This is a genomic window from Adhaeribacter terreus (assembly GCF_042657365.1).
Taxonomy (GTDB): domain Bacteria; phylum Bacteroidota; class Bacteroidia; order Cytophagales; family Hymenobacteraceae; genus Adhaeribacter_A; species Adhaeribacter_A terreus.
On the sequence record NZ_JBHSKT010000001.1, the window covers coordinates 576,717 to 634,387 of the forward strand.

Sequence of the window (57,671 nt, forward strand, 5' to 3'; positions counted from 1 at the left end):
AAAAAACAGAATATGAGCTAGATGTTTGCACCAGTAATTAATAAGATTTATACTTTTCAGAAATTTATCCCAAGGCTTCTCTAAAGCACTTTTTCAGCAACTTGCTTCATTTTTTTCAGAAGTGATCTGGTTGCATTTTCGTTTTTAAAGGTCATTTTTCTAGGGTCAGCGTTCGCATTTTAATATTAAAACAGTTTGTAAATGCTTGAAAAACTGCTTGTTCCAGGTGAATACTGTTTATCCTTACATTTTGCCTCTTTGTCCTGACCTGGTTGAAATGGAATTTCCTGTTGTATTAATTTAAAGAAGGTAAAGGCAAAATCCGATTGCATTTATCTGCATGATCTATTTTCTCTCACAAATAGGTTTGGTTTTTTCTGCCGCCCGGCACTTTTTCCGGGCGGACAGATACCATTTTTATTGCCCGGGAGACGCAACTCGAATTTATTCCATTTCATCATTCTTATAAAATCATTATCAATGAAAAAACACATATTATTTTACCTTGTGTTTGTAATGCTGGCCATGAATGCCCGTGCGCAGCAGCATACAAACGTAACGATCGGGACTGGTGTAACTGCGGCTAGAACTACCGGGCCGATAGTGATAGACCCTTCCATCGTGAACGGCAACTTTTCCAAGCACATCGCGCTTTACCTGGCTTCAGAGATCAATGCCACGCCATTTACTGCCCGAGCACTAACTAAAATAGCCTGGTACAAAGAAGATACTGTTCGCCATAATACTACCGGCGGCTACCTGAACATTTACCTGAAACCAACAGCTGCAACGGTTTTGCCTAGTGGTCCTTTCGGTGTAAACTGGGCCAGTGAGTTAACAGGTGCCATACAGGTGTTTACGGTAAACATGCCGAGTATCAGCAGCGGCGCCGGCTGGAAAGAGTTTACGTTGCCTACACCTTATATCTGGGATGGAAACAGTAACCTGGAAGTGCTGGTAGATTGGGTCGGCCCCGGGCCAATACCTAATAGCATAAACTGGCGTTATTCTACCGTAACCGGAAACCGGTCGGGTACCGGTACTGGGCCTGCTCCGAATTTGCCGGGAACTTCCAACCTGCCCAATATACAGTTCACGTTTACTGCTTTCAACAACGATGGGGGCATCAGCGCGTTAAATTCACCGGTTTCGTCTGTTGCACCCAATGTAAGCACGTCCGTAACTGCTACGCTGAAGAATTTTGGTGTGAACGCGGTCACTTCTGCTACCATCGGTTGGGCAGTAAACGGCGTATCGCAGCCGGATTATACCTGGAGCGGCAATTTAGGATCCAGCCAAACGGATGGCCCATTGGCATTAGGAAACTTTACTTTTCCGATGGGCGCTTATATCCTTAAAGCGTATCCTAAAACCATAAATGGTGGCGCCGATCCCTTGAAATTTAATGATACCATAACAGCTCAAGTGGTTTCCTGTGCAGCTTTATCTGGAAATTATACGATCAATAAGAATCTGCCAGCCTCGGCTTCAAACTTTCAATCCTTCTCTTCGGCGGTTGCCGTACTGAACACCTGTGGTGTGAGCGGTCCGGTTACTATTACCGTGGCGCCAGGCAGCGGACCTTATAACGAATCGGTGAGTTTAGTGAGCGTGCCGGGAACAAGCGCAAACAATACCGTGACTTTTGAAGGCAATGGCAATACCATTTCATCGGCCAATACTGCAGTAATTTTATATGACCGCACGCACCACGTAAAATTCAATAACCTGGTGATCGAACAAACGAGTACGGCTACGTTGTGCTATGGAGTGCAACTGATGGGGCCTTCTGATTTTGTCACGATCTCGAACTGCACTATTAATATGCCGATGACAACCGGCCAAAATGTAATTGGTATTGCGCTTACCGGCGGTTTAAATGCCAATACAGCCGGTAATTATTCCAATAATTCACTTTTCCAGAATAACATTATTAACGGTGGTTACTATGGCATGCGGTTGTCAGGTTTGGCGGTTGCCGGTTCAAAACCTGTTGGGGTTTCAAGTAACCGCATTATCGGTAACCAGTTCAAAGATTTTTACTCCTATGGCATTTACATGAACCAGGCCGATAGTGTAAGAATTGAAAGCAATACGTTTACGCGCCCGGACAGAATGGCTTTGTCAAATTTCTTCGGGATATATATTAGTACCGGTAGTATGAATACTATGGTCACTAAAAACCGTTTCCACAATACGCACGGAGCTGTGGCCTCGCCAACCAACCAGGTAATTCCAATTACCATTGAAGCAGCCGCGCCTGTAGGTTCAGAAAATATTATTAGTAATAACCTCTTTTATAACTTCAACAACACGGGTGGTATTACCGGTATCAGTATGTTCAGTTCTACATCTGGTGCCTATATTTACCACAATACCTTTTCCATCGAGAACCCTAATCGTCCGGCCAGTAATTCCAGCAATATCCGGGTTATCAGTATTTCGGGAAGCCCTGCCAATGTTCGTGTGGTGAATAATATTATTTCGATGAACATGCCGGGAACCGGCGCCAAACATGCCATTTATCTCACTGCTGCTCCGGCCGCAACTTTCGAGACTAACAACAATGTGCTATATCTTGCTTCCGGCCAGACCAATGCCTTTACGGGCTATTTAACCAGCAACCGTACAACTTTAGCCGACTGGCGAGCTGCCAACACTACTGCAGCTTTCGATATGAACAGCGTGGATGCCAACCCTGCATTTGTAAGCCTGGCAACCGGCGATCTGAAACCAACTTCGCCGGATGTGAACAATATTGGTCAGCCGCTGGCGAGTATAACCGGCGATATTCTGGGTAATGTCCGAAATGCTGCCACACCAGACCCTGGCGCCTATGAATTCAGTCTGGGGTCGAACGATGCCGGTATTGCCGGAATTGCAACACCAGCTTCTCCTGCCTTGCCGGGCGTAGCCTTACCGGTTCAGGTCAGCCTGAAAAATTTCGGCACTGCAACCCTTACTGCTGCAACCATTGGCTGGAAAGTTAACGGCGTAATGCAGCCGGATTTTGCCTGGACAGGTACATTGGTTCAGAATGCAACCGCTTTGGTTACCATCGGTAATTTTACTTTTCCGGCCGGAACTTATACCGTTTGCGCCTGGACCAAACTGCCAAACAATGCCGCTGATGCAAATACTTTGAACGATTCTACCTGCACCAACATTAATGCTTGCGCACCACTTGCCGGTAACTATACCATCAATAAAAATGTGGCGGCTTCGGCAACCAATTTCCAGAGCTTTACCGATGCGGCCACCAGATTGCATAACTGTGGTATGGCTGGTAGGGTAGTGGTTACAGTTGTGAATGGCTCTGGTCCTTATACCGAGCAGGTAGATTTTCTCAATGTGCCGGGAGCCAGTGCTACGAACAGCATTATTTTCCAGGGGAATGGCAATGCGATAAACGCTATGCCTACAGCACAAAAAACTGCCGTGATAAAATTCGACAACGCGGATTTTATCAGACTACATAACCTGAACATTACGCTTAACGGCACTGCCAATGTAAGCAACCCGACTTTCACAGCTATTCAGTTTGTAAACCACTCCGACAGCGATACAATCTCGGATTGTACGATCACGATGCCACATGTTACTGCTTATAATATGAATATTATGGGTATTCTGGCAGGAACGGATATTGGTATGGCCGGTAATAATACCAGTAATTCGGTTTTCATGAACAATACTATTTCCGGTGGTTTATATGGCATCCAGCTGAACGGAGATGCAAATGGCCTGAGCGCCCTGAATAACCGCGTAATTGGCAATACCATTCTGGATGTAGCAAATCATGGCATTAACCTGCAGAACGCCGACGGCAGCCTGGTAGAAGCGAATGTTGTTTCCCGCCCTACGCTTTTTGCTCCGCTAACTATTTATGCGATCAGTTTAGGCGGCTCCAGCAAGAATACAGTTATCAGCAAAAACAAGATCAGCAACCTGTTCGGAAGCATGACCAACTCACTGGGAAATTCTTACGGTATTCATATTACTGGTGCAGGTGCGCCGGCTGGTTCTGAAAACCTGGTTGTGAATAATTTGTTTAACGATACCAATACCCCGCAGTATGCTTATGGCATTTACAATAACGGCAGCAGCGGAGTTTATTTCTACCACAATACCATTACAGCTGCCTCTGGCGGCGGTTTCTATGGTTTCTATCAGACCAATGCGCTTGTTTTTACTAATGTGAAATTTGTGAATAATCTTGTATCTGTTCCGGTCGGGATTGGTTCGGGAAATAAATATGCAGTTTACCTGATGGATGGAAATCTGGAGCTTAATAACAATGTGTATTTTGTAGGCTCAAATGTTACAAACCGCAATATCGGGTTCTATGGCGGCGTAAATTATGCTACGCTGGCAACCTGGCAAACGGCTTTCAACAATGCTTTCGATCAGCAAAGCGTAGAAGCTAATCCGTTGTTCCGCACTGTTGGCAATGGAAACCTGGTGCCTTCCAGCCCGCAGGTTAATAATGTTGGTAAACCGCTTCCGGCTGTTACTGCCGATATGCTGGGAAATACCCGCAGTGCAACTACTCCGGACCCGGGTGCTTATGAATTTACGCCAAGCACCGCCGATGCTGCTGTTTTAGCGATCAGTTCTCCGGGAAGCGGATGCGGTCTGACCAATCAGGAAACGGTATCCATTACGTTGCAAAATCTGGCCAGCGTAACGGCAACTTCCATTCCGGTAAGTTACCGGGTAGATGGCGGCACACTGGTTACGGAAACATTTACTGGCTCGCTTCCTTTTGCTAACACGGCAACTTATTCCTTTACTACCAAAGCGGATCTTTCCAGCCCGGGAGCGCACCGTGTATGGGTTAGCACACAACTGCCAAACGATACTGATCTTTCTAACGATACTTTGTCTGTAGTGGTGAAAAATGCGCCGCAGGTTGCTCTTCCGGTTAATATTAACTTCGAAACGCCAGCCACCGGAATCAATAAAATGGATGTGGTGGTGAAAGCGAATGCAGCGATAACCGAAGATGCTGCAGCCAGCCATGGAACCGGCTCAGCCAAAGGCATGATGATGACGGCAATAGACAGCACCAACTGGAGCGTGCCGGCTGGCGCCATTGATCCATGGACAGTGAACCCTGAAAAACTGGCTGGCGCTTACCTGTGTATTTCAACAGCCAATACCACCGTGAACGATACCCTGCGTTTAAGCTTCGACCTGCTGCAGCTTTATAAAAGCTCTTATGCCAATACGAATTTCCGGATTACAGTTAATGGTGTGCAGGTTGGCCCAACCTATCGTCCGCCGTTTGGTGGAGGAACGCCGGTGTGGCAGAGCATTATGGTAGATCTGAGCACTTATCTGAACCAGCCATATATTCGTTTAGGCCTGGAAAGCAGTGTGAAAGAAGCATACGATAACGGTAACGGAACTGCTAACCTGATCGATAATATTCAGCTTGTGCGCATAGCAGGTCCGGCTACCGGTGTAAAAGATGATGCGCTGCAAAATAAGGTAGTTGTTTACCCGAACCCATCTTCCGGATTGTTTCAGATGAAATTGCCGGAAGGCAAAGCATATACAATAACGGTATCGGATCTGAGTGGAAAAGTGCTCAAAACTCAAACTGCCAGAGCAAGCCAGATGCTTGACATGAACGGTTCGGCTAAAGGTGTTTACCTGCTGAAAATTTCAGGAGCCGAAGGAAGCGCTTATAGAAAATTAGTAATAGAATGATGCATAAAGTAAATTGGGATTTTTTAAAAAGGAGGCTACTGGCCTCCTTTTTTTTTGTTCCGGGCATACCGTTTTTAAAGTTTGCAATCCCTGAAAATACAGATATGTACGGCTTAAATTTTTAAAGGAATTTCTGGCGCATGGAGAATTGGGTTCGTGGATTCCTGCTGGTTGTGAAGCAATTCGGATATAAAGATTGCTATAAAAAGTAGTATGGGTAAAATAGCAAGGAGGTGTGCCGCTATACTTGGCAATTCCAAATCTATCGAATAGTCTAGTTCAGTATTAAGTATTATAGAATTTATATAATTTAAATTGTAATATATTTATCTGCAAAAATGTTTTGTATCCAACATTTTTGCAGATAAATGGTTATTTAATCAGTTAAATATTTTGTTATCGGACTATTCCATGTAAATGGAGAGCTCCTCTTTTATATTAATTACAGTAAATCTTCATTACTTTTTTTGCTCTAAAACCGGCCTAGGCCTTATGGTGCCGGAGTGGCCCTGCTATGACAACAGGATACAAGAATTTGGAATCCTACTGGTGCAATTCTGAAGTGAAAGTTAAATTTTATCCTTTAATTTTTCTATTATGGTTGGTTGTTTCTTTAGCAGGCTGGGGAAAGGAATGCTTTCTCTGATTATCCTTTTACACGCTTCACTTTGTTTTGGGTATTTCCCGCCCGGAGAGCATTTTAAAACCCATAATTCAAAATTTCTTTCATTTGCTGTGAAAGAAAGGAAAATGCTTAATGCAACATACCCAATTGCAATCAACGAAGTGATGTCTTCTAACACCAGTACCATTACGGATGAAGATGGAGCTTACTCAGACTGGATCGAACTGGTGAATTATGGAACAACCCCGATTGATCTGCAGGGTTTCGGCTTAACTGATTTAAGTAGCACACCATTTAAATGGGTATTTCCGGCTAAGGTAATGGCTCCCGGTGAGTTTCTGCTTGTTTGGGCGTCAAGTAAAGATAGAACAGATCCTTCACTTCCATTGCATACCAACTTTGCCATTAGCGCGGGAGGGGAGGATATCGTAATTACGGCACCAGATGGAACACTTGTGGATCAAATGCCTTCATTTGCTATGACGGCCAATTTATCAAGAGGCCGTCTGCCAGATGGAACAGGTGCATTCCAGAGTTTCAGCATCGCAAGCCCTGGAACGTCCAATCAGGGGGGCGTGTCTAATCAAACGCTTGCTAATCCTGTTTTCTCAACGGCGCCAGGAATTTATCCTACCAACCTAACGCTGAGCATAACGCATCCTGCTGTCTCTGGCGTTACGATCCGATACACCCTGGATGGCTCCGAACCTACTGCCACGTCCCCGGTCTACCAGCAACCTTTACAGATCGTGGACAGGTCGGGCGAACCCAATGCTCATTCTATGATTCCTACCAATTTTATTAGTAGTGGCTCAAGGGCTTGGGTAGCACCATCAGCAGTGATCAGAAAAGGTACCATTATCCGGGCAAAAGCCTTTACTTCAAATAATCTGGTATCAGAAGTAATAACAGGTACTTATATTGTGCTTCCGGGCAGGCAATATACGCTACCGGTAATCTCTGTTGTTTCTCCTCATGACAGTCTTTTTAGTAACGCTAAAGGGATTTATGTACCTGGTGTTAATTATGTAAGTGGAGACGACGCCTCCGGAAATTATGAGCAGCGGGGTGATGCCTGGGAAAGACCAGGTTCAATTGAATTTTTCGGGCCTGGTTTAAATTTTCAGCAAAATATCGGACTCCGGATCAATGGAGATTTCTCACGCCGTTTCCCGCAAAAATCTTTAAGAATAGTGGCAAACGGTAAATACGGCAAAGGCACACTCGACTACCCGGTTTTTCCTAATTATCCTTATTCCAGTTTTAAAAGATGGGTATTAAGGAACTCTGGTAATGACTGGGGCCATACGATGTTCAAAGATGCGGTTACCCATTTGCTGGCAAAGCATATTCTTCCTGTACAGGCTTACAGACCTACTGTTGTATTTCTTAATGGTGAATATTGGGGAATTCACAATATCAGAGAACGATCTGATAAGCATTACCTGGCAACGCATTTTGGTGTAGATCCGGATAACATAGACTATCTTTCCCGGGATAGAGAAATTGAAGAAGGTGATGCTGTCCATTACAATGAAATGCTCAACTATATCCGAAATACAAACCTGAGTGTCAGTAGTAATTTTGAAGGTCTTAAGACCCGGATGGATGTAGATGATTTTACAAATTACTTTAGTGTAGAAATTTATACCGGAAACGATGATTGGCCACAAAGTAATATTGACTATTGGAGAGCCCGGGTACCGTTTAACCCCAATGCCCCCAAAGGGCAGGATGGGCGTTGGAGATGGATATTTGCTGATACAGACGAGGGATTTGGTGATCCGGCATTTAATTCCATTGCATGGATTACCGCTGTTCAGCACCCTGACGGCGGAGAGGAATGGCCCAATTTTATTTTGCGCAACCTGCTAACGAACCAGCAATTTAAATACGACTTTATAAACCGTATTGCCGACCATTTAAATACTGCTTTCATTCCTTCAAGGGTTATTCAGGTAATTGATAGTATTGCGCCCTTGTTACAGCCTGAAATGCCTGAGCATATCCAAAGATGGTCAAAACCTTCTTCAGTTAGTAACTGGAGTCAGGAGGTGCAGGATCTGAGAAATTTTGCAACAGCAAGGCCCGGCTATGTAAGGCAGCATTTAGTGCAGGAATTTAACCTGGCCAGCCAGGCAGTAATTAACCTGAATGTTAGTGACAAAGTGCATGGAAGTATAAAAATTAACACACTGGTTATTAACAGTAATACCGTGGGTATAAATGTATCGCAGCCTTATCCGTGGCAGGGTGTTTATTTTCAGGGCGTACCTGTAACACTTAAGGCGCTGGCCAACCAAGGGTATAGGTTTGATCACTGGACGGTAGGCTCTCAGGTGTTGCAGGATGAAGAAATTGTAGTGAATCCGACTAATAATCTGGCTGTTACCGCTTTCTTTGTGCCGTCTTCCAGTACAGCACCAACATTACTTTTACCCGTTAATAATGCAACAGGTGTGGCTGTTCAACCTACTCTAAGCTGGAATTCCTTCTCGGGCGCTTTAAGCTACAGATTGCAGGTGTCTCTTAATGCAGGTTTTTCAACTACTGTACTGGACCAGGCTAATATAAGCGCTACTTCTGCAACGGTACCCGGGCTTGCAAACAACACGGTTTACTACTGGAGAGTGTTGGCAACCTTGAGCACCGGAGTCAGCGATTGGTCCGAGACCCGAAGTTTCACTACTATTTCCCAGGCCCCTGCGCAATTCAGCCTGAACGTTACTGCAAACGGTAGTGGTTCAGTGGCAAAAACTCCGGACCAGGCTACTTATGCTGCAAATTCTACGGTTCAACTAGCTGCAACTCCTGCCACCGGGTTCCAATTTAGCGGCTGGAGCGGCGATGCCTCGGGTAGCACCAACCCGCTCACAGTAACCATGAGCAGTAATAAAAACATTACAGCAACTTTTACAGCCATTCCAACCACAGGTGTTACTGGTTTTGAACTCATCAATGCATCCAGTGACCAGCCGATACAATCCCTGGTTTCCGGTGCTGTACTGAACCTGGCTACTTTGCCAACCCGCAAGCTGAACATCCGGGCGTTAACCAATCCTACTACGGTTGGCAGCGTTGGGTTCAACTTAAGCGGCCAGCAAACAAAAACCAGATCCGATGACAGTGGCCCGATCTATTCCCTGCAAGGAGATAAAAATGGAAATTATTCTAACTGGACGCCACCGGGAGGTAACTATACACTAACGGCCAGAACTTATACTGGCTCAAATGGCAGCGGTACTGCAAGTGCACCAACTACCATCACTTTTTCCGTTATAGATCAGGTTAATCCGCCAGTAACGTATACCCTGAATACAACGACTTCAGCAGGTGGTTCGGTCAGCAGGAATCCAAACCAGGCTACTTATAACAGCGGCTCTACAGTTACACTTACAGCCACGCCTTTAGCAGGCTACCAGTTTTCAGGTTGGAGCGGCGATGCGTCTGGAGCCACCAATCCGCTAACTGTAACGATGAATAGTAATAAGAACATTACGGCTACTTTCATCCAGGTTACCACGCAATACAGCCTGAGCGTTATTATAAACGGTAGCGGTTCAGTGGCAAAAAGTCCGGACCAGGTTACTTATCTGAGTGGAACATCTGTGCAGCTTACTGCTATGCCTTCGGCAGGATTTCAGTTCAGTGGCTGGAGTGGCAATGCCTCGGGCAGTACCAACCCACTTACTGTAACCATGAACAGTAACATGAACATTACAGCAAGTTTTACGGCTACTCCTACCACAGGCGTTACTGGTTTTAATCTAATCAATGCGAGTGCTGATAATGTGATCCGGCCATTGGTTACAGGCGACATAATTAATCTGGCTACTTTGCCTACCCGGAAGCTCAATATTCAGGCTTTAACCAATCCGAATATTGTGGGAAGTGTTGCCTTTAATCTTAGTGGCCAGCAAACAAAAGTGAGATCCGATGAAAGTGGTCCGACTTATTCTTTATTTGGTGACAGCAATGGTGATTACAGCTCCTGGACCCCGACAGTAGGAAGCTATACTTTAACAGCCAGAACGTATACTGGGGCAAATGGTAGCGGTACTCCAAGCGCAGTTACTAGTATCGGCTTTAGCGTAATAGATCAGGCTAATACCCGCCTAGCCACCACCAGTTCAGTTCCTGAAACGGTAGGAAATCAACATGTAAAAGTGTCTCCAAATCCATTTAAAGATGGCCTGACCATTGAATTACCCGCTGGCATAGAAGCTGAAAAAGCAACTGTTACGCTAAGCAACTTAGTAGGCAAAACGGTATACCAGAAAGAGTTAAAAGTAGATGGCGGCCTGCAAACAATTGAGCTGTATGATCTGCCTGATTTATCTAAAGGTATGTATACGCTAAAACTGCGGCTTAATGAAAGCCCAGTTATTCTTAAAGTTGTAAAGCAGTAATGAAACCCGGTTTAGTGTTGATTTAAGTTACTGCCGTTTATTGAGTTTAAGTAAATAGAAAAGGCCTTCAGAATCAACTGAAGGCCTCTTGGTAGACAGAAGGCGTGAAATGTAAATAACTTTGGTTCGCGCCTTTATTTACACCTGATAGCTCCCTTTTATCTTAGCATTCTAATATTTATACAGCCTTTAAGATAATGATATTAACGACAAAGCATCTTTGGCGCCGTTACATTTCTAACCTTTAGGAAACTCAACTTAAAATATTAAAAAAAACGCTATGGTTTTTAACCAAAAAACTCCTGTTGGGCTAACCAACAGGAGTTTTTTTTTGCTGATCATGCAGTTTTTACCAGATCAAATTTTCTTAATAAGCTATGTTGATTTTGACTATCTGCTGTTCGTGGATACAAGCGTGTTGTTAAAGCATACAAGATAGGTGATGATCAGGCAATAAAATAAATTCCAATTATTATGTCTGGTAAAGTCTCTGTAAAGAATTTATACAGAAGGGTTTATAAGGCATGTCTCTGTTTATCATCACTTCTTAAATTATTTAAATGAAAAAATTTGTACTTATTGCTTTGGGGCTACTATCAGGCTACGGAGCAAGAGCTCAGTCTGCCAACGATGCGGGGGTAAATGCCATAAATTCCCCGATGTCGTCTGTAACGGCCAACTCAAGCCAGCCGGTATCGGTAACGGTAAAGAATTTCGGTACCGGGCCACTTACTTCCGCTACTTTAGGTTTTAGCGTAAACGGGGTAGTTCAGCCAACCTTTGCCTGGTCAGGCAATCTGGCTACTAATGGCGTAACAGCAGCGGTTGCCATTGGCAATTTTACTTTTCCGGCAGGCGCACATGTACTAAAAGCCTGGAGCAAATTACCGAACGGCGTAACCGACGGTAACGCGGCTAATGACACAACCACGATCAGTGTTTTTTCCTGCACAACCCTGAGCGGAAATTACACGATCAATAAAAATGCGGCGGCTTCTGCTACCAATTTTACTTCCGTAATTGCAGCAGTCCAGGCTTTAGCAACTTGCGGGGTTAGCGGGCCGGTTACTTTTACGGTTGCCCCGAATTCAGGTCCTTATGCTGGCGTAGTTACTTTGCCTGTAATTTCCGGAACCAGTGCAACCAATAAGATCACTTTTGAAGGAAACGGCAATATCATTTCCGGCTCGGGCACCCAGGGATTGCTAACTTTCAATGGCGCTGATCATGTGAAGGTAAATAATTTCAGATTAGATGTTGATCAGGCTTCAACCGGTCATGGCGTTTTCTTTACCAATGCATCGGATAACGATATTGTTTCGAATTGTACCGTAAACCTGTCAGTAGCTTCTACTGCCCTGGAACAAAGCGGCATAAGGGCCGGAGCTTCCGGAGGAAACAATGCTAACAATTTACTGCTTCAGAACAACATTGTAAATGGCGGAACTTATGGTATTATTTTATTTGGAAACGCCTCAACTACGGGAAACCAGATTGTTGGCAATATTGTGCGTGACCCTCGCGCTTATGGTATTGTTGTTTCCAGCGGCGGCTCGGGTACGCTTATAGAAGGAAATGACATTAGCCGTCCGACCCGGATTAATACCCAGAGTTTATACGGTATCAGCCTTACAGGTACTACCATTAATACCATCGTAAACAAGAACCGCATCCACAATACCCACGATATGGCTTCTTCTACTTTAACGATTGTACGTGGTATTCATACTTCTTCATCGGCTCCGGCTGGCAGCGAAAATATTATCAAAAACAACCTGATCTACAACATAAACAATAACGGCGGGCCATTAGATGCTTTATTGAACGAAGGAGGAAGCGGTACTTTTTACTATCACAATACTGTTTCTGCCGATAACCCGAATATTATTTACACAATAGTGCGCGGCCTTAATATTACCCAGGCAGCAAGTAATTTAAAATTTAACAATAATATTGTTTCACTTACAGCGTCTTCCGGTGGTTCATTTGCAATTTACTTAGGAAGTAGCGGTATTTCTCTGGCAAGTAACTACAACAACATGGTAGTTGGGGGTTCGGGTCATATTGGTTATTCTTCGTCGGTAAATTTTACTACGCTTACAGACTGGAAAGTTTCAAGCGGCGGTATTTACGACCAGAATTCGCTTTCAGTAGATCCATTATTCGTTAGCCCAACTTATCTGCAACCGTTGGCGCCTGCATTAAACAATTCCGGGCAGCCATTACCAGCCGTAACTGATGCTATTAATGGCATAACGCGTAGCACAACTACTCCAGATATGGGGGCTTATGAATTTACCCCAGTGGTGAATGATGCAGGCGTTACCGCTATTACATCGCCAACTTCCCCGTTAACGCCAGGTGTATCGCAATCGGTACAGGTTACATTGAAGAACTTTGGTACCGCAACCCTTACCTCAGCAACCATTGGCTGGAAGGTTAATAATGTAACGCAAACGCCCTACTCCTGGACCGGTAGCCTGAATAGTCTACAGGCAACCAGCGCACCAGTTTCTATTGGTAATTATACTTTTCCGACCGGAAACGCTACCGTTAAAGTCTGGAGCCAGAACCCAAATGCTGCTGCAGATGGATTAGCCGTGAATGACACCACAATTCTGAATATTGTTTCCTGTGCGCCATTGGCCGGTAACTATACCATTAATAAAAACAACCCGACTGCAGGCGCAAACTTCCAGAGCTTTGCAGAAGTGGTTCAGAAGCTCAATTCCTGCGGCGTTGCTGGCCCGGTAGTTATTACTGTTGCAGCTGGAACTGGTCCATACAACGAGCAGGTGGAGCTAATGAATATTCCTTACACTAGCGCTACCAATACTGTGACTTTTGAAGGTTCCGGCAATACCGTTTCGGTTACACCAGGTTTAAGACCAGGCATTTTTGTGTTGAACGGCGCAAAATTCGTGAAGGTGAACAATTTTGTATTTACACTTCCTACAGGCGTAACTACCGGTTGGGGCGTGCAGTTGCTCAATGCAGCCGATAATAATACGATCTCAAATAACACCATTAATTTGCCTGTGGGAAATTATTCAAGTGTAAGCGGGATTACTGCCGGTGCCGATCTTTTTTCAAAAGGCAATAATACCAGCTTTACAAAGATCCAGAACAATATTATAACCGGGGGTGGTACCGGCATTAAGATATTAGGTGCTGCTGAAGGGATGTACGCAGTAAACAACCAGATAACGGGAAACCAAGTAAAGGATTCTTATTATTACGGAATCAGCATAAACGATGCAAATGGTACTTTGGTAGAAAGCAACGATATCAGCCGCCCAACGCTTACTGTTTCTGGTAATTTTACAGGTATCGAGGTTGTTGCGGTTAGCAAGAATAGCATTGTCAGCAAGAACCGGATACATAATACGCATGATATGGTGGCTCCTCTTGCATCTACAACCAATACGTATGGTATTAGTATCAGTAACGCCGCTACAGCTCCTGGTAATGAGAACATTATCAAGAATAACCTGATTTACAAGATCAATAGTAAGGGAGGGAATTTACTCGCTCTGTATAATACAAATAGTCACGGTACTTATTTCGATAATAATACGGTTGCAACAGACCCGACAGACAGCTATTCGACCATAAATGGTATGTACTTTAACGGGAATATCAACAACGTGAAGTTTAGAAACAATATCATTTCGCTGCCAAGTGCGGTTACTAATTCCAGTTTTGGTATTAACGTAACAGGAAATGCTATTTCTCTGGAAAGCAATAACAACGACTTTCATATGGGAACTGCAGGTTTCGTTGGTTATCTTGTGGGCGTTCCAAAACTTACCTTAGCCGATTGGAAAGCTGTTAATGGAAATGCCTATGATCAGAATTCGGTAACTATTAACCCGCTGTTTACAAACTATGCTTCCGGCGATCTGAAACCAACGGCTCCAACCCTCGATAACCTGGGCCAACCACTTGTAAATGTAACCGACGATTTTATGGGAGTTACCCGGAACATAACTACTCCGGATATGGGCGCTTATGAATTCATAGCAGTTGGCAACGACGTTGGTATTGTTGCAGTTTCAGGACCAGACAGCACCATTTGCGGTTTATCGGTTGCAGAAACCATTTCGGTTACGATCAAAAACTTCGGAGCAACTACCCAGACTTCCATTCCGGTTACTTATTCTGTAAATGGCGTAGCAATTGCTGCTCCTGAAACCTTTACGGGTTCTATTGCTTCCAATGCCACGGCTACTTATACTTTCAATACCAAAGCAAATCTGGCTACTGCGGGTAATTACCAAATAACTGCTACTACCCAGCTTACCGGCGACAACATCGTAAACAACAATCAGAATAACCTGGACATTACCAATTACCTGTTGCCGACTTTACCGGTTAAAATGGATTTTGAAACTGTAAATACGGGCATTTCAAATTTCCGTACCGTAGTAAAACCGAATTCTGCTGTTAAAGTAAATAATGGCGGCAGCAACGGAACCGGTACTAAAGGCATGATCATGGATGGGGTAGATCATGCAGGCTGGGTAACGCCAACCGGTGCAACCAACCCTTGGACGACTAATCCGGATAATTTTGCAGCAGTTTATTTATGTGCTTCTACCGGAACAGGTGCAGCAACCGATTCTTTGATCCTGACATTCGATATGAAGCAGTTGTTTAAAACGGCAATTGAAAACACCAACTTCCGGATTACGGTTAATGGTACCCAGGTAGGCCAAACGTATCAACCGGTTTCCGGCACAAATACCTGGCAGAAAGTAAAAGTAAACCTGAATGCATACATAAATGATCCGACTATCCAGATTGGCTTTGAATCGAGCGTAAAAGAAACGTATGATAACGGCGCCGGAACGGCCAACCTGATCGACAACATCGAGATCAAACGCGTTGCCGGACCAACTGGTGTGAAAGATGCAATGCTTGCGGCTCACCTTAACGTATTCCCGAACCCAAGCAACGGAATTTTCAATATTGAACTTCCTGAAGGCAAAACGTACGAATTTGTAGTAACCGACCTGACCGGTAAAGTGCTGATGAAGCATGCTGCAAAAGGCGGAACGAACCAACTAAACCTGGAAGGAACTGCAAAGGGAATTTACCTGCTGAAAGTTTCCGGTGAAAAAGGCTTCGTTGTAAGAAAGCTGATCGTAGAATAAAAACGCTATCCTTTTGGAGGGAAAAACTCCTGCTGGTTTTCCGGCAGGAGTTTTTTTATTCCCTCCTGTAAAAACGCTACCCTTTTTGCCTTAAAAAGTGCCCGGTAAGAGTTTTCAGGGCACTTTTCTTTTAAGCTCTTGCCTGGTTTAACTGCTGTATTTATGCAACAAAATAACGCTTGCAAAATGCCGGTTTGGGAAGCCGTTTTCTTCATTTAAGGATACAAAACTTTTGTTCAGACATACTTCTGATACGGGCCGATCCATTCAAAATATATTACAATCTATTTATGCATTATTAGGAGAAAACTGCCTATGAGGAACTTAAAAAGAGAAACTTAATTATCCGCCACATTTTAAATTTTCATCATTCAAAAAACTTTTAATGAAAAAAATATTACTAGCATCTTTTGCTGCTGCAGTTTGTCTTCAGGCTGAAGCGCAAAACTTTACCCATGCAACCGTACCCGTTACAGGCTTCTCGGCCGACGTGATATCGGAAGGTACCGGAACGGCAATAAGTTCAGCGCCCGACGAAATAGATGGTGTAGGCTTTAATCTGGTAGCCCAGAGTTATGTAAACCCATCTAACCAGACTCCGGCATCATTTTTACCTACCGGCGGGCTTATTAACAGCGCCGCTACCCCGGGGCTTAGTTTTCAGATGGCGCCTTATAATGCCAATAACTCCCTCAGAATCACGACTACCAATAATACCGATACGTTGGTATTCGTAAATCCGCGTTCAGCAGATAAAATTAACTTGCTGGTTACTTCGGCTTACGGGTGTACTTTCTCTGCCACTATTCATTACACCGATGGCACTACAGAAGCTTTTGCGGGTAACGCAGTACCAAACTGGTTCGATGGTACTGCTCCGATAGCAATTAAAACGATTGGCCGGGTTAGAAGATCAGATAACGTTATTGAAAACCCGGCTAATAACCCACGTTTGTATCAATATATCCTGAACCTGAATGCTGCCAATACAACCAAACTCATTCAGAGTATAAAGTTTACTAAAACCTCTACTGCTGCCAACGAAATTCTGCACGTTTTTGCAGTATCGGCCAGTACCTTGTTGCCGAACGATATTGGAGTAACAGCCATTACTGCACCAACTTCGCCAGTTGCGCCAAATGTAAGCCTGCCGGTAATGGTTACGGTAAAAAACTTCGGCTCAAGTTCGTTAAATGCAGCAACCCTGGGTTTTAGCGTGAATGGCACTACCGTTTTAAATAACTTCCCTTTTACTGCATCGCCGGCTTTGGCTACGAACGCCGTTTCTGCACCAGTTACTATCGGTAATTTTATATTCCCGAATGGTACCCATAAGATCAAAGCCTGGAGTACGCAACCAAACAACCTGGCGGACGGTTTTATTGGGAATGATACCATGCAAGTAACAATTGTTGCCTGCAATGCTTTAAGCGGTAACTATACGATCGATAAAAACAGCCCCGCGTCCGCTACAAATTATACTTCGTTTGCGGCTGCCCGTCAGGAACTTAACAGTTGCGGCGTTAGCGGTCCGGTAACATTTACAGTTGCAGCGAATAGCGGCCCTTACAACGAACAGGTAACCTTAGCAGCCATAAACGGTGCCAGCGCTACCAATACCGTGACTTTTGAAGGCAACGGGAATACCGTTTCGTTTTCTCCAGGCACTACGCATACGGGTATTTTTACCCTCGATGGTGCAGATTATGTAAAGATCAACAACTTTAACATTGCCTTGGCTGCAGGAGCTACTACTGGCACTGGCATTCAGATTAAAAATAATGCTGATCATAATATCATTACCAACAATACGCTAAACCTGCCATTAACATCTACTTCATCGTCTGTAAATGGTATTGTGGCGGGTACAGGTTCTACTGCATCCGGAAATAATGGCAGCAATAACCTGATCCAGAATAACATTATTAATGGTGGTTATTGTGGAATTTGTATTAACGGTACTTCAGGAAATCTGGGAGCCGTTAGCAATCAGGTGAAGAACAACCAGGTAAAAGATGCATACTTTTATGGCATGTACCTGAACAATGTAACGAATAGCGTGGTGGAAGGAAACGATATCAGCCGGGCTGTGCGTGCGAATGGCAGTGCTTTTTATGGTATTTACCTGGTAAACACTTCTATTGGTAACCAGATCAGAAAGAACAAAGTGCATAATACCCACGATGCTGCAACTTCTAAAACTGGTACCGTTTACCTGTATTATTGCACCAGTGCCGGTACGGTTGGTTCAGAAAACATCTACTCGAATAACCTGGGGTATAACCTGAATAATAACGGGGGCACTACGTATGCATTCTATAACAGCGGCGGGAACAATACCTGGTATTACCACAATACAATATCTGCCGACGATCCGGCAATTTCTTATGGAACGCTGCGTGGTATGTGGTTCAATTCTGCCGTTACCAATGTGCGTTTTTTGAACAACAATATTTCCCTGACCAGCAATGCTACCAATAAGTACGCTATTTATCTGGCTGCTTCGGGCATTGCACTCCAGAGTAATGGTAATAACTTGTATATTGGTTCTTCCGGTAAAACAGGTTATTATTCAGCAGACAGAATTACCCTGGCCGACTGGAAAACGGCAAATGCTAATGCTTACGATCAAAATTCAGTATCTGCCGATTCTTATTTTACAAATGTTGCCGCCGGAAACCTGTTGCCAATAGCAGGTCCTCTGAATAATATTGGCGTTGCGCAGACTGTAATTACAGATGATCTAAACGGTGCGATCCGCAGTGCAACTATGCCAGATCCGGGAGCTTATGAGTTTGTTCCGGCACCGGCTGATGCTGGTATCAGTGCTATTCTCACACCGAATGGTGGCTGCGGCCTGACTAACCAGGAAGTTGTTTCAGTTACCCTGAATAACTTTGGCAGTGCAGCGCAAAGCAACATTCCTGTTTCTTATATCATAAACGGTGGTACGCCGGTTACGGAAATTTTTGCCGGGCCGCTGGCTCCGGGTGCTTCCATAACCTATACTTTCAATACGAAAGCAAACTTAAGTGTTCCTAACAATTATACTCTTGCAGCGCAAACGGATTTAACGGGTGATGCTGTTGCCGCGAACGATGGTGTAAGCAAAGTATTTGATGTTATTCCTTTGGTAACTACGTATCCGTATTCAGAAAATTTCGAAACCTATAATGGTGGCTGGATCGCTGAAGGGGTAGCTTCTTCCTGGGCTTGGGGTACACCGGCTAAGGCAACCATCAATTCCGCGGCTTCCGGTACCAAAGCCTATGTAACCAATCTTACTACTAATCATAATGCAAATGAAAAATCGCAGGTAGTAAGCCCTTGTTTCAATTTCAGCGGCCTTGCTGCCCCAGTTTTTGAAATGAAGGCCTGGTGGAATTCAGATTTCAGTTATGACGGTGCAGTGTTGCAATCTTCTGTAGATGGTGGTGCAAGCTGGCAAAACGTAGGCGCATTTGGCGACCCGAATAACTGGTACAACGATAATACCATAAGTGGCGCTCCGGGCGGGCAAGCAGCTGCTGCCGCTCAAGGCTGGACCGGCCGAAATGCGACCAATAATGGTTCTGGAGGCTGGGTTACGGTAAAACATGCCCTTACGGGTTTAGGCGGGCAATCATCCGTGCGTCTGCGCGTTGCTTTCGGGTCTGATGCCGGAACACAATACGATGGCTTCGCTTTTGACGACGTGATGATCTATGAAGCTCCTGCTACCGATGGCAGCATAACGGCAATTATTACCCCTAATAGTGGTTGTGGCTTATCCAACCAGGAAACAGTAACCATTACCGTAAAAAATCAGGGCGGCACAACCTTACCAGGCATTCCGGTTTCCTTTAGAGTTGATAATGGTGGCGTTGTAAATGAAGTGGCAGCTGGTCCGTTTGCACCAAATGCAACGGCAAACTATACTTTCACTGCAAAAGCTAACCTAAGCACAGTTGGAACCCACACAATTATTGCCAGAACGAATGTTCCCGGTGATAATCTGGCTGCGAATGATTCACTTGTAAAAATGGTAACCACTATTCCGGTAATTTCAACGCTGCCATATACCGAAGGTTTTGAAAACGGAAACGGTGGCTGGTTAGCTGGCGGTTCAGCTTCTTCGTGGGCCTTGGGTACTCCGGCTAAACCGGTGATCAATACAGCCGGAGGCGGTACAAAATCGTGGGTAACGAATCTAAGCGGAAGTTATTTTGCCAATGAACATTCTTACGTAGTTGGTCCATGCTTCAACTTCGCTGGTTTACCAGACCCGGATTTCGAAATGAAAGCCTGGTGGAATTCTGAATTCAGTATGGACGGTGCGGTGTTGCAATCTTCTATTGATGGTGGTGTAACCTGGCAAATAGTAGGCGCGAAAGGCGATCCGAATAATTGGTACAACGACAATACCATTAACGGTGGTCCTGGTGGTCAGGCGGCAGCATCAGCCCAAGGCTGGACTGGCCGCAATGCTACCAGCAACGGCTCTAATGGCTGGAAAACGGTTAGACACCGGCTTACCGGTTTAGGCGGCCAATCTTCTGTATTGCTGCGAGTAGCTTTTGGGTCCGATAATGCCGGCGTAGACGATGGTTTTGCTTTCGACGATGTGCGTATTATTGACAATACCAACAACCTGGCGGTAAACGAAGTAGTACCGATCAATAAACTTTGTGGCCTGACCAATGCAGAACCAATTACGGCTGTAATTCAGAACGTAGGGCCTACATCGGTTTCCGGATTTACAGTTTCTTATAGTGTGAATAGTGGCACTCCCGTAACGGAAAACTTTACCGGTTCTCTGGCTTCCGGTGCAACGGCTAACTTTACTTTTAACCAGATGGCTAACCTTTCTGCGTCAGGTAACCATACTATTGAAGTTACCGTGAATATGACCGGAGATATGGATGCAACAAACAACGCGGCAACTTATACCATTGCCAACTCTACTTTTACAAGCCTTCCGCCAGTATTCGATTTTGAACCAGCAGGTAACGGAGTTGCACAATTACGCACGGTTGTAAAATCGAGATCTGCTATTGTAGAAAGTGCAGCTGCAGCAAATGGTACGGGTTCTACCAAAGGTATTATTATGGACGGTGTGAATCATGCCAGCTGGACGCTTCCGACCGGTGTAATAGACCCATGGACCAGTAACCCGGAAAACTTATCGGCGCTGTATATTTGCTTCGACCCAAGCGCAGGTAACCCTACAGATACCTTAATGCTGACCTTCGACCTGAAACAGTTGTTTAAAGCTGCAAATGCCAATACCAACCTCCGCGTATTGGTTGATGGCGTGCAGGTTGGTGCTACATATCGTCCTCCGTTCTCCGGTACCCCGATAAGCTGGCAGAAAGTGAAAGTTGACCTGAGAAATTATATGAACCGTAGTGGGTTGCAGATCTCTATTGAATCGAGCGTGAAGGAAGCGTATGCAAATGGAGCCGGAACGGCCAACCTGATCGACAACATCGAGATCAAACGCATTTCAGGGCCAACAGGTGTGAAAGATGCTACCCTTGCAACGCAACTTAACGTATTTCCGAACCCGGGCAACGGAATTTTCAATATTGATCTACCAACCGGCAAAACCTATGAATTAGTAGTTACGGACCTGACGGGTAAAGTGCTGAAAAAGCAGCTTGCTAAAGGCGGCTTAGAGCAACTGAACCTGGAAGGAACAGCTAAAGGTATTTACCTGCTGAACGTTTCCGGCGAAAAAGGAACAGCAGTTCGTAAACTGATCGTGGAATAATAGTAAAACGCTATCCTTTTTACATGAAAAACTCCCTGCTTGCTGGCAGGGAGTTTTTTTGTGCCAAAGCATACCGTTTTCAGTAGTAAATGATGCGCTGAAATATTATTCATAAGGACCCTAAATACCATTCGTAGATACATTTGCGGTCTTCGTGGATACATGCATTTCTTTCCCGGGTGCCTGCATTATTTTTGTAATGCATAATTAAAAGGTGATAACTACTGGTTTATCTGAAACACTTGATCTGGCTGAAGTAATACCACATGTTTTACGCTGTTCTAGGAAGAAATTCATGAAGTGATAAGGTAAATTCTAAGGGAAAAGTAATTTGCACACATGCTTAATTGGGTTTTACAGTATGCTGTAGAACGTTAATTAAGGCGGTAAAATCAGGCTTATAGGTTTAGGTGATAATAAACTATTAGTGGAATAAATGTTAGTATTAAAAAGGCCCCCGAATCTTTCGGGGTTTTTTTTTATGGGTAACGGAGGTAAACAATATTATACTTGTTGGTAGAAATATTAAAATATGTACTTAACTTATCTGAAATCGAAATGTTACTGGTTACAGGTACAGACTGCAAGTCAGGGGCAAAGGCTGCGGTTCATTTCAGAGAAATACATGCTTTTGTATATGCATAATACGGTGTTAAAGGTTTTTCGTCTTGCTTTAATATGGGGCGTTTTCTTTGCCATGCCCTTTATTTTCTTCTGGACCGATAATTGGGAGGAAGCAGCAAATATTCTTTCGGCGCCATTTTACTGGGTGTTTTGTATTTTATTCGGAGGGCTATACTTTTTCAATTACTACTACCTCGTACCTGAATTCTACCAGCAAAAGAAATTCGGTAAGTTCTGGGCTATTTTGCTGGCGCTGTTTATTGCTTTTTATTTCCTGAAGCCTTTTAATGGCATGCTCCGGCAAATTTTACAGAAAACCGGCGTAACGTATCCTCCAATTTCTCTCTTTCGCATCGATCCGGTAGCCTGTATCCTTTTTATTATTCTGGTGTCGTTGGGGTTGGCTCTTCGGGTTATTAAGCAGTGGCGGGTTACGGAGAAGCGCGCTTTGCAGGCCGAAACCGAAAAAGCGAACGCCGAATTATCTTTCCTGAAAGCCCAGATCAACCCGCATTTTTTATTCAATACGCTCAATAATATTTATTCCTTATCGGTAGATCAGCATCCGGAAACGTCAGCATCGATCATGAAGCTTTCCAACATTATGCGCTACATAACCGACGAAGCAACCAAAGATTTTGTACCGCTCGAAGATGAAGTAAGTTGCATCGCCGATTTTATAGATCTGCACAAACTGCGCCTGGGCAAAAACATGACGGTAGATTTTACGGTTAGCGGTACTTTGCAAGAAAAACAGATTTCACCGCTTATTCTGATGACCTATATTGAGAATGTTTTTAAATATGGTATCAGCAGCCACGAAGAAGCCCGGATTACTATTAACCTGGAGGTAGATGATGAAACGATCCATTTCTTTTGCCAGAATAAGATCTTTGCTCAGCCGCGCGTAATAGAACGTACCGGTGTTGGTTTAAAAAATACTGAAAAAAGGCTGCAGCATCTTTACCCTGATAAGCACAACTTAACAATTTCCAGCAACAACGGTTTTTACACGGTAGACCTTACATTGTTTGCATAACGCATTTAAATTTTTAGCCAAGTTCCTGAAAAATGACACTCAAATGCATTGCCATAGACGATGAACCCTTAGCGTTGAATCTGATCAGGAATTACGCGATGAAAATTCCTGCCTTGCAGCTTGTGCAAACTTTTAACGATGCCCTTACAGGAGCCGAGTTCCTGCGGCATAATCCGGTAGATGTATTGTTTCTGGATATCAATATGCCCGATATTTCCGGTTTAGATCTCATTCGTTCTTTAAAGGAAAGACCTATGGTAATATTTACCACCGCTTATAAAAACTTTGCCTACGAAGGGTTTGAACTGGAAGCGGTCGATTTTCTTTTGAAGCCCTTCACGTTCGATCGTTTCGCGAAGGCTTTTCAAAAAGCTTTCGATCATCACGCAGCCAGGCAAACGCAGACAGAAACCAACCCGGAAAGCCTGGTAGTTTATGCCGAATATCAGCGGATCAAAATTGCGCTTTCCGATATTGAATACATTGAAAGTTCCGAAAAATACATCAAGATCCATCTGGTGAAAGCAAAGCCTGTTTTTACCCTCATGTCGTTGCAGAAGGTACTGGAAAAACTGCCGGAAGATAAGTTTAAAAGAATTCACCGGCGGTTTATTGTATCCGTTTCCAAAGTGAAATCCATATCCAATCAGAAAGTACAGTTTGCTTCCGGGGTACAATTGCCGATCGGTAAAACCTATCTTCAGTTTATTGAAGAATGGTTGCGTTTGTAATTATTAACCCGAAATTCATTACGAGTTTTCAGGGCAAAAAGCATAGCGTTTTAGCCGCCGGAAACAAAGAAAAAGAGCCGGCTTTTAAAACCGGCTCTTTTAAATTTATATTAAAAAAGCTTCTTAGAATGCTTAGCGGTTAATTACAATCTGTTTCTGAATAATTTTATTATCCGCCTGGCACTTAAGGGTATAAACGCCGGATGGCAGATGCTGTACCGGAATCTGAATGGTAGCGCTTGTGGATTCGAGCTTAGAAACCTGCTGGCCAAGCATGTTGTAAAGTTCCATCGTAACCGTTTGTTGTTTGCTGTCAACTTTAACGTGCAAGGTAGTTTGTGCCGGATTTGGGTATACTGCCAGCGCAAAAGCTGCTTTTTCTTCTTTCGTGCCTAAAGCAGACTGAATACGGAATGCTTGAGTAAAACCACATCCAAAATCGCCGTTGAAGTAGCCTTTAAGGGCTAAATTGGCATTGTTGGATAAATTCTTTGCAGCTAAAGTTCCATTGCCCTGGCTAGAAGCCGCCCACCATGAAAGTCCGTTACAGCCGGTATCAGTAACTTCCAGGCGGTAGCAACCCGCAGGCAGCAAAACAGTATCGCGGTAGGTGGTGGAGTTTGAAGTTTGCAACCGTGCTTTTACTTCGGTACCGGCTGCATCGAAAATGCGCCATTTGGTCTGTGCGCCTGCTTTATTGGTGGTCATGTTTAACAGGAAATTGTTAGGCCAAACCGGCATCGGTGTAAATTCAGTCTGCATTTCGTTGTTAAGTGCATTCAGATCAGCTGCTCCGTTTACTTTCGTGATGCGGGCAATGAATTTTGCTTTGCCTGATCCGGTTGTTAAAAAATCTGCATTGCCCGGTAAAGAAAGTTCTTCAAAGTTTCCGGGCTGCATGCTAAGGCTTAAAGGAAATGTATGCAGGGTACCACCCGGTAAGCCGTAAGTAACTTCCATGCTGTTGATTGTAGTATTCCCCGTGTTTTTTACCAGTATCCGGGCTTCTTCGCATGTTGGGTTAGAACGAAAATAAGCTTCATGATCGTTAGGAGAAATGATCGTTTCTAAAGAGGCATCGGTAGTGTAATTATAGGCGCCGTAGTATATAACCTGACCTTCTACGGTATATGACGCTTGCGAGGAAGTCACATTATAAGCCTGGAAATCTACATCTACCGTGTAATTGCTTCCGGCTTGAAGGTTGCCTAACGGATGATAGTTTGCCTGAACCAGGTCGCCAGGGCACCAGTTGGCGCGGTCGTAGATCCAGGTTCCGGTTTGCGGATATAAGTTATTAAGCCCGCAGTTATTTCGCCAGATGTTTTTCTGAGCAATCATGGCGCCGTTTACGTTTACGCTGTAATATTTGCTGCAGAATTCAGAACAGTTATCGCCGGGGTTGGAGCCGTGGCCCGTTACGTTGAATTTTAAAACAGCTGCTTGCGCCCCGGCCGGCATTTGTTTGGTGCGTGCATTCATATTGGCTTCAAAAACGGTAGCATTTCCGTAAGAAAAACTGCCGTGCCATAAGCGGTCAATCTTAATAACGTTGCGCGGCGGCGTACCTTCAATAAAAGTAAATTTCACGTTAGCCGTAAAACCGCCGGAATAACCACTATAATGAATCCGTACAGAAGTGTTTCCTTTCAGGTACTGGGCATAATCGGTTACATCAAATTCGTAGCGGTGTTGCCAGTTCCAGGGAAAGCGGCTTACGTTGGCATAGGGCGTTATTAATCGGCCGATTTCAAAAGTATCGGTAGGGGTAAATAAGAAGATCTGAACACCATAATCCCAATCGCCGCAGTACTGTGGGTTGCCCTGGCACTGGTATTTGCCCAGCGTAAAAGTCATGGTGATGTTGCGGTAAGTAGTATTGGTAGTTGGGAAAACCGCAGGGGCATTATAGTTGCCAAAATTAGCCAGCTGCGTTGCAGCATGCGATTGCACTACTGTAGTGTCTCCGGGAGCTGCTTTAACCCCGGCTAATAAAAAAATACTTAAGAAAAAAAGAAGATAATAGTGTTTCATATTCAATGATATATGGTAAAATTCGGGCTTGAAAGGATGGAACCCAACGTAAATGGAGTAGTTGGAAGGTGTTTTATTTCAGCGTAAATCAAGAAAAATACACTTTGAACCTCGCTAAAAGGTAGCGTTCAGCTTCATATCATAGTAAAAAGCCCTGCAGGTTTACTTGCAGGACTTTTTTGGGTGAGAGCAATAGCGTTTTGATTTTTATTCCACGAACAGTTTACGGGTAGCGGTTTTGTATTCGCTGGTGATATTAAGCAGGTAAATGCCTTTGGCAGCTTTGCTCAGATCTAATTGGGCAGTTTTAGTTTTTACAGTTTTCTGTTCAATTACTTTGCCAGTCAGGTCCGTTATTACAAAAGTATACGTATGACCTTTCTGTAAATTCAAAGTGAATAAGCCATTAGAAGGATTTGGATAAACGGCTACCTGTAAATTATTCTGCTCATCGTTGATGCCGGTATTGGCAATGGTAATAGTATTAGAAGCCAGGGAAGCACAGCCATTAGCCGTTACTTTTGCAGTGTAAGCGCCATTTGAAGAAACGTTTAGCGTTGGAGCCACTGCACCCGGAATTGCTGTGCCATTTTTGTACCACTGGTTGCCGGTTGCGATGCTGGAAGTAAGCAGATTGCCATTCTTGGAAATAATTGGTGCTACCGGCCGCTGTTTTATAGTGATTACCCGGGCCACGGAAGCAGGGCTTGCGCAGCCATTGGCAGTAGCTACGGCCGTATAACTGCCGGCAGCTTTAATAATTAAGTTTGCAGATGTTGCACCCTGGATCAGGTTACCGTTATTGAACCATGTAAAAGTAGCGCCGGTAACAGCTGAATTGGCCGTTAAGATCGCAGAATCGCCGGAGCAGATAGCCGCAGTGCCGGTTAAGTTTATGCCAGGGGCAGGCGGAGGCGTGTTAGACGTGACGGTTACAGCAGCAGATGCGGCGCTGGTACAACCATTCAGGCTGGCAACTACGGTATAGCTTCCGGTAGCATTAGCACTGTAAGTTGCATTCGTTGCACCACTAATTTCAGTACCATTCTTGAACCACTGATAGGTAGTGCCAGTAGTGGTTGAAGCTGCTGTTAACGTAACGGTACCGCCGGTGCAGAATGAAGCTGGCCCGGTGGTGCTGATAGTTGGTACAGCAGGGGCAGCGGAAAGCACTACTGATCGGGTTAAAACATCATTTGTTGGTGCAAGGTCGCCGGTTAAGTTTGTGCGGGCTTCAATGCTGTAAGTTCCTAAAGCACTCAGGTTGGCTTTTGTAATGAAAGAATAGTTTACAGAAGTATTGGCTGCGATCGGTCCGGCTATTATCTCATTTACCGGCGTACCGGTAGCCCCGATTTTATAAGAAACCGGGATGTTGCTTTGGGCAGTTGTCCCGTGGTTTTTTACGGTTACAGTAATGGTTTCTGCATTGGTAAGCGCGCAGCCTGAATTAGGAGCAGAAATAGCTGTAATACCCGCATCGGTTGCCAGCGTTGACGCCGGAGTGAGGGCGGTAACAGCCATGATATGCAGCATATTGTTTGTTGAAGCTGCTGAACCATTAGCCACCAGAATGCTCTGGATCGATTTGGTTGCATTGGCCGCACTCATGGTCAGTTTTTGCTGGAACATTCTGGGCCCCTGGGTTTGTACATCTAGTACGCTGGTTGACCTGTTAACCCTGGTTGTTCCGCTCCAGGCAGCACCTGCTCCGGCATACCAGTTATTCGTTAATGTAACGGGAAATACCTGGCTGGTACCATCGGTAAAATTAACTGTGAAAGTTGTCGGAATAGAGACCTGATAAATAACCGGCGTTAATAATATGTAAAGATCTGTAGTAGATAGGGGGGTAACGAGAGTAACCGTACCGGAACTGTTTCCTGCTACGCGAAGCACGTTATTTCCGGTATACGGCGCCAGCTGGAACGTTAAGCCCGGAGTGCTGGAAACGGCACTGGTAATTAAACCGGTATTTGGCAGAGCGGTGTTCGCCGCCGGGGTCTGATTAGAAGGGTTTACAAAGTTCTGGGCAGCAAAAACGTTTACATTATCTGCATCATTATTTGTAGAATTCATTGCGGAACCCGGGCCGTTTGCAATAATATCTGCATTATAGCCGGTCAGGGCAATTTGGGTGTAAGTCTGTTGAGCAACAGCTTTTATGGCAAAGGCTGCTACGAATGCGGTTAGTAAGGTTTTTTTCATAATTAGATAAATGGAAAGTATTTAGGTAATAAAAATCCTGTTAAACTTCTTCGGGAAGTTTAAAAACAGCGTGTTAGGAAGCTTGATAAGTTTGTTTGGCAGAAAGCCCGATCATTGTTCGGGCAAGAGTGTGTGGTATTTTATTTCTGAAACGCTTTCGCATTAGGAACTTACCAGGCCGTTATGAAGCACTATTTCAGAAATGATGTGTCTAATATATTTTTTAGTTCTTTCTGAATACAAAGAGTGCACCTGAATAACGGATTTGTATCCCTGAATGAGGATTAGAGAAAACAAAAAAGCCCTGCCGTTTTACTTGCAGGACTTTTTTGGGTGAGAGCAATAGCGTTTTGATTTTTATTCCACGAACAGTTTACGGGTAGCGGTTTTGTATTCGCTGGTGATATTAAGCAGGTAAATGCCTTTGGCAGCTTTGCTCAGATCTAATTGGGCAGTTTTAGTTTTTACAGTTTTCTGTTCAATTACTTTGCCAGTCAGGTCCGTTATTACAAAAGTATACGTATGACCTTTCTGTAAATTCAAAGTGAATAAGCCATTAGAAGGATTTGGATAAACGGCTACCTGTAAATTATTCTGCTCATCGTTGATGCCGGTATTGGCAATGGTAATAGTATTAGAAGCCAGGGAAGCACAGCCATTAGCCGTTACTTTTGCAGTGTAAGCGCCATTTGAAGAAACGTTTAGCGTTGGAGCCACTGCACCCGGAATTGCTGTGCCATTTTTGTACCACTGGTTGCCGGTTGCGATGCTGGAAGTAAGCAGATTGCCATTCTTGGAAATAATTGGTGCTACCGGCCGCTGTTTTATAGTGATTACCCGGGCCACGGAAGCAGGGCTTGCGCAGCCATTGGCAGTAGCTACGGCCGTATAACTGCCGGCAGCTTTAATAATTAAGTTTGCAGATGTTGCACCCTGGATCAGGTTACCGTTATTGAACCATGTAAAAGTAGCGCCGGTAACAGCTGAATTGGCCGTTAAGATCGCAGAATCGCCGGAGCAGATAGCCGCGGTGCCGGTTAAGTTTATGCCTGGGGCTGGTGGGGTAGTATTCAGAGTTAAAGCAATAATATTTGAAGCAGAACTGGCACAACTGTTTCCTACAATAGCCGTAGCCGTATAGTTTCCTGCTGCATTTGCAGAATAAGTGGCCGAAGTTGCGCCGGTTATTGCCGTTCCGTTCAGGTACCACTGGTAAGTAGCCCCGGTTGTAGTAGAAGCAGCAGTTAACGTTACAGCGCTACCGCTGCAAAGTGCGGCAGAACCTGAGTTGGTAATAGTTGGGGTAGATGGGGTAGCATAATTCGTTACCGTTTTGGTGCTAACATCATTGGATGGCAAAGCATCGCCAGTAAGATTTGTTCTTGCTTCAATAACATAAGTGCCTAAAGTACTCAAATTCGCTTTCTGTGTAAAAGAATAAGTTACAGAAGTATTTGGCTGCACCGGGCCGGCTATTATTTCGTTTACCGGCGTACCGGTAGCGCCAATTTTATAAGAAACCGGGATGTTGCTCTGAGAAGCCGTACCCATATTATTTACAGTAATGGTAATGGTTTCCTGGTTAGAAAGACCACAGCCGGAGTTTACGCTTGTAATGGCAGATACGCTCATATCGCCAGGAGCTGAAGTTTGAGAGGCAGCTAATTTTACGATCCAGAAATCGGCCGGGCCACCAATTAAAGCCTGGCTTTTATCGCCGTTAAGTCCGGAATCTGACATGCCTCCCAGAATAAAACCACCATCGGCTGTCTGGTGAAGAGTATGTAAGTTATCGGCATTTGTTGCTCCTATGGTTTTATCCCAGGTTTTAACGCCGCTGCCATTCAGTTTTACTACCCAGTAATCTACGTTTCCTTTAGAAACTTCGCTCTTATCTCCGCTAACACCTGAAGTTGAAAATCCTCCCATAATATAGCCGCCGTCGGAGGTTTGCTGCATCGTACGCAGGGTTTCACTACTGCTCCCGCCAATCGTTTTATCCCAGGTCTTTACGCCGCTGCCATCAGTTTTCACGACCCAGAAATCAGTCGTCCCCTTAGAAGCTTCGGTTTTGTCGCCGCTGATCGGGGAAGGGGAGGTGCCGCCCATAATATAGCCCCCGTCAGTTGTTTGCTGAAGAGCCCAAAGTCCGGTTTCGTCGCCGCTGCCGCCAAAGGCTTTATCCCAGGTCTTCACACCGTTGCCATCAATTTTTATAATCCAGTAATCGCCGAGGCCTTTTGAAGCCTGGGTTTTATCGCCGCTAATCGCCGATTTTGAGGTTCCGCCCAGAATGTACCCGCCATCTGCGGTCTGGCGCAAAGCGTAAAGTTCGTCTGCAGCGCTGCCACCAAAGGTCTTGTCCCATTGTTTCGTTCCGCTTCCATCCAGCTTTACTACCCAGTAATCGAAGTCGCCAACATTGGCCTGGCTTTTATCGCCGTTAATGCCCGATTTCGATGAACCGCCCAGAATATAACCGCCATCGGTAGTTTGCTGTATTGCAAAAATGTTATCGTCGGCGCTGCCACCAAAAGCTTTATCCCACTGCTTAACGCCCAAAGCATCTATTTTTACGATCCAGAAATCGTTAAGCCCTTTGGAAGCCTGGGTTTTATTGCCACTAATCCCTGAAGCAGAAGTGCCGGCCAAAATATATCCGCCATCGGTAGTTTGCTGAATAAACCGGAACGTTTCTGTTGCGTTTCCTCCAAAGGTTTTATCCCAGAGTTTCACGCCGTTGGCATCAGTTTTAACTACCCAGAAATCTGCCATCCCCTGTGAAACCTGGCTCTTATCGCCGCTGATACCCGATTCGGAATGCCCGCCCAGAATGTAACCACCGTCAGTTGTTTGTCTCACGCAGGTAAGATTATCGAAGCCGGCGCCGCCAATGGTTTTATCCCACTGCTTGGCAGGGGCCGTTTGCGCCTGAACGCTTAAAGATGTAGTAATTGCAAATGCAGTAACCAATCCTGCATGCCGCCAGTTTTTTGAGAATTGTAAGTAACGCTTTTTCATAATTTTTATTGATAAGTAAATGGTAAAAACAAAACGTTATCTACTGTCAGGCACTGCTCATACTTATTAAGCAGCTTAGATAGTGGATGAAAAATGGAACTTAGGGCAAGAGATTTGGGTCCCAGGCTATGTTGATCTGTTTTGCCCTCTTGAATAATTCAGATAAAATGGGGGTTCTGTAATTATCCGTAAAGCAGCTGAAGCGCTTTAAATTGTTTTAGAAACTTAAATTATTAGCTTCAATTCTTCGAAAAAGAATTCATGAACAGCGGAAATGTATCCACGAATGTTCAAAGTGAAATAATTGGAAGAGCGGTGTTGTAAGATTGAGCTGATGCCCTGCAAAACAAAAAGTCCCCGGATCATGCCGGGGACTTTTTATTATGAAAACAATAGCGTTTTATTCGATCAGTTTTTAAGTAATCGGGTTGTGATGAGCTCAGAACCAAATTGGACTTGTAAAAAATAAACTCCGGCAGGCATTTTAGTATCCAGGCCGATAGTTATTTTATTGTTACCTTTCTGTACAATCACATCCTGTTCCATAACAGTTTTGCCAGTCAGTTCACGAAGTTTCAGGCTAGCATTTCCGGTTTCCCTTGCGTGAATAGCCATGTTTATTTCGTGCTGGAAAGGATTCGGATAAACACTTATCTTTAGTTTTTCGGCCTCAAAGCGTACCGTTTTTGAAGCTGAATACGTTACCTTACCATCAAAATCGATCTGCTTCAGGCGGTAGTAACGAATTCCGGATTTGCCATTCTCAACATCGGTGAAGCGGTATTGCTGCATGGAATTTCCGTTATGGCTCTCCATAAAACCTATTTTCCGGAATTCCTTACCGTTTGTGGAAACCTGAATTTCAAAACCCTGGCTGTTGTATTCAGAAGCTGTAGTCCAAGTCAGTTCTGCATCTGTTCCGACTTTTTTAGCTTCAAACCATACCAATTCAACCGGAAGTGGCGCATTCAGATCGCCTAAGGTCCAGACAGAGAAGCCGGTAACACCTGTAAGCGTAACGGTATTGGCATTTAAATCGCGGGAAGTAAAGCCTTGGTTAACCCACAGAGCGCTGCCATTAGCAGATTTGTAGAGTGTCAGGTCTGCTTCGCTTAAGCTTCCCACTTCATGATCCTGATAGCCAAATACCATGGTTACATCCAGGTTAGCATTGTTGGCTGCAGTGATCTCGTAATAGCGGCCAATACCCTGGTTGCCATTTGCTGAGATTGGAGAGCCGGTAACTCGGCGCACAGAAGTTAAGCCAGGTAAATTCGTGCCCTGAGGAGAAAGTGCCAGGCCTATTCCGTTGAATGTATAGGCAGAGCCGGCCGTATTCATATCGATATCAGCAGTTTTTACATTGCCGGTTATATAAGAAGAACTGGTTTCCGTGAGGGTGGCCGAAGCGGATAAGTTAATTTGATTGGCTCCCGTTTCCAGAATACTGCCATTCATGGTCAGGTTGCCTGGTATGGTAATATTGCCATCAAGCGTTTTGGTTCCGCTGCCGGAAATGGTAAGGTCATTATAAGGGAAAACCGGAATAGTTTGAGTGGTTCCTGTAAAGTCGAGGGTATTTCCGGTTGTAGCCCAGGTTACATTGGTTGCACTTGGGTTAAAGGTTGCTGCAACACCAACGATGCCAGCTGGAAGTGTGATATTTGCACCGCCACGGTTTCCGGAAATGATCAGGTTCTGATAATCGGAGCGAGCTGTTATGGTTTGTGCGCCGGAGCCGTTGTATTCAATGGTTGAGCCAGCACCAAAGGTATTCAAACCTGGATCGACAAGAGCAGTAGTGGTTGAACCGCTTAAGCCTTCTGCTTTAGCAGTTTTTAAAGTACCATTAATATAAACCCCATTATTTCCATTTGGATTGCCAATTCCGGTATATTGGCTGGTGCCCAGATCTATAGTGCCACCCCAGTCTATTGTAGCAGACGCAAAACCGTTAATTGCTGCATTGCCTGTTGTGAGCAAGCCACCAGCATTTATTACAATGGCTGCATTATTTGAACCATCGGCAGACATGGTATAACCAGCCATATCTAATGTGCCGGCAACAACAATGCGTGTTCTTCCAAAGCCTGAAATAATGGTGCCTGCTACGTTAAAGTTTGAACCTAATTTTACCGTGCTACCTGCATTTACCGTTAACTGTGCTTCATTGTAAACTACAGCGCTGTTCAGAATCTGAATGCCTGTTCCGTTTAATACAAGACCCTTTGGGCCATAAGTAGAAGTAGTAGTTATGTTGAATTTACCGGTACCGCTCATATTTAAATTTCCGGCCAGTTGCACTTCATTATTTGTAACATTACCGGTGCCAAAATCAAGGGCATTTGTTGCTGTTGTATTCGAATTTAAGTCCCCGGTAATTACCAGTAAAGCAACTCCATTTGTTGAGCCCAGGCTTTCCATATTGATACTGCCGTTTCCGGAAATATTCAGGTTTTTAGGTAAAGCTGTTGTTCCAATATTGACAGTTGCTCCCGTTGCATTAGAAGCAGAGATCAGCCTGAAAGTTCCACCGCTCAGGTTCAGGTTACCGGCAAAATTAATGGTGTTGTTTACTGCCCCGTTCGATACGTTTACGGTACCATTGGTCTGCGTATAATCGCCTTCCACGGTCATGTTGCCGCCAAAAGAATATGGCCCGGCCCCGGAAATGATCAGGTTGTTGTAGTTAGCATTAGTCAGGACCGGGATAGAAAAAGTACCTGTACCATTAAACTCAACTGTGCTGCCAAAGGTGTGGAATGTTTCTGTACCCGGGCTAAATGTTCCGGCAATTTGCACGGTGCCGGAATTCGGTAGTGTCCGGTTTCCGCCTCCGCTTGAGCTTAGGTTATTATAAGAAAAAGCAGGTATTGTCTGGGCGCCGGCACCATTAAACTCAACCGTGCTGCCGGTTACGTCATAAGTGTTTGCTCCCGGCATAAAATTACCTGCAATTTTCACGACCCCGGAAAGTGTCCTGTTTCCTGTGGAAGAAGAAGTCAGGTTGTTGTATTCAAATGCCGGAATGGTCTGGGGTGAAGAACCGTTAAATTCAATAGTATTACCTGAATTGGAATAAGTGTTCGTGCCAGGGCTGAAATTGCCGCAAATAAAAATAGTTCCGTTTGCCAGCGTTCTTGCGGCGCTTCCGGTAGAAATCAAGTTCCCATAATTCAGGGCGTAAATGGTTTGGGCATTGGTGCTGGCATACGTAAATGTACTGTTGCAGTCGAAATTGGTAGTAGCCGGGCTTGTATACGTAAAAGTACCGCCTACCGTAATTTCCGAGCCACTGTTAAGTGTTAATGAGCCAGCAGTAAGATCCAGATTGTTAATTGCCACCGGCCCGCCGGAAATAGAAATTACAGGTTGGTTTACAAAAGCATTGTTAATGATCACGTTATCTGAAATGCCAGGCAAACTGTTCTGGTCCCAGTTATATGGGTCGAACCAGTCGGTAGATTCACTGCCGTCCCATACGTAGGTTCCTGAACTTGTTGTTCTTCCTGTAAAGATGCTGCCATTTAATGGTCCGGTTGTTTCTGTAAGGGCTGCAGTAATACTCAATACGTTGGATGCAGCACCGCTTACTGTTTGGGTCCAGGTTGAGCCATCATAGCGGCTGGCTTTCATATTAGCATCGGAGGTTACTACGTCTGCAGGCAGATACTCGAAATTGCCTGTATAACTATAGGTGTCGTTTCCTGTCTGATTATCGGTAAAAGTCCAGTACCTATTCAGATAATCTGTGGCAGTGCTACCGGAATTCAGGTTAGGAGGTGTTGAATTGGAAACGCTTACGCCAATGGTACGTACCGTTGCGCCATTCGTTAAATTCAGGCTAACCGGAGAATATTCTGCTGTTCCATTTTCTTCGCCGATTGGGAAGGTAAAGTTTGTGGTTGCACTGGCAGCAAAGGATTTCTTCAGCTGACCAGTACCGTTTATTACGACCATGCTGGCAGAAGAAGGGGCAGGAGCTGAAATGTTGCCGGTCCCGCCGATGGTCAGGTCGAAGTTTCCTAGTTTCAGCAAGCCGGAAGTTAATGTAAGTGTTGCGCCATCATTTACCTGCATGTTGCTGCTAAGGGTAATGCCGGCAGCGTTGTTGACCTCGTAATTGATCTGGTTAATAACAGTTCCGCTTAAGTTAATAGCTTGTAACGTATTTCCGTTAAACACAATTTTGGGTGTTCCGGTGGAGGTTTCAGTAATTGTTCCACCAGTCTGGTTCAGGTCTTTTTTAAGATTTAAAGTGCTGGCTCCAGTTGTACTGCGAAGGTTTATGGTTCCTGAAGTTTGGTTAAGGTCACCATTAACGGTTAAAGTTACGGGTAGAACAATGCTTCCTGTTGAACCAGTTGAAGTTACCGTAAAATTGCCATTGATAGTGTTGAACCCTGAGGTAATGCTGATGGCTGATGTTTGACTTGTACAGTTCCAATTGAAATTACCTACCGAGGAAGGCAGAAACGGACCGGAATTGGTAATACCAGTGATATTTACATTAGAATTTGCATCAAAACCAAGTGCTGGAACTGTACCTCCATTCCGGGTATGATTATAGATAGCGCCTGAATTTAATAATAAAGTGGTAGCAGTTGCTGTAATTGAACCGCCATTATTAATTATACCAGTTCCAGTAACTGTAATGGTAGCGTTTGTGGCATTAAAAATATTGGCAGTGGTAGCAACTGTTAATGTTCCTTCAATTGTACCGGTAGTACCAGCTGAAAATGCCAGCGTTAATGATCCGGAATTTAAGTTTAAAGTAGAACCAGACATGATTTCCAGGTCATCGCCGGTTTCGCCGCCAATTGTTAGTGTTCGGGTAGTGCTGGATTGTAATAAAACAGTAGTGTTGTTAGAGACCGATAATTTACCGATCGTTTCGGTAGACACGTTCGTAACGGTATTGCTTACTCCGTTATTAAATATTAAAATATCGTTTGAAGCAGGAGTATTTCGGTCTGGGGTCCAGTTAGTGGCAAGGGCATAATCCGTGGTTGTTCCTTTCCAGTAATATGTTTCAGGTGGACTCACTCTACCCGTAAAGTCGCTTCCTCCCAATGGAGCTGTTGTTTGGTTTAGAATTGGTGAAGTTGGAATGGAAAGCGTATTGGATGCCGCAGAACTAGTATATTGTGTCCATTTTGTTCCATTCCAGCGATTCAGCTTTATATTTGCTTCAGTTCCTTGCACATCTGTTGATGGGTATTTGAATGTAGCAACATTGTAAGAGTATGTTCCAACACCTGCCTGATCATCGCTGAAAATCCAATAGCGGTTCAGATAATCTGTTTGCGTGCCACCTAAATCCATACTTGGGTGCTTGCTATCTTTTATTTTTACACCAATTGTACGTATAGTATTATTGGCCGTAAAAGTTAGCGTAACCGGTGAATATTCCAATATGTTTGTGGCGCTATTCACTTTACCGACCGGGTAAGTAAATGAAGCAGTTTTAACACCAGTAAAAGAATTATTGACTATTTTTTTTACTTCCCCAGTACCAAGCACGATCATGTTGGTGGTGCCTAGTGTACCAGTTCCTCCAATAAATCCCTGGTCACCAAAAATCAGGTTATTATTACCCAGGTATACCAAACCATTTATAAACTCTAATTGATTTTTGATCACAAGGTTGTTTACAGCTATGGTAAGACCACCAGGATTGGTATTGTTTATGATCATTTTGTGAAAATTCGAAACAACGGGCGATGCTGTTCCTTGCCGGAAAGTACCCGTGCCACTCAAAGTTTGCGGATTGATTGAAGGGTCGTTACCTGCACTAAATTCCAGGAAAGCGAATGTTGTGAGCGTACCGTTATTGATGAGGTTTCCGCCAACAGTTAACTTCGCTCCATTAACTACCAGCTGCCTTAATTCACTGTTGGCGCTTATGGTCAGGTTTCCACCAATATTAAAGGCATCGGAAGTAGGTTCGGCGGCAGTAGGGCCGGTAACTATTCTGGTTGCTATATTATTACCGTCATTAATATTTACATCTCCCAGCACCAAATAACCTGTACCATCTTTTGTATTCACATTGAACCCGTTCGTAGGCCCGGCAGTAGTAGAAATGCCATTACCGAAATTCATGGTATTTCCGGTCCAGTTCATATTTATGGTTCCATTGTAATGCAGTGTCATGCTGGTAGATCCTGCAAATGGCGGGTCTATAAATGTTATGATGCCACCTGATACATTGGCGGTAATATTATTTGGAATATCAAAAAGATGCGTGCCGGTGGCTACACTGGTGGCCTGAGAAATGCCATCATTTCCATCGATATTGAAATTACCGCCCGACATATTAAATGTAGAACTGGTATTAAATACTACATTACCGTTCAGATTTAAAGTGGTAGTACCACTAAGACTCAAAGTACCATTTACAGTTAAGGTCTTATTATCTCCGCCGTTCTTACCAATTTCCAATGTGTTGGAATTACAGGTAAGTGTTCCCAAACTATTAATTGTTAAATTAGCACAAGCGCCGGTTGTGTTCAATGTAACTTGTTGATTATCGGGTATTATTACATTGTCGGCAGCAGTTGGCACACCATTGTCCCAGGTAGAAGCATCTCCCCAGTTTCCAGAATTTTTAGCAGTAATGGTAGTTTGTGCCTGTAAATTAAACAGCGGCAGAAAACTAAGGAATAATAATAGAAGCCTTTGCTTTACTGAACTGAAAAGCAGCTTTTGGCTCCTTTTGTTTTCCGGATAAAAAACTGCTCTACCGTTATACCTGAGCAATTTTAGTGTTTGTAAGGAATTTTGCATAGAAGTATTATTTATTTGTGAAATTTTTGACAATAGAATTTGGAGGTGCTTTTAGAAGCTCCTTAACAATAGGTGTGAAAAGAATAATAAGTTTGTGGGAGGGATAACCTGAAAATACAGGTCAGGCTGGGCGAATAGCGTTACAGTTTTTTATGAAAATACCGCTTCCAGGATCGTTAATGGGGTTGGATCGTTGAAACAGGAATTTTCAGCACTGCCTCTGTAAAGAATAAAAGCATTTCTGTAATTTGATTTTATAAATTTTCAACATGCTATGCTTGTTGGCTTATTCAGGTTTTGAGTTTTATTTTCATATGTTTCAGCTTATTAGATTTTGGTTATGCCTGTTGGAATATATTGTTTTAGGTTTTTAGCTTATCATGAGTATGCCTGAATGGAGGAAATGAATCCATGAGCAGATAAGTGGAAGAGAGGAGATAGAAGTAAAACTTATTGTTTCTGAATGATATTCAAGGTATTTAAATTTTGCCTTAATGCCTTAAAGAGGGAAGCTACTATGAAATAGAAGAAAGTCCCGACTTTTCTTTGCTAAAACCATAGCATTTTCACAAATTGTTAAATTATTGCTGCTTGCTGAAGGTGAGAAAATAAACTTTACAATAGTTTCAGGATTTATTTTGCATTGCTTCTGAATTAGTTTTCAGGCTTAAAACCATAGCGTTTTCTGTTTAATCTGCTGATGTTCAGGTTTATAAGCGTGTTTTTTGTAATGGGAATTGGAAGGATTAAGGAGCGGATTGGAAAGAAAAAAAATCACAAAGGCGGCACAAATATTATCTGAAACATGCTGGAAATAGTTTATGAAGATGCGCACTACGTGGCCATTAACAAACCGAATGGATTGCTGGTGCATCGTACGCGCATTGCGGAAGAGAAAAAAGAATTTGCCCTTCAAATGCTGCGTGACCAGCTTGGCTTACGTTTGCATCCCTTACATCGCCTGGACAGAGGTACTTCCGGAGTGCTGCTCTTTGCCAAGAACGCCGAAGCGGCAACGCCACTGGTAAAAGCATTCCAGGAGCGGCAACCCGATAAGACCTACCTGGCAATTGTGCGGGGCTATGCGCCGGAAGTTGGTACTATCGACTGGCCTATTCGTCCGGACCGCGATAATAATCTGAAGGAGCCACAGGAAGCCGTTACCCATTTCGAAAGACTCGGTACGGTTGAATTACCTATTCCGGTTGGCCGTTACCAGACAGCCCGTTACAGCTTCGTTAAAATTAAACCCGAAACCGGCCGCATGCACCAGATTCGCAGACATTTCGGGCACATCAGGCATTACATTATTGGCGATAAAAAGCACGGCGACTGGCGTCATAACCTCATGTTTCTGGAGCAATTGAAGAGCGATACCCTTTTGTTGCATGCGGCCGCACTGTCGTTTGTGCATCCGTTTACCGAAGAAAAAATTGAGATCAATGCTTCACTGCCGCCAAATATGCGCCGCTTATGCGAACAGTTTAGCTGGGCTTATTCACCGGAAATGTAAGCAGTTTTAAACGATTGAAAACGGTAGGGTAAAGAGCCGAAAAAGTCAGCAATTAAGCGCCAATACCGCGGAAATAGAAAACGAAGATTATAATGTTGGGAGGTAAGTAAAGAGAAACCAAAAATAGAAATGCGGCTGGTTTTTGGAAAAAACTTTCTGTTACAGAACAAAATATATAATTTGCGGACCAATTCATTGATCTTCGGTTTATGCAAAAGGCGCTGTATTTTTTGTTCGTAGTTTTTTTATTGTCCGGATGTGGTGCAAAGGAAAAAGATCCTGATCCGATCCCGGGTAATAAAGCCGAATTGCCGGTAGCCTCTTTTGATCTGTTCGATAAAATTGTGCCGACCGGCTATACCGTCCGACCGCAAAATTTCAGTTCCAATGCCGTGCGCTACGAGTGGAATTTTGGCGATGGCGAAACTTCCAGCGACCTGAGACCCAGCCACCATTATAATAATCCCGGCACGTACACCATTACCCTGAAAGCTTACAACTTTAACAATGAAGTAAGCAGCGTTTCTAAAACTGTAAAAGTGGGTGAAGTGTACCTGACCGGCCTTAAGCTGAATAAGATCAATTTTAAAAATCCGACAAATCAACCCTGGGATGCTGATGGAACTGGCCCGGACATAGAATTCCGGGTAGCGCCATTGCTAATTGGCGGCCAAAATCCGGACTGGATCTTTCATGAGCACCTTGGTTATAATTTTACCCCTGCAATGCTGCCGTACAATTACACCCTGAAAAAGCCCTTGAAAGTTTATGGCAATAATCTAAATTATAATTTAGCCAGCGGGCTTTATTATTTTGGTCTATTCGAAATGAATGGATCGGCAACGAATCTGGAAATGTTTTACACCAATAGTTCGCCAAATTATTTCGATACCCAAGTAGGCAATTCTGTGTTGGAGCTGCCAACCCCGAATTACGATATGACCCTTTATTTTGAAGTTTATTAATCAGTAGTTTTTTACCCCATGAAGATACCATTCCGGATCATTCCCCTTTATTTTCAGTTTTTAATTTTACTTCTTGTAATAGCAGGTTGCAGCAAAGATAGTGTTGGGCCAACCGCTGGTATTATGGCCGATAAATATCAGGCTGAACCAGGCGAATTAATAACTTTTACCAGCACCAGTTCCAACCTCCGCGATTATGAATGGGTGCTGGATAACGGCGTGAAATCCGATAAAAAAACAGTGAAAACTACTTTTGATACGCCCGGAAATCATGTTGTAAAGTTGAAAGTTACCGATAAAAGCGGCAAGACGAACGAAACCAGTATATACGTTTATATCGGGCGCTTTTATTTACATACACTTGAGTTAACGGCCATGAATTTCAGAGATCCTGCCGGAAATGCCTGGGATGCGGATGGCACTGGCCCCGATTTGAATTTCGGTTTAAATACGCCGGGCACAACCAATTACGGCTGGCTGGTTGGCGACAATATCACGCAGAAAGACATCCCGAAAAGGTTAACTGGTTCCCCAATTCTTTTAATGAATAATACCTACACATTTACGATATATGAAACGCCGGAGCAAGGGCAAACCGGAGCTTCCAGAATTATAAAAAGCTGGCAGTTCAACCCAATTAAAGAAGCGCAGAAAACAAAGCAGAATAGTAATAATGGCGTCTTTGTTTTGCCGGGCCAGTATCCAGGAATCTATTTTCAATATACGGTAGAGTAATAAGTAAATTTTAATTGAATGAAAGCATATTCTAGTTCGGTAATCCGGTTTTTCTTAATACTGTTGGCAGGTATTAATCTTGTGGCCTGCAAAGGAAATCATTCGGATGAACCTGCCCCTTCCACTACACTTCCAGTTTCAGCGGCTACTGCTAATTTTTCCAGTAACCTGCAACTTGCCGATGTAAAGCAGACGGTTACGTTTACCAATTTAAGTACCAATGCTACCCGTTACACCTGGTATTTTGGCGACGGCGATTCTGCCCATACTGTAAATGGCAGCCACAAATATTTGCATCCGGGGAAGTACAATGTGATTCTGAAAGCTTATGACAATCAGAACGTGCCGGCTATAAAAAACCTGGAGCTTGCGGTAGGGGAGCGGTTTATAAACGGGTTCGTATTAAATAAATTAAAGTTTACAGACTCCACAGGAACTCCGTGGGATAATGGATCGGGGCCGGATGTTTGGATCGGATATATGAAAATATCTCTGGGACATTACACGTTCATGCGTAGAGTTAAGAATGATTTCTATCCCAGCCAAATTCCGCTTACCCTAGCGTTGCATGAAAGGCCATTTTTAAACGAAAATTATCAATTCGTATTAGACGAATTAGATTCTGTTTCTACAAATTCTTATACTTCCCGACGAATGGCCACCTGGATTTTAAACCCGGTACAAGCCACAAAATGGGATTCTGTAACGCAAACCGGCTACCTTGAGCTCAAGAATAAAGATTATGAGGTGCGTTTTAACCTGATGCTAAAGTGAAATAAGGTAACTTCAAGACTAACCCTTCGATATTTTACCCGAGTTTTCAGTAAGAAAACCGTACCGTTTTTAAACAAAAAAGCCACCGCATTGCGGTGGCTTTTTTGTTTGTTTTAGCTTAAGGTATACATGTATGTTCAGCCAGGAATGAAAGCAATTACTATTAAAAAAAAACGGTATGGTTTGAAGGCAAAAAAGTCAGTTTATAGCTATTTTTTTTTGCCTTCAAATGAAATTACTTTTCAGATTCCTTTTGCTATGTTTTTAAAAGTATTCCGGTTAACCTTACTCATTCATTAATTTCAGCGTTTGGCTGGTTTTGCCACTTTGCAGACGCACCATATATAAGCCTTTTCGTAGCGGCAGGCCCTTTATATCTACCGTAAGCTGATCGCCGGTTTTGGCAGTTCCCTTTTTAAGAACTTTTACCGGGTTGCCCTCCATGTTGTATAAAATAACCTCGTAATCACCATTGTCAGAAGCCGCGAAATTTATTTTCGTTTCATTTCGGAATGGGTTCGGGCTGGCTTCCAGTGCTGCGCTGGTTTGCATGTTGGTTTGTGTGTTGGCAGCCATTCGGGCAACTGGTACCGTTGCTAAGGCACTTATTTCGGCGTCGGTCAGCGCAATATTATAGATCCGAACGTCGTCTAAAGCACCCTTAAAGCGGCTGCTGCCGTTGCTGTTTGCTCCCAAAGAAAGCGGTTCACTATTGCTGTTTATAGCTGGTGCTAACGTTAAAATTTTCGTGTCATTCAGCGAGCCATCCAGGTATATTTTTATACTGGAACCGTCGAACGTTGCGGCAATGTGCATCCAGGTCTGGCCATTGGTTGGGGTAGCAGTCTTGGAAATTAATTCGTAGTTGCTGCCGGCGGAAATCTGGTTATACCGGAAAGCAACTCTGGCACTGCCGGTTAATGAAAGTTCATAGCCATCATTCGTTAGTCCTTTCTTTATAATATATTGTCTGGAACCCGAAGTTTCCGGTTTTATCCAGGCTGCCACTGTAATTGCGTTGGCCGGACTCAATGTTGTACTAGAAGGCACCGTTACATATTGGTTAGAACCGTTCAGGTATAATGCTTGTCCCACTCTTCCCGTTACAAAACCCGGGTTTCCAGAGGTAGAAGCGTGATTTCCGTAGCCGGATGCATCGGAAAGCGTATTGCCGGTGATGCCTTCCATTTCCCAATATCCTACTAACTCAACTGGTTGCAGTAAAGTTGAAAAACTCCATATAGCAGACCAATTGCTTATACCAGCGGCATTTTCAGCCCTAACCCGCCAGAAGTATTGCGTGTTGTAAGCTAAATCAGAAAGGGTAACCGATGGGACCGTAATGTTATTGATGTCGGAAACCGGCGATAGAAAATCTGAAGTAGTGGCTAACTGCATCTGGTACGTAGTTGCATTAGTGGGAGCGTTCCAGCTTAACGTTAGAGAAAGGTATATGCCGGTAGCATTGTTGCCAGGAGAAGCCAGTACAGGCGCAGCCGGAGGAGCTAAAGGAGGGGCTTTCGTAGTGAATTTTCGGGTTACCGACCAATTGCTTTCCCCGTTATGGCTATAAGCTTTTACGCGCCAGAAATATTGGGTGCTATGGTTCAGGCCAGTAACCTGACTCGAAACTGTAGTAATATTGCTGCTGTCAGCAACTAGCGTGGCAAAATTATTTGATGTGGCAACCTGTAAGCGGTACGTAGTAGCTTTATTTGCTGCATTCCAGCTTAAGATCGGTACAATAACAATTCCGGTGGCATTATCGGCCGGCAAATCAAGCACGGGTACATCGGGCACAATAATGGGTTCAGCTTCAGTTGTAAAATTCCGGATCGCCGACCAGTTACTATAGCCCGCCGTATTATTTGCTCTTACCCGCCAGAAATACTGCGTACTGTATGCCAGATCCGAAATAACCAGCGAATTGCCGGCAACGTTGCTGGAATCTAACACCTTGTTTGAAAAATTCGAAGAAGCGGTCACTTCTACCTCGTAAGAAGCGGCATTGGCAACTGCATTCCATGTTAGTGTTGTAGTAAGACCAATTCCCGTTGCTCCGTTGGCAGGCAGGTTCAGAATCGGAACTGCGGGCGGTGGTGGCGGCGGAGTGCCGTTATCGGTAGCTAATACGCCAACAGCATCGTTGGAAGTAGAAGCCAGAATTACAACGTGAGGATCAAAGGAGTTTTTGATGCTGGTTGGGTTGTTGTAATTCCCGGAGATCAGGGTGTATTGCGCGCCGAATGAAATAGCGTTCGTAGAAGATTCCCGATACAGAATATCGCCGCCGTCTTCGTTGGAAGTGTAAACGATCCTGATCTTAGCCATTGGTTCATTCAGCACCACAATGCCACGGGTACCAATTCCAGATACGTTATAAAGGTTATCCCAGGTACCGGATGGTCGTCGAACTAACAACGCAACTCTCGGGTAACCAGGCGAATCGTAGCTGGTTTTAATAGCGCAATATAACGTACCATCGCTGGCAACTTTCAGATTCAGGTGGTCATCGGCCATGCCGCCACCCACATTCAGGGCAGATTGTGAAGCCGGAATTTCATCTGCTGACCAGGTATTAGGGCTGGTGCCATCGTCGTGCATTTTAAAACCCCAGCGTTTGTTAACCTGGTTAGACCAGAATACACCGATCTTATTGAGCATTGGAAATGCCACTACAGCGCCAATATCATCTGAATCGATGCCTGAAGCAACTGTAATTGGCGCACTCCAGGTTGAATAAGGGGAGTCGCTCCAGCGAACGGTAATACTGCTGTTATCGTCGGAAGCCATCCACATTCTGCCGTTCGTATCAAGATCTATGGTAGCTGTTTCAGCGTTGAAATCGGTAGGAACCCGGATCGTGGAAGTTCTGCCGGTCCAGCGTTTGTAAGTACGGTTTGAGGCCACATATTCCAGCGATATCAGGTCTGATTCGCCCGGCCGGAAAAGAAAAATATGCACCAGGTTTCCGTCCACTTTGCAGTCGGCCCGGCGGTTATCTTTGGCATGTATCGTAATTACCTTGGTCCAGGTGGTACTGTCTAGTCGCCAGACATGCGCACCGTTTGCGTCTGATAATACGGTCCAATGCCTGCCATCGTGGATCCAGACTTTGGATTGAGGCTTTTCCTTGGTGTTCGTGGTTATGCTTAAGGTGTTTAAGTTCGTAAAGGTCGGGAATTGCGCAAACGTGTTTTGAATGAATAGAAATGCTGTTAACAGCACGCATATTATTGCTTTCATAAAAAAGGAAGTTTAAATGTGATTGAAATTAGATTTTTATAATAAAAGGTAAAGTGAGTGTTCACCTTAGCCATTATTAATGCTGATTTGCAAGTTGATGCTTAAAGTAGAAACAGAGCAGTTTTCTGACGTAATTATTACTGATTATATGTAATAATTGATAAAAAGGTTGTATTATTTTTATTTGAAACTGAAGGCCAATTGCTACTTGATCAGTTTGGGTTTTTAGCTCTGCGATATAACTATTTTGCAATAAAGCTTGGGGTAAATAACTTTAAAAACGCTATGGTTTTGGGCTTCAAAAGTCGTAGGCTGCATATTACCTCAACTGCATGATGACTCTTGGAAAAAGCTGGAACTTGTCACATGCTCAGAGACGGATCAGTTTAATGGTTTTGCTGTGTCTGTCAGTCTGTAAACGGATCATATAGAGCCCATAAGGCAATTTTCGGGCTTCCAGCTCAACATTAAACTTTTCTCCGTATTTCGTGTAACCTTCCTTTATATTGCGAACAAGGTTGCCGGTAACGTTGTAGATATCCACAGAATACCTGGTATTGCCGGGAATCGAGAATTTTATTTCAGACGTCGTCAGGCACGGATTCGGACTAACAGCAAGGTTTAAATAAACAGCATCGAAAGCCAGTACGCCCGCTGCAGAAAGAGAGTCTGAGGCTAGAATCAACGTGTTGGGACTGGTATTGTTCTTAATGCTGGAACTATGATTGAATTTTCCGTTCAACAGGTTAAAAGCCTGCCCGAAAGCAATAGGAGCAATAAAAGATTCTCTGTATAAGATATTGCCCCCTTTTTCATCTGCAGTATAAACGATCCGGATCTTTCCGGTAGTTTCATTTAGTAAAACAATTCCTTTGGTGCCGGTTTCAGAAACCTGGTAAAGGTTGTCCCAAACGCCGTTTGGCCGGCGCACGAGCAAGCCCAGGTTAGGGTAACCGGAATGGCGGTAACTGGTTTTAACGGCGCAGTAAAGCGTTCCGTCCCGGCCCATCGACATGTTTAAGTGGTCGTTGGCCATCCCACCCCGGTAATTGATCGCAGACTGTGAAGCTGGTACTTCATCTTCGGTCCAGTAGGTAGGGTCGGAGCCATCGGGATGCATTCTGAAACCGAAGCGCTGGGAATTCTGATTCGACCAGAGTACACCAATGCTGCCAAATATCGGGAGGGCAATAAGTGCACAAATATCATCTTCTTTTATTCCTGAAACTACCGAAGTCGGGTCACTCCATTCGGCATACGGATAATCGCTCCATCGTACTTTTATGCTGTTCATGTCGTCGTATGCCACCCACATGCGGTTTTTGGTATCTATATCAATGGTGGCGGTTTCCGCACTATCATCAAGCAGAACCAACACTCTTTCCGGCCTTACCGACCAAAGTTTGTAAGTGAAAGCTTCGGGTACATATTCAATGGATAATAAAAAAGACCTGCTTTTCCGGTAAAGGAGTATGTGTACCAAGTTACCTGCTACTTTGCAATCGGCACGGGCATAACTGGATTTTGCAAGGGTAAGCATTTTGGTCCAGGTGTTGCCATCCAGCCTCCAGACGTGCGTTCCTACAGTGTCGGTAAGTACCGTCCAGTACAGGTCATCGTGAAACCAAATCTTAGATTGGGGGCTTTCCTGGGTATCGGTGGTTACGGGAAGTGGCGATAAGGGGACAATATTATAAAACTGAGCCGAAGCACTTTGAATAAATGGAAGAACGATAGCCATTACAATTAAAAATTTTCTCATAACGGGCAACTATTAAGTAATTCGGCAAGTAGCAGTTTGTCTCAGTGGTGCATTTTATGTTTTTTTAAGTGGTGGATTTTAGAACCAGTTTTAAAAAAAATAAAAAGGGGGAGTGTCAACTTTGTGAAAATTTATATATGGTATATCTTTTAAAAAGTTGTATTATTCTGATTTATTTTTTAGGAAATTCGTGAGCTAATTTCTTTGCTAAGCGAATGCCAATCGGATTCTTCTAAACAACTCCTTCAGAAGCTCATCCTTAACAGAAACTCTGTTTAAGTGATGATCACAGAAATAAGCGCACAGTATTGCTCCCGAAACGCTATGCATTTGGGAGGAAAAAGTAAGGCCGCTTAATTATAGTGGATAGATTAAGTCAGTAATTCCGCAGGTTTTCGGACAGCAAGGTTGTTTCAGAGTTTATCGGTTGGGGCCGCAGTTTTTCGGTGCGCTGAAATTGCTGTTTGAATACCAGCAGTTCCCGGAAATTTTGCAGCATTATTCTGTAATTTCTGAAGCTGAGCAACTTGGCTTTCAGGGAAATATAAGCCAACTCATTGGTTTGGGCAGATTTTAAGCTACCAGGCAAAAGAAGGCGTTTAACCAAGGCCGGCAGCAGTTTTAGCGTGTAATTTGCTACCGTTTTGGCGTATTGAAAGTGAAACTTCGTAATGGTGGTGCAGTCTTTATTGGCTACAAAGCGGTAGGGTATAAGGGCAGAAAAACTCTGGGCACTTTCCCGGAAATAACGCTCATGATATTCGCGGGTCAGGCGTTTGGCCGGGATAAAGTGCCGGAAAATTAAACGGTCGTGGTACCAGATGGTGTAACCGGCCAGCGCCAGCGCAAAGCAAAGCTCATAATCGCCGCCGGAACTCAGGCTTGCTCCTTTGCGATCGGTTAACCGGGATCTGAAACCAGCTTTTAGTAACGTGTCAAAAGCTGTTCTTCGCATTACACTGCCGGCTCCGTAAACCACATTTCTACTTACTTTTCCTGATCTGAAAGCTTGCGGGCCGCTGGCTACTAAACGCGAATTTTTAGCCCAATGCGGCGGTTTCTCCTGAAATACCAATTCGCCGTAACCGCCGAGCATCCCGATCTCGGGGTGTTGCATCATCAGTTTGTAGGCGCGTGTTACATAATCGGGGCACAACCAGTTATCGTCGTCGCAGAAAAGCACAAATTCGTAACGGGCTTTGGCCAAACCTAATTCGCGGGCGTAAGTTAAGCCTGGTTCAGGCTGAGGCAGCAAAGAAAACGGCGTTTTGTTCCCGAAACTTTCCCAGACAGATGCAGCAACTATGGCAGACTGGTCGGTTGAAGCATTGTCGATCACGATCACTTCCCAGGGAATTTCCGGTGGTACATTTTGCAAGGCTAGATGGCGCAGGGTTTCTGGTAAAAGCGCTGCGCCGTTATACGTGCAGATAATTACCGATACGCCCGCTTCCATAATTTATACAGGTTTAGTTTCAGGTATAATTTTAAGAGTACCAGGCGTAGCAACGGGCTTTGGTGCAGGTAAAGAATATACTTTATCTGCGCTTTTACTACCTGCTCGTTATGCAGGCGGTTCCACAAACGGTTGGCTATTTTCAGGCCGTAGTAGGCATAATATTTTTTGGAACGCGCCAGTATTCCGGTTTTCTGGCCTTCGGGCAAATGCTGTTGGATCAGTTTCATGGCTTGGGCAAGATCTTTTAAATGCCCGCCTTTTAGAAATTTATTACCGGAAATGGAATTAGAATGCGTGCGGTATTCGGCCAGGATCTCCGGGGTATAAGCTACCGGGTAGTGACGAGCAATACGCACCCACATTTCCCAGTCTTCGCCGTAAGTAACCCCAAAAAAGCCGCCTAGTTTTTCGTACACTTCCCGGCGCACCGTAATGCTGGCATATTGCAAACGCTGCCGCTCGCTGATGGTCTTAAGCCAGTTGGGTAAAATCCCATCGTGTTGCATTTCGGGAGTTTTATCGTAGTTTTTCCTACCGTTTTCGTCTATGCAGGCGTAGCGGCAAAACGCCGCGCCGGCTTCCGGATGTTGCACGAAAAGGGTTTCTATTTTGCGGTAATAGCCGTTTCTGACTTTATCGTCGCCGTGTAATAAATGCACATATTTGCCTTTGGCGCGAATGATGCAGGTTTCGAAATTGACCAGGCTGCCTACGTTTTTTGGTTGCCGGAAATACGCAATGCGCCCTTTTCCGATCTGTTTTACCAACGCTTCTACATCCACATCGGTGCTGAAATCGTCGATCACTTCGATCTGCATTTCGGCTTCCGGAATATTTTGCTGCAGCACACTTTCTAGGGTTTCCGGCAGAAATTGCGCACAGTTATAAACCGGAATCATGACTGACCAGGTGGGGCGTACACAATTTGCGGGTAAAGGTGCAATGCGGGGTGGAGATTTAGGAATGTAGGCCATTGGTTCAACGTTGAAAAGTGTTCAGTGGCAGGTTGTGCAGGTTTGGTTTTTCCTTAAAAAGGGATCGGTATTTTTCAGGTTTTCGGGCCTGAAAATGGTAGGGTTTTAGCGGGAAAAAGTGACGGCCGGTTTTAATTTACGCATCACAAACTGTTCCCGGATGAAGCTTCGCAACGATTTTAAACCGCTTATCAGCGAATAAACCTGCAACAGGAAAAAGAGCTTTGGTAAAAGTTGCAGGTTTGCAGCCAGCGCCCAGATAATGTAGTTGCGTTTGTGCAGGGCTGCTTTTTTTAAGGCACTTTGCTGGAGGTTTACGTTGGGTTTAGCCAGCATGCAAAGCGTAATAAAATCGAGTTCTTTAACGCAGGCAACCATGGCAATTACGTTATTCCGGGCTAGAAGCGGTTCGAAATTGTGACGGTAGCAGGCCACATAGGAATCTGGCACGTGGTAATGTTCGCCGGTGTAGTAGCGGATATTGCGTAAAACCTGTTCCTGCTGGGCATGTTCGTATTCCGGCTTTTTTAAAACCTGGCAAAGGCTTTGGCTGGTTTCACGGTAATCGAGCAGCACATCGGGTAGGTTATAGAACTTGAATTTGCGGGTGAGTTGCCAGAATAATTCGTAATCTTCGGCATAAGTGGTAGAATAATTTCGTACGCTGGCCGCTGCACTTTTTCGGAACATGATGGTAGGGTGGTAGATCCAGCAAATAAAAGTAAGGTTGTAGTAAAACAACTCACTCTTGAACTTGTCTTGCCTGATGAAAGCTTTGTCTTCGGAAATTACCCGTACCAGCGATGAAACGAGGGCGCAATCAGGGTTTTCCTGCAAATATGCGTATTGTTTTTCCAGCCGTTGCGGGTAGCTGATATCGTCGGAATCCATGCGGGCAATTATTTCGGTTTGCGCCAGGCTGATGCCTTTATTAAGCGTGAGCGAAATGCCCAGATTCTTTTCATTCTGATAAAACCTGATCCGCGGATCGGAGAACGATCTTACTATTTCCACACTCCTGTCGGTAGAGCCATCGTCTATAATAATGAACTCGAAATCCTGAAAGGTTTGGTTCAGAATACTTTCGATGGCTTCGGCCAGGAATTTTTCGGCGTTATAAACCGGCATCAAAACTGTTAAGCGGGGCATGGGCAGGTCTTTTAGTCAGGAAACCGTTTCTTTTTAAAATTTTCCGAAGCTTCTGGAATGGCTTTTTGCTTAGTTGCAGCAGCTTTTCGGGTAGCGTTCGGGTAATATAAAACCACGTAGGGTAACGGTAAGGCAGAAAAGCGCGGTTTAAAAGCCGGTGTAATTTGGGGTCGTAAATGTTGTGGTATTGCAGATAATTTTCGAACCAATTCAGAAAGTATTGGCGCACTTTGTGGTAATGCCCTTTTTCGTTAACCCACTGTACTACTGAGCCCGGCCGTTGCCGGTACAGATTATTGCTGGCAGAAGAAAGGTAAACTTTTTCCCGGAGGTAAATTTTGCATAAAAAAGCCTGGTCTTCGTACAGCTGGTATTCTTTTATAAACGATTCTTCGAAGCCGCCAGATCTTTCTATAGCTTTTTTGCTGAGTAGCCACGCGCAGGGACCGGCGGCAGCGGCCGTGCTGAGCGGATAAAGCCGGTAAAGCAATTCCAACGGTTCAAAGATTTTGTCCTGATGTTCCGGAAGCCTGAGCAGTTGGTTTTTTTCGTAAACGGAACCCACGGGAATTTCAAGGTCTTCGGTTGCCGGGTCGTTCCAGCTATACCAATGCGTAGAACCTTCGGCTACCAGCCCCAGATCCGGATATTGCTGAAAAACAGTGACCTGTTTTTCCAGTTTTTCCGGAAGCCACACATCATCGGCATCTAAAAAAGCGATCAGGTTTCCTTTGGCGTGTTTAACCCCCAGGTTACGGCTTGCGCAAACGCCTTTATTGGCATGGCCTTCATGGTCCAGGTAAAATATTTTTCCGGGATAGTCTTCGGTAAATTGTTTGGCAATATGGGTGCTTTTGTTGGTGGAGCCGTCATCGATCAGCAGCAATTCCCAGTTCTCATAGGTTTGATTAAGCACGCTTGCAATTGTTTCCGGCAAAAATTTTTCTTCGTTCAGAAACGGTATAATTACGGAAACCAGTAGTTGATTTTGCATGGCTGTAAATTTTTAGACGGCTTTATTTTTACTTTTTACCCCGAACACCTACCGTTTTTAGCTTGCAGATGTAACGGATTCTGCTAGTTTTTTACTCGTTTTCCCTACCGTTTTCAGCGGCCGGCTTCGGCTTGCTTTTCTGACTTTTTAGGCCCAAAACCCTACCGTTTATTTTGCTTCAACACCAGCGTTGCACGAGGTTAAATTGCGCTGAAAATTTTTCGGGCGGAAGATCTTTTATCTGGAAACGGCCCATTTGTAATGGTTCGGTCTGGTTTTTTACAAATTCCTCGCGGGTTGTGAAAGCGGCTTTGAATTTGGTTTGGTTCGCAGCCTGCAACGTTTGTGTATTAAAATGGCCATAAGGGTACGAAAGCAAGTCTACGGGTTGGTTGGTTATGTCCCGCAGCAAATTCCGGTTTTCGCGTATTTCCTTTTCCTGAAACGTTATGTCGTGAAAACCAAGTGCCGCATGTGAAACCGTATGCGCACCGATCTCAAAAAGCGGATTACGGCTCAAATCCCGAAGTTGGTTTTCGGTCATGCTTTCGTAGCCGCTTCGTGGTGAAATTGCCTTGCCAGCCCAATCGCGGAGTTTTTGTAATTCCTGTTGCTGTTTTTTTTGCGGAAGGGGCCTTAAGGTTTGCCACAATTTCAGGTACATGGCGCAGCGCATATTGGGCGGAGTTTCTTCGCAGGCTTTCCAGTTGCGGTTAATTTGCTGTTGCTCAGGCGTAAGTTCAGCTTCCTGCAGCAATTCAAAATTCAGGTCTTCGCCATTAATGTTCATTGAAAAAAACGTCGGCAAATGTTCAGTGAAAAGGATCAGGTTTTCAAGTTCATCCCACCAGAATTCCGTTTTTTTGCCAATATTCGACGTTGTTATAAAAAACGTGGCCGGTAATTTATACTTCTCCAGCAGCGGTTTGGCAAAGTGGTAATTATCCGCGTATCCATCGTCGAAAGTAAGGGCAATGTTGCCACTTTTCAGGCGGTTTTTGCTAGCGTTTCCGGTTAATTCAGAAAGGGAAATAACGTTGCCGCTTTGCTGCAGGATCTGCAATTGGTATTCGAAATTTTCAGGGCTAACGGTTATGTCCCAGATGTCGCTTTTCACTTCGGCCACACGATGGTACATTAGCACGGCAGCCTGCGGTGCGAAGTACGATCTGAGGTAGTGGCGCAAACCGAATTTCATAGCGAAAGGGCTTTTTGGGCTTTTACCGTAATTATTACCTGGTAGTGCGGGTCGTGGTGGTCTAGTTTGTGGCGGGGTACTTCGGGCAGGCCCATACCGTATAAAAATGCTGTGGCCGCAAACACATTTCCGAAAGCGTTTATGTTGGTATTGCCACCCGGAAAAGTTTCGGCGGTTATTTTCTGCATGGCTTTATCGGTAAAAGACCAGTACCAGGTTTCTTTCCATTCGCCCTGATCTATGGGCGTAATGCCGGGAACGGTGAGAAGCAACGTGCCGCCGGGTTTTAAGATGCGGTGGCAGGTTTGCATGGCCGCTTTAAAATCGTAGATCAGGTGCAGCGTTTGCGTAAGAATAATGCAGTCGAAACTATTGTCGGCAATGTGCGGCGCATGGCTGATGTCGCCAATAATAGTTGCCTGTGGGTTTTTATCGTTCACGTGTAGAATTTCGCTTTTCGTAACGCCGTTTTTGCCGAAAGCCATGGTATAGGAATTATCGCCAATCTCGAGCGTTCTGCCTTTTATGGTGCCGGCTTCCTGCGCCAGAAAATTCTCGATGTAATACCTGTCTACAGGGCCGCCGCGCTTGTACCCAAAATCGTTGCTGAAAGGCGAGGTGCGGTTAAAGTCGCCGGGCAGAATGTTGCCTATTGCGGGAACATGTTTATTCGATAAGCCCATTTTATGCAGCCATCTTAAACTAAAATCGGGAGCGTTACGCTTTACAAAGGTCTTTAGCATTTTCTTTCTTCTGGTTACATGGTGTTTAAAAAGGATTGCCGGCCGGTGCCGGATAATGGTGGCCATCGCCTGTTTTTTATTTCTGTCGGTTTTAACCTGTTCTAAAAGGGCCTGGCAGTAATAGTTTTTCCAGTTGCGGCGGCCTTTTTTCAAGGCTGTTCTTTCGGCTTCGGTTTTAAGATGCGGCTCCTGGCGGTCCATTATTTGCAGAACTCCATGAAGCATGGCTGGAACGTTTCCTGACATGTTGGTGTTGTGAAACCTGTATGCAGCAATTTTATCCAGGTGGTGGTATACCGGGTATTTCCGGGCAACTTTCAGATACAGGTCGTAGTCTTCGCAGTTTTTCAGGCTTGTATCGAATTCAAATTCTGTAAATACCCAACGCTGAAATAAAACGGTAGCCACCATGCCAATGTAATTGCCTCTTAAAAGCTGGCAGTAATGATCTGCTTTAACTTCCGTTACGCCTTCCCTGATCAGGTTTTCATTTACATAAACCGCATTAAAGGTGCCGCTTACAAACGCAGCTTTTTTTTGCTGATAAAAGGAGTTTACGTTCTGTTCAATTCCTCTCGGGTAAAGCCAGTCGTCCGCATCCAGAAATAAAAGCAGATCGCCGGTACTTTTTTTTACGCCCGTGTTCCGCGCTGCCGAAAGTCCCTGGTTTTGTTGATATACATATTTCACCTCCGGGTACTTTTCCGAAACAGCTTTGGTATCATCAGAAGAGCCATCGTCTACCACCACAATTTCCGTATTCCGGTAAGTTTGTTTCAGCACGCTTTCTATGGCTTTGTGTAAAAAATGCGCGTGATTGTAACACGGAATTATTACCGATACCAACGGGTTTTCTGTATGTAGCGTCTGGTCAGCCATCGGAATTCCGGTTAGCGTAGTTCGGTTTTTTTACGGTTCTGGTAATAATATACAATGCCGGCAATAAGCCCTTTTATTTGTACCCAGAGTGTGCAGTATTGTGCCTGGTACTGCGGAAATCCTTTCAGAATGGCTTTGCTGTATGCTACCAGTAAGGTATGGCTCAAATGCCGGGCATAACCCGCTTTTCTAAATTGTTCCTGTTGAATAAGTGCCGCCGCCGCGTGCCCCCGCATATAACTGAAGATCTGTTTTTTTAAAGCAGTCAGTTCCCGGCGGTGTTCGTGAAAAACAATGGCCCGTGGGTTATAATGAATGGTATGGCCGTTTTTCAGAATGCGGTACCACATTTCAGAATCTTCGTTGCAACCCGAGGCACCCGCGCCTAAGCGTTCGTCGAACAGGCCGGTCTCTTCAAAAATACTTTTCCGGAATGCCATGTTGGCGCCGGCACCTATATTCCAGACAGGCGGGCCTTTGGCGATCGTTTTCCGAAAATATTCTATGTCGAAGATCTTATCGGTATAGCCGCGGTTAAAGCTCCAGTGTTTTTCAAAGATCAGTTGCGCTTCCGACTGAAGTTCAGAGGCAATTACCAATCCGGTCATCGCCATGGTTTTCGGATCCTGGAATGTTTGCCAGACCTGGTGCACCCAGTTTTCAGCGATGCGCACATCGTCGTCGGTAAAGGCAATAATGGGGCAGGTTGCTTTTTTTATTCCGGTGTTGCGGGCATACGATAAACCTGGTATTGGTTCCTGGTAATATTTCACGTTGGGGTAAAGGCGGGTTACCGCTTCCGATTCGTCGTTTTCCCGGGCGTTCTCAATAATGATTATTTCCTGAGGCCGGCACAACATTTTCTGAAACGCTTCGAGGCATTGTTTCAGGGAACCGGGCCGGTTGCGCGTGCATATTATCACCGAAACGGGCACTTCTTTCGGAATTTTTTCAGTAGGTTTTCTTTTTAAAGCTTCTGGCAACCAGCTTTCAGGGTTCTTTAATTTTTCCAACATTTGCGTAGCCTGAAGGTTCTGATTGCGTTCCGAAGTGCTTTTTGCGTATTGTTGCAGGGTTGGCAAAATAGCCTGACCCATTTTTTTAAAATAATCTGCTTCCGAAAGTGTAACGCCCGGTTCTAAGTAGAGATCGCCTAACGGTATGGTTTTCCACCAAAAAACTAAATAGTTACCTTGTTGCAGATTTAACGCAGGCATTTTTGCCGATTCGTGCAGGTAAACGTGGGAGATCTGGTAGGGCAGATGCGTAGTCATTTTTTGCAGTTTAGAATTTTTACAGAGCAGGTAAGGAGCAGGTTCTGACTTTTCAGGCTTAATTCCCTAGCGTTTTTTTAAAGTAAATTTGGTTGTAGCTGGTCCTGCAAATGGGTGTTGGCTTGTTTTAGCTGAAACGGTAATTTCGGCCGCACAGCACCCCACCACTTTCCATACCATTGAATATCGCCGCGGTAATCTTCCAGTTCAAAAAGCAGGCATTCCTCAAAAGTGAACAGGGCTACCGAAGTGTTTTGTACCACAATTAGGGATATGTAATAAGCACCATCGTTCAGGAAATTGCCAGGTATCTCGCAGGTTCCTTCAATTATTCCTTTTTCATAGAACTGTGAAGGCGATGGAACATCAAAAATACATTCGCCGGCAGAAGTGAACAGGTGTAGGCCTACGCTCAGATTTACATTATTCTGCAGGTTCCAGAACTGGAATTTTACAATTAAAGGCGTGCGGATATCCAGTGGCGCATCCATTTCGCACAGTTGCGGTATCAATTCTACATGTTTCAGGCGGACAAGTTCGTTGCCGGGCGCTGTATCTGCAGTTTGCCAGCTTTGGCAATGGCGGGCTTGTTGTGTGGTAGAAAGGTATTGGTTTACTACTTCCGAAACGCCACCAAAAGTCTGCATCGTGCCTTGGTTCAGCCATAAGGCTTTATCGCAGAGATTTTTTACGGCCTGCATGCTGTGACTTACAAACAAAATGGTGCGGCCACTGGTCTGCGAAACTTCGCGCATTTTGCCCAGGCACTTCTTCTGAAAATCGGCATCGCCTACAGCCAGCACTTCGTCTACTATTAAGATGTCAGGTTCCAGGTGGGCGGCTACGGCAAATGCCAGGCGCACGTACATGCCAGACGAATAGCGTTTTACCGGAGTGTCTATAAATTTTTCTACTCCCGAAAAAGCTACGATCTCATCGAACTTGCTCCGGACCTCGGCTTTGCTCATGCCCAGAATATAACCGCTGATGTAAATGTTTTCGCGGCCGGTAAGCTCCATATTAAAACCAGTGCCTACTTCCAGCAAGCTGCTTACTTTCCCTTTTCCCAATACCTTACCCTTTGTAGGCCTTACGATCCGGGAAATGATCTTGAGCAAAGTAGATTTTCCGGAACCGTTTCTGCCTATAATGCCTATGGCTTCTCCATGTTTTACGTCGAAGCTTACATCGTGCAGGGCCAGGAAAAAGTCTTTATTAGCTGCAGATGTGTTGCCCGGCTGTAATTGAAAGAACGGATCTTCCTTTTTTAAAAGCGTGCTATTCCACCAGCGTTGCAGGTCTTGCTTGAACGAACCGGTGCCAATAGTGCCCAACTGGTACACTTTTGATAGGTTCTCGACTTTTATTACGGTTTCAGACATGATCAGGCTGGTTATACAATGTCAATTAATTTATCGCCTTGTTTATTAAAAAGGAGCCAGGCGCCGGCTAAAAGCAAAAGCGTAAACCCTACACTATATAATAAGGCGTTTGGCGCAACAGTACCTTCGCCCAGCATGGCTAGTCTGAATAACTCGAACAGAGGTGTTAAAGGATTGAGCTGCACCAGCCAGCGTACATTTTCGGGAATGGTGGCCAGCGGGTAGATTACGGGCGTTAAGAACATGAGCAGCCGCACGCCCAGCGTTACCATATTGGTCATGTCGCGGTATTTGGCAGTCAGAACCGAGAATATCAGGCCCAGGCCCAGGCTAAAAGCGCCTACATTCAAGATGACCAGCGGTAAAGCAAACAATCCGCTATTAAAAGGAAATGAAAAATCGCCGGTAAAACTGAAGTAAGACATTACGCAGAGCAGCATAATGAATTGAATGCCAAAACGCAGCAGTTGTGTACAAATAACTGAAACGGGCATAATGATGCGCGGAAAATAAACCTTGCT

The 57,671-nt window shown here is 44.5% G+C and carries 26 protein-coding genes (1 of these 26 only partly in view); 10 read left to right on the plus strand and 16 right to left on the minus strand.

Translation table 11 applies throughout. The features are described from left to right. Positions 1-480 precede the first annotated feature (480 nt). On the plus strand, positions 481-5,715 hold the full coding sequence (locus ACFPIB_RS02440; protein ID WP_378015828.1) for a right-handed parallel beta-helix repeat-containing protein: 5,235 nt from the start codon (positions 481-483) through the stop codon (positions 5,713-5,715). A 569-nt stretch (positions 5,716-6,284) separates the two neighbouring features. Here the strand turns inward: ACFPIB_RS02440 and ACFPIB_RS02445 are convergent. Continuing rightward, a complete protein-coding gene (locus ACFPIB_RS02445; RefSeq protein ID WP_378015829.1) occupies positions 6,285-6,518 on the minus strand; it encodes a hypothetical protein in 234 nt (77 codons plus the stop codon). Between ACFPIB_RS02445 and ACFPIB_RS02450 the strand changes: the two genes are divergently transcribed. From ACFPIB_RS02450 to ACFPIB_RS02470, 5 genes are all read left to right on the plus strand, one after another. Continuing rightward, positions 6,505-10,749 carry an InlB B-repeat-containing protein gene (locus ACFPIB_RS02450; RefSeq protein WP_378015830.1) on the plus strand — a complete coding sequence of 1,415 codons (4,245 nt, stop codon included), beginning with the start codon at positions 6,505-6,507 and terminating at the stop codon, positions 10,747-10,749. The two genes, ACFPIB_RS02445 and ACFPIB_RS02450, sit on opposite strands and share 14 nt — an antisense overlap. 560 nt (positions 10,750-11,309) lie before the next feature. Then, entirely contained in the window at positions 11,310-15,905 is a 4,596-nt protein-coding gene (locus ACFPIB_RS02455; protein ID WP_378015831.1) for a T9SS type A sorting domain-containing protein, read from the plus strand. A gap of 385 nt (positions 15,906-16,290) precedes the next feature. Next, positions 16,291-21,657 (plus strand): T9SS type A sorting domain-containing protein, encoded by a 5,367-nt coding sequence (locus ACFPIB_RS02460; protein ID WP_378015832.1) that lies wholly within the window; start codon positions 16,291-16,293, stop codon positions 21,655-21,657. A 697-nt stretch (positions 21,658-22,354) separates the two neighbouring features. Further along, positions 22,355-23,320: a sensor histidine kinase gene (locus tag ACFPIB_RS02465; RefSeq protein WP_378015833.1), complete on the plus strand. Its 966-nt coding sequence runs from the start codon at positions 22,355-22,357 to the stop codon at positions 23,318-23,320. A 32-nt stretch (positions 23,321-23,352) separates the two neighbouring features. Next, the gene (locus ACFPIB_RS02470; protein WP_378015834.1) at positions 23,353-24,051 is read left to right on the plus strand and encodes a LytR/AlgR family response regulator transcription factor; all 699 of its coding nucleotides are present in this window, start codon (positions 23,353-23,355) and stop codon (positions 24,049-24,051) included. A 132-nt stretch (positions 24,052-24,183) separates the two neighbouring features. Here ACFPIB_RS02470 and ACFPIB_RS02475 read toward each other — a convergent pair whose 3' ends face one another. The 4 genes from ACFPIB_RS02475 to ACFPIB_RS02490 all read right to left on the minus strand — a co-directional run bounded on the left by ACFPIB_RS02475 (position 24,184) and on the right by ACFPIB_RS02490 (position 38,103). Then, positions 24,184-26,085 (minus strand): T9SS type A sorting domain-containing protein, encoded by a 1,902-nt coding sequence (locus ACFPIB_RS02475; RefSeq protein ID WP_378015835.1) that lies wholly within the window; start codon positions 26,083-26,085, stop codon positions 24,184-24,186. 207 nt (positions 26,086-26,292) lie between these two features. Further along, positions 26,293-28,293 carry a T9SS type A sorting domain-containing protein gene (locus ACFPIB_RS02480; RefSeq protein WP_378015836.1) on the minus strand — a complete coding sequence of 667 codons (2,001 nt, stop codon included), beginning with the start codon at positions 28,291-28,293 and terminating at the stop codon, positions 26,293-26,295. A 357-nt stretch (positions 28,294-28,650) separates the two neighbouring features. Next, positions 28,651-31,314 carry an Ig-like domain-containing protein gene (locus ACFPIB_RS02485; RefSeq protein ID WP_378015837.1) on the minus strand — a complete coding sequence of 888 codons (2,664 nt, stop codon included), beginning with the start codon at positions 31,312-31,314 and terminating at the stop codon, positions 28,651-28,653. 408 nt (positions 31,315-31,722) lie between these two features. Continuing rightward, a complete protein-coding gene (locus ACFPIB_RS02490; protein ID WP_378015838.1) occupies positions 31,723-38,103 on the minus strand; it encodes a beta strand repeat-containing protein in 6,381 nt (2,126 codons plus the stop codon). Positions 38,104-38,908: 805 nt separating this feature from the next. On the opposite strand from ACFPIB_RS02490, the gene ACFPIB_RS02495 reads away from it, so the two are divergent. The 4 genes from ACFPIB_RS02495 to ACFPIB_RS02510 all read left to right on the plus strand — a co-directional run bounded on the left by ACFPIB_RS02495 (position 38,909) and on the right by ACFPIB_RS02510 (position 42,090). Further along, positions 38,909-39,616, plus strand: a complete 708-nt coding sequence (locus ACFPIB_RS02495) for a pseudouridine synthase (protein WP_378015839.1) — start codon at positions 38,909-38,911, stop codon at positions 39,614-39,616. Positions 39,617-39,825: 209 nt separating this feature from the next. Further along, a complete protein-coding gene (locus ACFPIB_RS02500; RefSeq protein WP_378015840.1) occupies positions 39,826-40,581 on the plus strand; it encodes a PKD domain-containing protein in 756 nt (251 codons plus the stop codon). 18 nt (positions 40,582-40,599) lie between these two features. Then, on the plus strand, positions 40,600-41,316 hold the full coding sequence (locus ACFPIB_RS02505) for a PKD domain-containing protein (protein ID WP_378015841.1): 717 nt from the start codon (positions 40,600-40,602) through the stop codon (positions 41,314-41,316). An 18-nt stretch (positions 41,317-41,334) separates the two neighbouring features. Beyond that, positions 41,335-42,090: a PKD domain-containing protein gene (locus ACFPIB_RS02510; protein WP_378015842.1), complete on the plus strand. Its 756-nt coding sequence runs from the start codon at positions 41,335-41,337 to the stop codon at positions 42,088-42,090. Positions 42,091-42,375: 285 nt separating this feature from the next. Here ACFPIB_RS02510 and ACFPIB_RS02515 read toward each other — a convergent pair whose 3' ends face one another. From ACFPIB_RS02515 to ACFPIB_RS02565, 11 genes are all read right to left on the minus strand, one after another. Beyond that, positions 42,376-45,336 (minus strand): LamG-like jellyroll fold domain-containing protein, encoded by a 2,961-nt coding sequence (locus ACFPIB_RS02515; protein ID WP_378015843.1) that lies wholly within the window; start codon positions 45,334-45,336, stop codon positions 42,376-42,378. A gap of 370 nt (positions 45,337-45,706) precedes the next feature. Beyond that, positions 45,707-47,098 (minus strand): T9SS type A sorting domain-containing protein, encoded by a 1,392-nt coding sequence (locus ACFPIB_RS02520; protein ID WP_378015844.1) that lies wholly within the window; start codon positions 47,096-47,098, stop codon positions 45,707-45,709. Between the two features lie 376 nt (positions 47,099-47,474). After that, positions 47,475-48,554, minus strand: coding sequence for a glycosyltransferase (locus tag ACFPIB_RS02525; RefSeq protein ID WP_378015845.1), 1,080 nt, complete (start codon positions 48,552-48,554; stop codon positions 47,475-47,477). Further along, the gene (locus tag ACFPIB_RS02530; protein WP_378015846.1) at positions 48,533-49,531 is read right to left on the minus strand and encodes a glycosyltransferase family 2 protein; all 999 of its coding nucleotides are present in this window, start codon (positions 49,529-49,531) and stop codon (positions 48,533-48,535) included. The genes ACFPIB_RS02525 and ACFPIB_RS02530 overlap by 22 nt, the downstream gene beginning before the upstream one ends. Positions 49,532-49,636: 105 nt before the next feature. Continuing rightward, a complete protein-coding gene (locus tag ACFPIB_RS02535; RefSeq protein WP_378015847.1) occupies positions 49,637-50,680 on the minus strand; it encodes a glycosyltransferase family 2 protein in 1,044 nt (347 codons plus the stop codon). After that, complete coding sequence (locus ACFPIB_RS02540; protein WP_378015848.1) at positions 50,646-51,674, minus strand: glycosyltransferase family 2 protein; 1,029 nt, start codon at positions 51,672-51,674, stop codon at positions 50,646-50,648. The genes ACFPIB_RS02535 and ACFPIB_RS02540 overlap by 35 nt, the downstream gene beginning before the upstream one ends. 178 nt (positions 51,675-51,852) lie before the next feature. Beyond that, a complete protein-coding gene (locus tag ACFPIB_RS02545) occupies positions 51,853-52,872 on the minus strand; it encodes a polysaccharide deacetylase family protein (RefSeq protein ID WP_378015849.1) in 1,020 nt (339 codons plus the stop codon). Then, positions 52,869-54,494 (minus strand): glycosyltransferase, encoded by a 1,626-nt coding sequence (locus tag ACFPIB_RS02550; RefSeq protein ID WP_378015850.1) that lies wholly within the window; start codon positions 54,492-54,494, stop codon positions 52,869-52,871. Before ACFPIB_RS02550 ends, ACFPIB_RS02545 begins: the two co-directional genes overlap by 4 nt. 11 nt (positions 54,495-54,505) lie before the next feature. Next, complete coding sequence (locus tag ACFPIB_RS02555; RefSeq protein WP_378015851.1) at positions 54,506-55,768, minus strand: glycosyltransferase family 2 protein; 1,263 nt, start codon at positions 55,766-55,768, stop codon at positions 54,506-54,508. Positions 55,769-55,845: 77 nt separating this feature from the next. Continuing rightward, positions 55,846-57,150: an ABC transporter ATP-binding protein gene (locus ACFPIB_RS02560; RefSeq protein WP_378015852.1), complete on the minus strand. Its 1,305-nt coding sequence runs from the start codon at positions 57,148-57,150 to the stop codon at positions 55,846-55,848. Between the two features lie 11 nt (positions 57,151-57,161). Beyond that, positions 57,162-57,671, minus strand: the 3' portion of a protein-coding gene (locus ACFPIB_RS02565) for an ABC transporter permease (RefSeq protein WP_378015853.1). The gene runs 345 nt beyond the window's last position; 510 of the gene's 855 nt are visible here — the last part of the coding sequence; its start codon lies beyond the right edge, outside the window — the gene reads right to left on this strand; it ends in the stop codon at positions 57,162-57,164.

Coding starts and splice junctions, on each gene's coding strand:
- ACFPIB_RS02440 (WP_378015828.1), top strand. CDS start 481: ATGAAAAAACACATATTATTTTACCTTGTGTTTGTAATGCTGGCCATG.
- ACFPIB_RS02450 (WP_378015830.1), top strand. CDS start 6,505: ATGTCTTCTAACACCAGTACCATTACGGATGAAGATGGAGCTTACTCA.
- ACFPIB_RS02455 (WP_378015831.1), top strand. CDS start 11,310: ATGAAAAAATTTGTACTTATTGCTTTGGGGCTACTATCAGGCTACGGA.
- ACFPIB_RS02460 (WP_378015832.1), top strand. CDS start 16,291: ATGAAAAAAATATTACTAGCATCTTTTGCTGCTGCAGTTTGTCTTCAG.
- ACFPIB_RS02465 (WP_378015833.1), top strand. CDS start 22,355: ATGCCCTTTATTTTCTTCTGGACCGATAATTGGGAGGAAGCAGCAAAT.
- ACFPIB_RS02470 (WP_378015834.1), top strand. CDS start 23,353: ATGACACTCAAATGCATTGCCATAGACGATGAACCCTTAGCGTTGAAT.
- ACFPIB_RS02475 (WP_378015835.1), bottom strand. CDS start 26,085: ATGAAACACTATTATCTTCTTTTTTTCTTAAGTATTTTTTTATTAGCC.
- ACFPIB_RS02480 (WP_378015836.1), bottom strand. CDS start 28,293: ATGAAAAAAACCTTACTAACCGCATTCGTAGCAGCCTTTGCCATAAAA.
- ACFPIB_RS02485 (WP_378015837.1), bottom strand. CDS start 31,314: ATGAAAAAGCGTTACTTACAATTCTCAAAAAACTGGCGGCATGCAGGA.
- ACFPIB_RS02490 (WP_378015838.1), bottom strand. CDS start 38,103: ATGCAAAATTCCTTACAAACACTAAAATTGCTCAGGTATAACGGTAGA.
- ACFPIB_RS02495 (WP_378015839.1), top strand. CDS start 38,909: ATGCTGGAAATAGTTTATGAAGATGCGCACTACGTGGCCATTAACAAA.
- ACFPIB_RS02500 (WP_378015840.1), top strand. CDS start 39,826: ATGCAAAAGGCGCTGTATTTTTTGTTCGTAGTTTTTTTATTGTCCGGA.
- ACFPIB_RS02505 (WP_378015841.1), top strand. CDS start 40,600: ATGAAGATACCATTCCGGATCATTCCCCTTTATTTTCAGTTTTTAATT.
- ACFPIB_RS02510 (WP_378015842.1), top strand. CDS start 41,335: ATGAAAGCATATTCTAGTTCGGTAATCCGGTTTTTCTTAATACTGTTG.
- ACFPIB_RS02515 (WP_378015843.1), bottom strand. CDS start 45,336: ATGAAAGCAATAATATGCGTGCTGTTAACAGCATTTCTATTCATTCAA.
- ACFPIB_RS02520 (WP_378015844.1), bottom strand. CDS start 47,098: ATGAGAAAATTTTTAATTGTAATGGCTATCGTTCTTCCATTTATTCAA.
- ACFPIB_RS02525 (WP_378015845.1), bottom strand. CDS start 48,554: ATGGAAGCGGGCGTATCGGTAATTATCTGCACGTATAACGGCGCAGCG.
- ACFPIB_RS02530 (WP_378015846.1), bottom strand. CDS start 49,531: ATGGCCTACATTCCTAAATCTCCACCCCGCATTGCACCTTTACCCGCA.
- ACFPIB_RS02535 (WP_378015847.1), bottom strand. CDS start 50,680: ATGCCCCGCTTAACAGTTTTGATGCCGGTTTATAACGCCGAAAAATTC.
- ACFPIB_RS02540 (WP_378015848.1), bottom strand. CDS start 51,674: ATGCAAAATCAACTACTGGTTTCCGTAATTATACCGTTTCTGAACGAA.
- ACFPIB_RS02545 (WP_378015849.1), bottom strand. CDS start 52,872: ATGAAATTCGGTTTGCGCCACTACCTCAGATCGTACTTCGCACCGCAG.
- ACFPIB_RS02550 (WP_378015850.1), bottom strand. CDS start 54,494: ATGGCTGACCAGACGCTACATACAGAAAACCCGTTGGTATCGGTAATA.
- ACFPIB_RS02555 (WP_378015851.1), bottom strand. CDS start 55,768: ATGACTACGCATCTGCCCTACCAGATCTCCCACGTTTACCTGCACGAA.
- ACFPIB_RS02560 (WP_378015852.1), bottom strand. CDS start 57,150: ATGTCTGAAACCGTAATAAAAGTCGAGAACCTATCAAAAGTGTACCAG.